Annotated in this window: 54 protein-coding genes and 1 pseudogene (1 of these 55 only partly in view); 27 read left to right on the plus strand and 28 right to left on the minus strand. The window is 74.8% G+C overall.

What is annotated here, in order from left to right:
* Window positions 1–981, plus strand: a 981-nt coding sequence (locus PUR61_RS14810; protein ID WP_329879297.1) for a cytochrome b N-terminal domain-containing protein, incomplete at its 5' end; no start/stop codon positions are given.
* A 59-nt stretch (window positions 982–1040) separates the two neighbouring features.
* Window positions 1041–1481 (plus strand): PPOX class F420-dependent oxidoreductase, encoded by a 441-nt coding sequence (locus tag PUR61_RS14815; protein ID WP_329879298.1) that lies wholly within the window; start codon window positions 1041–1043, stop codon window positions 1479–1481.
* Window positions 1482–1746: 265 nt separating this feature from the next.
* On the opposite strand, the gene PUR61_RS14820 is transcribed toward PUR61_RS14815, so the two are convergent.
* Complete coding sequence (locus PUR61_RS14820) at window positions 1747–2016, minus strand: DUF1876 domain-containing protein (RefSeq protein WP_329879299.1); 270 nt, start codon at window positions 2014–2016, stop codon at window positions 1747–1749.
* 209 nt (window positions 2017–2225) lie between these two features.
* On the opposite strand from PUR61_RS14820, the gene PUR61_RS14825 reads away from it, so the two are divergent.
* The 3 genes from PUR61_RS14825 (at window position 2226) to PUR61_RS14835 (ending at window position 4327) form a co-directional block, all read left to right on the plus strand.
* Window positions 2226–3128, plus strand: a complete 903-nt coding sequence (locus PUR61_RS14825) for a YndJ family protein (RefSeq protein WP_329879300.1) — start codon at window positions 2226–2228, stop codon at window positions 3126–3128.
* Window positions 3125–3721, plus strand: a complete 597-nt coding sequence (locus PUR61_RS14830; protein ID WP_329879301.1) for a DUF1990 family protein — start codon at window positions 3125–3127, stop codon at window positions 3719–3721. Before PUR61_RS14825 ends, PUR61_RS14830 begins: the two co-directional genes overlap by 4 nt.
* A 216-nt stretch (window positions 3722–3937) precedes the next feature.
* On the plus strand, window positions 3938–4327 hold the full coding sequence (locus PUR61_RS14835; protein ID WP_329879302.1) for a thioredoxin family protein: 390 nt from the start codon (window positions 3938–3940) through the stop codon (window positions 4325–4327).
* Between the two features lie 114 nt (window positions 4328–4441).
* Here the strand turns inward: PUR61_RS14835 and PUR61_RS14840 are convergent, their stop codons facing one another.
* Entirely contained in the window at window positions 4442–5410 is a 969-nt protein-coding gene (locus tag PUR61_RS14840; RefSeq protein WP_329879303.1) for a helix-turn-helix transcriptional regulator, read from the minus strand.
* A 338-nt stretch (window positions 5411–5748) separates the two neighbouring features.
* On the opposite strand from PUR61_RS14840, the gene PUR61_RS14845 reads away from it, so the two are divergent.
* From PUR61_RS14845 to PUR61_RS14860, 4 genes are all read left to right on the plus strand, one after another.
* Window positions 5749–6492 (plus strand): alpha/beta fold hydrolase, encoded by a 744-nt coding sequence (locus PUR61_RS14845; RefSeq protein WP_329879304.1) that lies wholly within the window; start codon window positions 5749–5751, stop codon window positions 6490–6492.
* 368 nt (window positions 6493–6860) lie between these two features.
* The gene (locus tag PUR61_RS14850) at window positions 6861–8339 is read left to right on the plus strand and encodes a dihydrolipoyl dehydrogenase family protein (protein ID WP_329879305.1); all 1479 of its coding nucleotides are present in this window, start codon (window positions 6861–6863) and stop codon (window positions 8337–8339) included.
* 183 nt (window positions 8340–8522) lie between these two features.
* A complete protein-coding gene (locus tag PUR61_RS14855) occupies window positions 8523–9647 on the plus strand; it encodes a WD40/YVTN/BNR-like repeat-containing protein (protein ID WP_329879306.1) in 1125 nt (374 codons plus the stop codon).
* A gap of 179 nt (window positions 9648–9826) precedes the next feature.
* Window positions 9827–10597 (plus strand): GNAT family N-acetyltransferase, encoded by a 771-nt coding sequence (locus tag PUR61_RS14860; RefSeq protein WP_329879307.1) that lies wholly within the window; start codon window positions 9827–9829, stop codon window positions 10595–10597.
* Window positions 10598–10686: 89 nt separating this feature from the next.
* Here the strand turns inward: PUR61_RS14860 and PUR61_RS14865 are convergent, their stop codons facing one another.
* Window positions 10687–11601, minus strand: a complete 915-nt coding sequence (locus PUR61_RS14865) for a DMT family transporter (RefSeq protein ID WP_329879308.1) — start codon at window positions 11599–11601, stop codon at window positions 10687–10689.
* A gap of 87 nt (window positions 11602–11688) precedes the next feature.
* On the opposite strand from PUR61_RS14865, the gene PUR61_RS14870 reads away from it, so the two are divergent.
* A complete protein-coding gene (locus tag PUR61_RS14870; protein WP_329879309.1) occupies window positions 11689–12567 on the plus strand; it encodes a MurR/RpiR family transcriptional regulator in 879 nt (292 codons plus the stop codon).
* Window positions 12568–12661: 94 nt separating this feature from the next.
* Complete coding sequence (locus PUR61_RS14875) at window positions 12662–13765, plus strand: LacI family DNA-binding transcriptional regulator (RefSeq protein ID WP_329879310.1); 1104 nt, start codon at window positions 12662–12664, stop codon at window positions 13763–13765.
* Between the two features lie 132 nt (window positions 13766–13897).
* On the opposite strand, the gene PUR61_RS14880 is transcribed toward PUR61_RS14875, so the two are convergent.
* The 7 genes from PUR61_RS14880 to PUR61_RS14910 form a co-directional block, all read right to left on the minus strand.
* Window positions 13898–15163 carry an FAD-dependent oxidoreductase gene (locus PUR61_RS14880; RefSeq protein ID WP_329879311.1) on the minus strand — a complete coding sequence of 422 codons (1266 nt, stop codon included), beginning with the start codon at window positions 15161–15163 and terminating at the stop codon, window positions 13898–13900.
* 468 nt (window positions 15164–15631) lie between these two features.
* Window positions 15632–16663: an ABC transporter permease gene (locus tag PUR61_RS14885; RefSeq protein WP_329879312.1), complete on the minus strand. Its 1032-nt coding sequence runs from the start codon at window positions 16661–16663 to the stop codon at window positions 15632–15634.
* Complete coding sequence (locus PUR61_RS14890) at window positions 16660–17589, minus strand: ABC transporter ATP-binding protein (protein WP_329879313.1); 930 nt, start codon at window positions 17587–17589, stop codon at window positions 16660–16662. The genes PUR61_RS14885 and PUR61_RS14890 overlap by 4 nt, the downstream gene beginning before the upstream one ends.
* Window positions 17586–18014, minus strand: coding sequence for a GntR family transcriptional regulator (locus tag PUR61_RS14895; RefSeq protein WP_329879314.1), 429 nt, complete (start codon window positions 18012–18014; stop codon window positions 17586–17588). The genes PUR61_RS14890 and PUR61_RS14895 overlap by 4 nt, the downstream gene beginning before the upstream one ends.
* Window positions 18015–18102: 88 nt before the next feature.
* Window positions 18103–19671 carry a DUF2079 domain-containing protein gene (locus PUR61_RS14900; RefSeq protein ID WP_329879315.1) on the minus strand — a complete coding sequence of 523 codons (1569 nt, stop codon included), beginning with the start codon at window positions 19669–19671 and terminating at the stop codon, window positions 18103–18105.
* Between the two features lie 244 nt (window positions 19672–19915).
* Window positions 19916–20560: a response regulator transcription factor gene (locus tag PUR61_RS14905; RefSeq protein WP_329879316.1), complete on the minus strand. Its 645-nt coding sequence runs from the start codon at window positions 20558–20560 to the stop codon at window positions 19916–19918.
* Window positions 20548–21849: a sensor histidine kinase gene (locus PUR61_RS14910; RefSeq protein WP_329879317.1), complete on the minus strand. Its 1302-nt coding sequence runs from the start codon at window positions 21847–21849 to the stop codon at window positions 20548–20550. Before PUR61_RS14910 ends, PUR61_RS14905 begins: the two co-directional genes overlap by 13 nt.
* 204 nt (window positions 21850–22053) lie before the next feature.
* On the opposite strand from PUR61_RS14910, the gene PUR61_RS14915 reads away from it, so the two are divergent.
* Window positions 22054–23118, plus strand: coding sequence for a fatty acid desaturase family protein (locus tag PUR61_RS14915; protein ID WP_329879318.1), 1065 nt, complete (start codon window positions 22054–22056; stop codon window positions 23116–23118).
* An 88-nt stretch (window positions 23119–23206) separates the two neighbouring features.
* On the opposite strand, the gene PUR61_RS14920 is transcribed toward PUR61_RS14915, so the two are convergent.
* The 3 genes from PUR61_RS14920 to PUR61_RS14930 form a co-directional block, all read right to left on the minus strand.
* Complete coding sequence (locus PUR61_RS14920; protein WP_329879319.1) at window positions 23207–23722, minus strand: GNAT family N-acetyltransferase; 516 nt, start codon at window positions 23720–23722, stop codon at window positions 23207–23209.
* Between the two features lie 107 nt (window positions 23723–23829).
* Window positions 23830–24111 carry an SHOCT domain-containing protein gene (locus PUR61_RS14925; protein ID WP_329879320.1) on the minus strand — a complete coding sequence of 94 codons (282 nt, stop codon included), beginning with the start codon at window positions 24109–24111 and terminating at the stop codon, window positions 23830–23832.
* Between the two features lie 54 nt (window positions 24112–24165).
* Window positions 24166–24645 (minus strand): DUF6325 family protein, encoded by a 480-nt coding sequence (locus PUR61_RS14930; RefSeq protein WP_329879321.1) that lies wholly within the window; start codon window positions 24643–24645, stop codon window positions 24166–24168.
* Between the two features lie 335 nt (window positions 24646–24980).
* Between PUR61_RS14930 and PUR61_RS14935 the strand changes: the two genes are divergently transcribed.
* Window positions 24981–25358: a YciI family protein gene (locus PUR61_RS14935; RefSeq protein WP_329879322.1), complete on the plus strand. Its 378-nt coding sequence runs from the start codon at window positions 24981–24983 to the stop codon at window positions 25356–25358.
* A 174-nt stretch (window positions 25359–25532) separates the two neighbouring features.
* Window positions 25533–26843: an RNA polymerase sigma factor gene (locus PUR61_RS14940; RefSeq protein WP_329879416.1), complete on the plus strand. Its 1311-nt coding sequence runs from the start codon at window positions 25533–25535 to the stop codon at window positions 26841–26843.
* A 4-nt stretch (window positions 26844–26847) separates the two neighbouring features.
* Here PUR61_RS14940 and PUR61_RS14945 read toward each other — a convergent pair whose 3' ends face one another.
* Window positions 26848–27369 carry a MarR family winged helix-turn-helix transcriptional regulator gene (locus PUR61_RS14945; RefSeq protein ID WP_329879323.1) on the minus strand — a complete coding sequence of 174 codons (522 nt, stop codon included), beginning with the start codon at window positions 27367–27369 and terminating at the stop codon, window positions 26848–26850.
* A 124-nt stretch (window positions 27370–27493) separates the two neighbouring features.
* Here PUR61_RS14945 and PUR61_RS14950 point away from each other — a divergent pair, with 124 nt between their 5' ends.
* Window positions 27494–28276: a dioxygenase family protein gene (locus PUR61_RS14950; RefSeq protein ID WP_329879324.1), complete on the plus strand. Its 783-nt coding sequence runs from the start codon at window positions 27494–27496 to the stop codon at window positions 28274–28276.
* Window positions 28277–28424: 148 nt separating this feature from the next.
* Here the strand turns inward: PUR61_RS14950 and PUR61_RS14955 are convergent, their stop codons facing one another.
* Genes PUR61_RS14955 through PUR61_RS14965 form a run of 3 tightly spaced genes read right to left on the minus strand, consistent with a single transcriptional unit; the run spans window position 28425 to window position 29969 of the window.
* The gene (locus tag PUR61_RS14955) at window positions 28425–28823 is read right to left on the minus strand and encodes a VOC family protein (protein WP_329879325.1); all 399 of its coding nucleotides are present in this window, start codon (window positions 28821–28823) and stop codon (window positions 28425–28427) included.
* 40 nt (window positions 28824–28863) lie between these two features.
* Window positions 28864–29496 (minus strand): GNAT family N-acetyltransferase, encoded by a 633-nt coding sequence (locus tag PUR61_RS14960; protein ID WP_329879326.1) that lies wholly within the window; start codon window positions 29494–29496, stop codon window positions 28864–28866.
* Entirely contained in the window at window positions 29493–29969 is a 477-nt protein-coding gene (locus PUR61_RS14965; protein WP_329879327.1) for a group II truncated hemoglobin, read from the minus strand. Before PUR61_RS14965 ends, PUR61_RS14960 begins: the two co-directional genes overlap by 4 nt.
* 170 nt (window positions 29970–30139) lie before the next feature.
* Between PUR61_RS14965 and PUR61_RS14970 the strand changes: the two genes are divergently transcribed.
* The gene (locus PUR61_RS14970) at window positions 30140–30925 is read left to right on the plus strand and encodes an SDR family NAD(P)-dependent oxidoreductase (protein ID WP_329879328.1); all 786 of its coding nucleotides are present in this window, start codon (window positions 30140–30142) and stop codon (window positions 30923–30925) included.
* 123 nt (window positions 30926–31048) lie between these two features.
* Window positions 31049–32581, plus strand: a complete 1533-nt coding sequence (locus tag PUR61_RS14975; protein WP_329879329.1) for an AMP-binding protein — start codon at window positions 31049–31051, stop codon at window positions 32579–32581.
* Here PUR61_RS14975 and PUR61_RS14980 read toward each other — a convergent pair.
* The gene (locus tag PUR61_RS14980) at window positions 32578–33354 is read right to left on the minus strand and encodes a helix-turn-helix transcriptional regulator (RefSeq protein WP_329879330.1); all 777 of its coding nucleotides are present in this window, start codon (window positions 33352–33354) and stop codon (window positions 32578–32580) included. The genes PUR61_RS14975 and PUR61_RS14980 overlap by 4 nt on opposite strands.
* Window positions 33355–33521: 167 nt before the next feature.
* Between PUR61_RS14980 and PUR61_RS14985 the strand changes: the two genes are divergently transcribed.
* Together PUR61_RS14985 and PUR61_RS14990 are read left to right on the plus strand one after the other, a co-directional pair.
* Complete coding sequence (locus PUR61_RS14985) at window positions 33522–34355, plus strand: TIGR03084 family metal-binding protein (protein ID WP_329879331.1); 834 nt, start codon at window positions 33522–33524, stop codon at window positions 34353–34355.
* A gap of 94 nt (window positions 34356–34449) precedes the next feature.
* A complete protein-coding gene (locus tag PUR61_RS14990; RefSeq protein WP_329879332.1) occupies window positions 34450–34935 on the plus strand; it encodes a hypothetical protein in 486 nt (161 codons plus the stop codon).
* 107 nt (window positions 34936–35042) lie between these two features.
* Here PUR61_RS14990 and PUR61_RS14995 read toward each other — a convergent pair whose 3' ends face one another.
* Together PUR61_RS14995 and PUR61_RS15000 are read right to left on the minus strand one after the other, a co-directional pair.
* Window positions 35043–35669, minus strand: a complete 627-nt coding sequence (locus PUR61_RS14995; RefSeq protein ID WP_329879333.1) for a DUF7691 family protein — start codon at window positions 35667–35669, stop codon at window positions 35043–35045.
* 112 nt (window positions 35670–35781) lie between these two features.
* Window positions 35782–36567: a DUF4232 domain-containing protein gene (locus PUR61_RS15000; RefSeq protein WP_329879334.1), complete on the minus strand. Its 786-nt coding sequence runs from the start codon at window positions 36565–36567 to the stop codon at window positions 35782–35784.
* 60 nt (window positions 36568–36627) lie between these two features.
* Between PUR61_RS15000 and PUR61_RS15005 the strand changes: the two genes are divergently transcribed.
* Entirely contained in the window at window positions 36628–37431 is an 804-nt protein-coding gene (locus PUR61_RS15005; protein WP_329879335.1) for a serine/threonine protein kinase, read from the plus strand.
* A gap of 117 nt (window positions 37432–37548) precedes the next feature.
* On the opposite strand, the gene PUR61_RS15010 is transcribed toward PUR61_RS15005, so the two are convergent.
* The 3 genes from PUR61_RS15010 to PUR61_RS15020 form a co-directional block, all read right to left on the minus strand.
* Window positions 37549–40950: an error-prone DNA polymerase gene (locus PUR61_RS15010; protein ID WP_329879336.1), complete on the minus strand. Its 3402-nt coding sequence runs from the start codon at window positions 40948–40950 to the stop codon at window positions 37549–37551.
* Window positions 40951–41027: 77 nt separating this feature from the next.
* Window positions 41028–43316, minus strand: coding sequence for a Y-family DNA polymerase (locus PUR61_RS15015; RefSeq protein ID WP_329879337.1), 2289 nt, complete (start codon window positions 43314–43316; stop codon window positions 41028–41030).
* Window position 43317: 1 nt separating this feature from the next.
* A complete protein-coding gene (locus PUR61_RS15020) occupies window positions 43318–44031 on the minus strand; it encodes a hypothetical protein (protein WP_329879338.1) in 714 nt (237 codons plus the stop codon).
* Between the two features lie 368 nt (window positions 44032–44399).
* Here PUR61_RS15020 and PUR61_RS15025 point away from each other — a divergent pair, with 368 nt between their 5' ends.
* Window positions 44400–45014, plus strand: a complete 615-nt coding sequence (locus PUR61_RS15025) for a DinB family protein (RefSeq protein ID WP_329879339.1) — start codon at window positions 44400–44402, stop codon at window positions 45012–45014.
* Here PUR61_RS15025 and PUR61_RS15030 read toward each other — a convergent pair.
* A pseudogene (locus PUR61_RS15030) lies at window positions 44984–45775 on the minus strand (helix-turn-helix transcriptional regulator); the annotation flags it as partial. The gene PUR61_RS15025 and the pseudogene PUR61_RS15030 overlap by 31 nt on opposite strands.
* 15 nt (window positions 45776–45790) lie before the next feature.
* Between PUR61_RS15030 and PUR61_RS15035 the strand changes: the two are divergent.
* Window positions 45791–46207, plus strand: coding sequence for a DUF3224 domain-containing protein (locus PUR61_RS15035; RefSeq protein WP_329879340.1), 417 nt, complete (start codon window positions 45791–45793; stop codon window positions 46205–46207).
* Window positions 46208–46278: 71 nt separating this feature from the next.
* Here PUR61_RS15035 and PUR61_RS15040 read toward each other — a convergent pair whose 3' ends face one another.
* The 3 genes from PUR61_RS15040 to PUR61_RS15050 are packed head-to-tail and all read right to left on the minus strand — an operon-like array spanning window position 46279 to window position 48976.
* Window positions 46279–47163 carry a class I SAM-dependent methyltransferase gene (locus tag PUR61_RS15040; RefSeq protein WP_329879341.1) on the minus strand — a complete coding sequence of 295 codons (885 nt, stop codon included), beginning with the start codon at window positions 47161–47163 and terminating at the stop codon, window positions 46279–46281.
* Window positions 47160–48578: an RNA polymerase sigma factor gene (locus PUR61_RS15045; protein ID WP_329879342.1), complete on the minus strand. Its 1419-nt coding sequence runs from the start codon at window positions 48576–48578 to the stop codon at window positions 47160–47162. The genes PUR61_RS15040 and PUR61_RS15045 overlap by 4 nt, the downstream gene beginning before the upstream one ends.
* Window positions 48575–48976 carry a YciI family protein gene (locus PUR61_RS15050; RefSeq protein ID WP_329879343.1) on the minus strand — a complete coding sequence of 134 codons (402 nt, stop codon included), beginning with the start codon at window positions 48974–48976 and terminating at the stop codon, window positions 48575–48577. The genes PUR61_RS15045 and PUR61_RS15050 overlap by 4 nt, the downstream gene beginning before the upstream one ends.
* Before the next feature lie 205 nt (window positions 48977–49181).
* Between PUR61_RS15050 and PUR61_RS15055 the strand changes: the two genes are divergently transcribed.
* Window positions 49182–50126, plus strand: a complete 945-nt coding sequence (locus PUR61_RS15055) for an oxygenase MpaB family protein (RefSeq protein WP_329879344.1) — start codon at window positions 49182–49184, stop codon at window positions 50124–50126.
* Window positions 50127–50291: 165 nt separating this feature from the next.
* The gene (locus PUR61_RS15060) at window positions 50292–50663 is read left to right on the plus strand and encodes a hypothetical protein (protein ID WP_329879345.1); all 372 of its coding nucleotides are present in this window, start codon (window positions 50292–50294) and stop codon (window positions 50661–50663) included.
* Window positions 50664–50695: 32 nt separating this feature from the next.
* Here PUR61_RS15060 and PUR61_RS15065 read toward each other — a convergent pair whose 3' ends face one another.
* Window positions 50696–51148, minus strand: a complete 453-nt coding sequence (locus PUR61_RS15065) for a MarR family winged helix-turn-helix transcriptional regulator (RefSeq protein WP_329879346.1) — start codon at window positions 51146–51148, stop codon at window positions 50696–50698.
* Between the two features lie 71 nt (window positions 51149–51219).
* Here PUR61_RS15065 and PUR61_RS15070 point away from each other — a divergent pair, with 71 nt between their 5' ends.
* The 3 genes from PUR61_RS15070 to PUR61_RS15080 form a co-directional block, all read left to right on the plus strand.
* On the plus strand, window positions 51220–52335 hold the full coding sequence (locus PUR61_RS15070) for an ABC transporter substrate-binding protein (RefSeq protein ID WP_329879347.1): 1116 nt from the start codon (window positions 51220–51222) through the stop codon (window positions 52333–52335).
* Window positions 52336–52488: 153 nt separating this feature from the next.
* Window positions 52489–53961: an APC family permease gene (locus tag PUR61_RS15075; RefSeq protein ID WP_329879348.1), complete on the plus strand. Its 1473-nt coding sequence runs from the start codon at window positions 52489–52491 to the stop codon at window positions 53959–53961.
* Window positions 53958–54444 carry the beginning of an acetamidase/formamidase family protein gene (locus PUR61_RS15080; protein WP_329879349.1) on the plus strand. The gene runs 533 nt beyond the window's last position, so the window shows 487 of its 1020 coding nt (coding positions 1–487); its start codon is at window positions 53958–53960; the stop codon falls past the right edge of the window. The genes PUR61_RS15075 and PUR61_RS15080 overlap by 4 nt, the downstream gene beginning before the upstream one ends.

Consider the following 54444-nt stretch of genomic DNA (forward strand, 5'->3'; position numbering starts at 1 on the left):
CACGTGCTGCTGATCCCGGGCATCATGCTGGGCCTGCTCGTCGCCCACCTGATCCTGGTCTTCTACCACAAGCACACCCAGTGGGCGGGCCCCGGCAAGACCGAGAAGAACGTCGTCGGCATGCCGCTGATGCCGGTCTACCTGGCCAAGGCCGGCGGCTTCTTCTTCCTCGTCTTCGGCGTCATCGCCCTGATGGCCGCCGTCGCCACGATCAACCCGATCTGGGCGTACGGCCCGTACCGGCCGGACCAGGTGTCGACCGACGCCCAGCCCGACTGGTACATGGGCTTCGCCGAGGGGCTCATCCGGGTGATGCCGGGCTGGGAGATCGGCGTCTGGGGGCACACCCTCAACCTCGGCGTGCTGGTCCCCTTCACCCTCTTCCCGGTGATCCTCGGCGCGATCGCGGTCTACCCCTTCGTGGAGAGCTGGGCGACCGACGACCGGCGCGAGCACCACCTGCTCGACCGGCCGCGCAACGCGCCGGTGCGGACCGCCCTCGGCGCGGCCTGGATCTCCCTGTACCTGGTGATGCTGGCCGGCGGCGGCAACGACCTGTTCGCCACCCATCTGCACCTGTCGCTCAACTCCATCACCTACGCCGTCCGGGTGGGATTCGTCGCCGTCCCGGTGGTCGTGTTCGTGGTCACCAAGCGCTGGTGCCTCGGCCTCCAGCGCCGCGACCGGGAGAAGGTGCTGCACGGCCGCGAGACCGGCGTCGTCAAGCGCCTGCCGCACGGCGAGTTCGTGGAGGTGCACGCCCCGCTCGCGCCCGCCGAACTGCACCGGCTCACCGCCCACGAGCAGCCGCGCCCCCTCGAACCGCCCGCCCCCGTCGACGAGAATGGAGTCGCCCACCCGGCAGGTGTGCTGGAGCGCAGCCGTGCGAGGCTGTCCCGTGGGCTGCACGGCGAGGGAAGCAGGATCGCCAAGCCCACCGCCGGCGAGTACCACGAGATCACCGACCGCCGCGGCCACTGAGGCGCCCGCCCCGGAGCCCCGCCGGCCACGAACCGTCCGACTCGGAGAGGGTGGACATCGTGCACGACCGCACCGACCAGCTCGCCGACAGCAGGTACCTCCTGCTCACCACCTTCAGTGACGACGGCCGTCAGGTGCATTCACAGAGCTGGGTGGTCGCCGACGGCACGGCGCTCGGCATCTGGACGCCCGTGCACTCGGGCGACGCAGACCGCGTCCGCCGCCGCCCCAAGGTCCTCGTCGGCCCCTGCGACGCCCACGGCCGCCCGACCGGGCGTCAACTCCCGGCCCGCGCCGCCGTCTGCGACGAGGACGACACCGCCCGCTACCGCACCTCGCTGATCAACAAGTACGGCCTGCCGGCCCTCGTCGCGCTCGCCCGCAGCCGGATGCGGCTCGGGCTGGCGGGGACGGTCGGCATCCGGATCACGCTCAGCGAGCTGGAACAGCGACTGGTCGGCCCGGAGTGGCAGGTGCCGGGCACCTACTGCCCGAACTGAGCGGCCCCGGGGCGCTCGGCGCCCCCGGGGCGCACCCCCGGGGGCGCCGGCCTTCAGGCCGTGTCGTCGTCCGGCGCCCGGGCCAGGTCACCCGGCTCGCAGGCCTCCTGACCGGTGCCGACGTGCACCACCTTCACCGCGCGCCCCGGGCCGCCCGGCACGACCTGCTGCTCCCGGCCGCAGCGCGGACAGATCAGCGGAATGCGCGTCCCGCGGCCCTCCGGTCCACCCGACCCGCCCGGCCCCGCGGCACCACCGGGCGCCGTCACGTCAGCGGGTGGGTCGGGATCGGGCTGACCGCCTGGATCTCCCCGTGCGCCTTGGTGAGGAGCTGTGAGGCGAGGTCGTTGAGCGCCCGGGCCGCCGCGATCTCCTCGCCGACCCGCAGCTGCTCCGGGTCCGACGGGTGGCGGCTGGTGTAGCCGTGGGCACGCACCTCGGTGCCGTCGCCGAGTCTCAGCAGGGCGGCGGCGGTCGTACGCGCCCCCTCCTCGCGGAACTCCATCTCGATGTGCCAGCCGACCAGTGTCTGCATGGCGGATCACCTCCGGCGGTCGTTCCGGTCATTCCGGTCGTTCCCCGTTCGGTTACTCCTCCAGGGTGCGCCGACCCCACCGGGAACACCAGGGCAGGGCTCCGGGGAGGCAGGTCGCGGAGATCTCCCCAGGGAACTTGAACGCGTTCAATATGCGGCGTAGAGTCGCCGACGCCATCGTTTGAACACGTTCAAGATATGAGGCGGCCATGGGGCGGGGCACCGTCGAACTCGTCGACCTGCTGGTCCTGCTCGGCATGGGGGCGGTGATCCCGATCGGCCTCGCCCTGATCGACGAGCCCGGACTCGCCCGTCTGCGCCGGTACTGGCCACTGGCCGCCGTCCCCGGTGCGCTCTCGCTCTGGCTGCCACGCGGCGGACTCGCCACCGGCAGCGCCGTCCTGTACGCGCTCGGCACGCTCGCCGTCGCCGCCCACGTCCCGGTCCGGCTGGCCCGCACCCGCTCGCTCGCACCGCACGAGATCGCCGTGCTCACCGCCCTCGCCGCCCCCTCGGTGGCCGGCCTCGCCCTGGTCGCCGAACGCTCGGGGCACGAGCTGTTCGGCTTCGACCTCGACATCCTCGCCCTGACCGTTCCGCACTTCCACTACGCCGGATTCACCGCCGCGCTGGTCGCCGGGCTGGTCTGCCGGGCCGTGCCGGACAGCCGGGCCGCCCGCTGGGCCGCACTCAGCGTCCCCGTCGGCACCCTGCTCGTGCTGGCCGGCTACTTCGTCGACGACTGGGCCGAACTGGTCGGCGCCGCGGTCCTCACCACGGGCATGTGGCTGGTCGGCCTGCTCACCTGGCGCGACCTGCGACCCCGCGTCCGCGCCGGTGGCGACCGCGGCGGCGGTGACGGCGGTGACGGCCCCGGTGGCGGCGACGGCCGGCACCGGACCACCGCCGCGCTGCTCGGCGTCTCCGGTGCCGTGCTCGCCGTCACCATGCTGCTCGCCCTCTGGTGGGCGCTCGGCGAGGCCTCCGGACTCCCCCACCCCACCCTCGGCTGGATGGCCGCCACCCACGGCGTCGGCAACGCGCTCGGCTTCGCGCTCTGCTCACTGCTCGCCTGGCGCCGCCTCGCCCGCCCCCAGGAGAACGCTCGATGACCGGCACCCCGCACCCGGCCGACCTGAACTACCCCGAGGTCGGCGCCAGCACCGCGCTCGACCGGCCCCTGCCCGCCGGCTACCACCACCTCCGCCACCGCGCCCCGATCGGGCGCGGCCGCGCCGCCCTGGACGCCGCCGGCACCGCTCTCCTCGGCTGGCGGATGCACCGCGCCGCAGGTGTCCGGATCACCGCCGAGGCCGACCGCGCCGCCCCCGGGGTCGCCGTCCGGTGCGCCATCGGCCTCGGCCCGTTCCGGGCCGGTGCCCCCTGCCGAGTGGTCTCGACCACCGACGGCCCCGACCGCTACGGCTTCACCTACGGCACCCGGTGCGGGCATCTGGCGGTGGGCGAGGAGACGTTCGTGGTCGAGATGGACCCGGACCGGATCGTCTGGTTCACCGTCAACGCCTTCAGCCGCCCCCGTCGCTGGTACGCCCGCCTCGCCGGCCCGTTCCTTCCCCTCGCCCAGCGGCTCTTCGCCCACTGCTGCGCCCGGGCACTCACCCGGATCGCGGCGGAGGCCGACCGGTCGGAACGGACGGCCGGGGGCAGGGGCCGGCGACGTGAACGGCGGGGCTGGGCCCGGTAGTCCCCGGGCGGAGGCGGCCGGCTTCCCGCGCCGGACCCCGGCCGGGCCGCGGAGCGGGAAGCCGGCCTCCCCGCCGAGCCCTCCCCCGGGGGCCCGATCGCCGGCGTGTCGCCCGCGGGCCCTCGGCGGACCACCGGCGGAATAGCCCGGCCACGGCAGCCGTTGTCGCGGGCACATGGCCTGGACCGCCACCACCGGAAGGGCAGGAATCGCGACATGAGCAGCACGGTCGAGCTGACCAAGGAGAACTTCGACGACGTCGTCCCCGGTCAGGGGGGCAAGGACTTCGTCTTCATCGACTTCTGGGCCAGCTGGTGCGGCCCGTGTCGCCAGTTCGCGCCGGTCTTCGAGAAGGCCGCCGAACGCCACCCGGACCTGGTCTTCGCCAAGGTGGACACCGAGGCACAGCAGGAGCTGGCCGCGGCGTTCGGTATCCAGTCGATCCCGACGCTGGCGATCATCCGTGAGGGCGTCCTCGTCTTCTCGCAGGCGGGCGCCCTGCCGGAGCCGGTCTTCGAGGATCTGATCGGTCAGGCGCGGAAGCTGGACATGGACGAGGTGAAGCGGAAGGTGGCGGCCGAACAGAACGGCGGCCCGCAGGACTGACGCCGCCGAGAGGCGAGTGCCCCGGGTGGCTGACGCCCTGAGGCGGTGACGCACGGCGGGTCCCGGTGGTGTCCTTCGACGCCCCGGGGCCCGTCGGCGCGCGTCCGGACGCGTTCAGACGGACGCCTCGGTGTCGCTCCACCCGGTGAGACGGGCGGCCAGGGCCCGGACCTCCACGCGCAGTTCGTCCGGCCGGAGGACGGTGAACGGCCAGCCGAGGCCGGCCAGCATGACCGCCATCCCGTCCAACTGCTGTGCCCGGGCCCGCAGCAGGACCCGACCGTCGTCGGTGGCGGTGACCGCACCGGCGGTGGGCGGAATCCGTCGGCGGGCCTCGACGAGCGTGGTGGTGAGCACCACCTCCACCTCGTGCGTCCAGGGCACCGAGGCGAGGGACTCCAGCACCCGCTGGACCGGGTCGACACCCGCCGGGGGTTCGAATCCGGTCTCGCGCAGTTCCGCGGAGCGGATCCGGTCGAGCCGGAAGGTCCGCTGCTCGCCGCTGCGGTGGTCCAGCCCGGTGGTGTACCAGCGGCCCGAGTGGAAGACCAGCCCGTACGGGTCGAACTCGCGCTCGCTGGGCGTGCCTTCGCGGTCCCGGTAGTCGAGCCGGACCCGGCGCCGGCGGCGCGCCGCCTCGGCCAGCGTGAACAGCGCGGCGGCGGCCGGACTGGGGCCGCCGACGGGCGCGCCGGTCAGACCGAGGGTCTGCTCGACCGCCGCCACCCGCTCGCGCAGCTCCGGCGGCAGCACTCGTTGGATCTTGGCGAGCGCCGTCTCACCGGCCTGCTCCCCCACCGAGAGCCCGGACCGCCGCCCTGCCAGCAGCCCGAGCACCACGGAGGCGGCCTCGTCCCCGGTGAGCATCAGGGGCGGCAGCCGGAAGCCGGGCATCAGCCGGTAGCCGCCGTACCGGCCGCGTTCGGCCTGGACCGGGATGCCGAGGTCGACCAGCCGGGTCGCGTAGCGGCGGACGGTGCGGGCGTCGACCTCCAGCCGCTCGGCCAGCTCGGCGCCGGTGAGGCCGGGACGCGCCTGCAGGATCTCCAGCAGGGCGAGCGTGCGGCTGACCGGATGGTCCATCGGTGTCCCTTCGTCGGGCCGTCGTTCGGCCTTCGTTCGACCTTCGCCCGCGCCTCGGCACACGCCTTGGTCCGCGCCTTGGTCCGCGCCTCCGTTCCGGCCGCGAACCGACGGTGCGACCCGGCGGTGAGGCCGACGGGTCGGAGGCGAACCGACGGGGTGGTCGAGCCGTGGGACCGGCCCGGGAAGTCCGCCGGTTAATCCGGTCGCGTTCTGTCCGCATTCGATCCTAGGGTCGAAGACAGCGGCCGGCACCCCAGGGGTTCCTCGGGGCACCAACAGCCGCGCACGGCACGGAAGACAAGCACGGCATGGATGCCCGGAGAGGATTTTCCACCATGAGCACCTTCGTACTCGTTCCCGGATTCTGGCTCGGCGGTTGGGCCTGGGACGCGGTCGCCGAACCGCTGCGCGCGGCCGGTCACACCGTCCACGCGGTGACCCTGCCCGGCCTCGGCGAACGGGCCGGTGAGGGCTCGCCCGAGACCGGCGCGGAGACCCACATCGCGGACCTGACCGACCTGCTGGTCCGTGAGGACCTCCGGGACGTGGTGCTGGTGGCCCACAGCGGCGGCACCATCGCCGTCTCCGGCGCGGCCGACCGGGTGCCCGAGCGCATCCGACGGGTCGTCTTCCTCGACTCCGGCCCGCTCGGCGACGGTGTCGCGCTGGCCGACCTCTGGGAGCCGGCCTACCGCGAGACGCTGGAGGCCTCGGTGGTCGACGGCTGGCGGCTTCCGCTGCCGTCGTGGGAGGTGCTGGCCTCCGACGGGGCCAGTGTCGACGGGATCGACGAGGCGGGGCTGGCCCGGTTCCGCGAGCTGGCCACCGACCAGCCGGCCGGGACGGTCACGGAGCCGATGCGACTGACCGGCGGGGCGGAGAAGCTGCCCAAGGGCCTGATCTCGTGCTCCGTCCCGTTGGAGCAGGTCCGCGCCATGATCGCCGACGGTCACCCGTACTTCGCCCTGCTCGGCGGCCCGGAGTGGGAGCTGCGCGAGGTGCTGACCGGGCACTGGCCGATGTTCTCGCGGCCGGCCGAGACGGCGGCGGCACTGGTGGAGCTGGCCGAGGTCGAGTAGCGGGCGACCGGGCCGGGACGGGGGGCGGACCGGGGCCGGACGGCAGACTCGTCCGCGTGTTCGGCTGCGAGGGGCGGCCGGGTCGGCGCAGGATGGGCACGGTGCCCCGGCCCGGCACGCCGACCTGCACCGACCTGCACCGACGACCGAACGGGGGCGACCTTGCCGATGTTCGCGGGACGCACGGGGCTGAGCGGTGCCCGGTCCGGGCCCGGCCACCGGACGAACGGGGGTGCCGGCCCGCCTCGGCGCCGGGCCGCACCCGCCGGCGCATTCGGCGCCGCCCGGCACCCTGACGTCCGCGAACGCACGCCCGTCACCCCGGCCCTGCCGGCCGGGGTGACCGTCACGACCACGGAGGACCAGGCATGACCACCGATCCCACCGCTTCCGCCGCCGCCTCGTCGGCCGTTCCCGAGGAGTACGACGTCATCGTCGTCGGGGCCGGCCCGACCGGCGAGAACGTCGCCGACCGGACCGCCGCCGCCGGGCTGCGCACGGTGATCGTGGAGAGCGAACTGGTAGGCGGCGAGTGCTCGTACTGGGCCTGCATGCCCAGCAAGGCGCTGCTGCGCCCGGTGGCCGCGCTGGCCGACGCCCGCGCGGTGGCGGGCGCCCGGGAGGCCGTGGGCAGCGGCGGGCTGGACCCGGCCGCCGTGCTGGCCCGGCGCGACTCGTTCACCTCCCACTGGAAGGACGACGGCCAGGTGAAGTGGGTCCGCGAGACCGGTATCGACCTGGTCCGCGGCCACGGCCGGCTCGCCGGCGAGCGCAGGGTGACCGTCGAGGCGGAGGACGGCAGCGAGCGGCTGCTCGTCGCCCGCCACGCCGTCGCGGTCTGTACCGGCAGCCGGTCCGTCCTGCCGCAGGACGTCCCCGGGCTCGCCGAGGCCCGCCCGTGGACCAACCGGGAGGCGACCGCCTCGCCCACCGTGCCCGGGCGGCTGGCCGTGGTCGGCGGCGGCGTGGTCGGCGTGGAGCTGGCCACCGCCTGGCGCGCGCTCGGTTCGGAGGTCGTGCTGCTGGTGCGCGGCTCCGGGCTGCTGCCCCGGATGGAACCGTTCGCGGGCGAGCTGGTCGCGGAGGGCCTGCGGGACGCCGGGGTGGACCTGCGGTTCGGGACCTCGGTCGCCTCGCTGGAGCGGGCGGACGAGCCCGGCGCGGACGTCGTCCTGGTCCTGGCCGACGGCGAGCGGCTGGCCGTCGACGAGGTGCTCTACGCCACCGGCCGGGCCCCGCGCACGGCGGACATCGGGCTGGAGCAGGTGGGTCTGCACCCCGGCGGCTGGCTCGACGTGGACGACAGCTGCACCGTGCTCGGTGTCGACGGCGACTGGCTGTACGCGGCCGGCGACGTCAACCACCGGGCGCTGCTCACCCACCAGGGCAAGTACCAGGCGCGGATCGCCGGCGCGGCGATCGCCGCACGCGCCCAGGGGCGTCCGCTGGACACCGCACGCTGGGGCGCGCACGCCGCGTCGGCCGACAGCGCAGGCGCGCCCCAGGTCGTCTTCACGCACCCCGAGGTCGCGGCCGTCGGCCTCACCCTGGACGCGGCCGAGCGGGCCGGGCTTCGGGTGAAGGCGATCGACCACGACCTCGGGGCGGTCGCCGGTGCCTCGCTCTACGGGGACGACTACCGGGGGCGGGCGCGGGTCGTCTTCGACCTGGACCGGGAGGTGCTGGTGGGCGCCTCCTTCGTCGGCCCCGGGGTCTCCGAGCTCCTGCACTCGGCCACCGTCGCGGTGGTGGGCGAAGTGCCGATCGACCGGCTCTGGCACGCCGTCCCGGCCTACCCGACGATCAGCGAGGTCTGGCTGCGGCTGCTGGAGGGCTGTCGCGGGTGAGCCGGTACCGCCCCGGGCCCGCCGTCCGCCCCGGACGCGGCGCGGCCCGGGGCGGACGGGGGCCGGCTGCCCCGGGAGGGCCGCAGGCCCCGGCGCGGCGAGGTGTGGGAGCCGCCGGGCGGCGCGACACTGGCCGGAGGGGGTGTCCGTGCGGGGGCCGTTACGCCGACCAGGTGGTGTGTGATGACCGAGGTGCTGTTGGCCGTCGGGACCGAGAAGGGCCTCTTTCTCGGACGCAGCCGCGACCGGCTGAACTGGGAGTTCAGCGGGCCGCACTTCCGGATGAACGCGGTCTACGCCGTCGCCGTCGACAGCCGGGACCCCGTCGACGGCGGGCACCGCCGCGACGGCCGGGTCCGGCTGCTGGTGGGCGCCGACAGCAGCCACTGGGGGCCGACCGTCCGGCGCTCGGACGACCTGGGTGCGACCTGGTCCGAACCGTCCGCACCGGCGATCCGCTTCCCCGAGCACACCGGCGCCTCGCTCACCCGGGTCTGGCAGCTCCAGCCGGCCGGCCCCGAGGCTCCCGGTGTGGTCTACGCGGGCACCGAGCCGGCCGCGCTGTTCCGCTCCGCGGACGGCGGTGAGACCTTCACGCTGGTCGAGTCGCTCTGGGAGCACCCGCAGCGCGCCGAGTGGGGCGCCGGCTACGGCGGCCAGGGCCTGCACACCGTCCTCACCGACCCGCGCGACCCCGAACGGCTGCTGGTCGCGATCTCCAGCGGCGGCGTCTACCGCAGCAAGGACGGCGGCGGCACCTGGGAGCCCTCCAACTCCGGGCTGCGCGCCGAGTTCCTCCCGGAGGAGAGCCAGTACCCCGAGTTCGGCCAGTGCGTCCACAAGATCGCGCGGGACGCCGTCAACCCCGACCGGCTCTACCTGCAGAACCACGGCGGCGTCTACCGCAGCGACGACGCGGGCGCGAGCTGGCGGTCCGTCGCCGGCGGACTGCCCGCCGACTTCGGCTTCGCCGTGGCCGCCCACCCGCGCCGCGCCGACACCGCGTACGTGTTCCCGCTCGGCGGCGCCGACGACCGCATCCCGCCCGACCGCCGGTGCCGCGTCTTCCGCACCGCGGACGGCGGCGACAGCTGGCAGCCCCTGGCCGACGGGCTCCCCGGCGGGGACCACTACGGCGTCGTGCTGCGCGACGCGCTGCGCACCGACGACGCCGACCCGGCCGGGCTCTACTTCGGCACCCGCACCGGCGAGGTGTACGCCAGCCACGACGAGGGCGAGCGCTGGTCACCGCTGGTCTCCCACCTGCCGGACGTCCTCTGCGTCCGCGCGGCGGTGGTGGCGGACTGACCCCGCCCCTCCCCCTGGGCGCCGTCCCGCGCACCGCGGGCGGCACGGCGGCCGGGTCGTGCCCGACGTGACGCCGGCAGGGCGGTCCGGCCGGGGAAACGGGGTTGCCGTCGAACGGGACGCTCACGGAGCATGGCCGACGACGGGGTGTTCCGGTTCTCGGAGATCGGAGGGGCGGCGTGGCGGAAGCGGAAGCCGGCTGGCGGTTCGGGTACGGCACCGACGGCCTTCCGGTCGTGCGGTACCAGCGGGGCGAGCGGGAGGGCCGCCCCTGGGCCGACCGGTTGGACGTGGTCGGCCGGCACCCGGACCCGGCCGTCCCGGCCCGGTACGTGCTGGCGGAGATGGCCGGCTGGGTGGTCTCCGGCCCCGTCCCGCTCGGCCGGGAGCTGCTGCGCCGTGGCGCGACCCCGCTGCGGCACGGCCACACCATGCACCGGAGCCTGGTCGACGCGCCTCCCGCCGGGGGCTGGCCGTCCTGGGCGCGGACCCCGCTCCGGGAGGGTTTCCAGGTCGTACCGTGCGACCGCGGGGCCACCGAGCTGGACGGGCCGTCCCGGGCCGCCTTCCGTCCCGGGCACCCCGACCACCGCCCCGAGGCGCAGGGGGACGACCCGGTGCGGCGGATGGCCGAACTGCTCTCCGGAAGCGTCATCGGCCCCCTGCTGCCGGCCAGCGCCCTGGTCGTCGACGACGCCGACCGGGTGGCCGCCGGCGCCGTCCTGACCGACTGGGACGGCCTGCCCTGGATCGCCCACGTCTTCCGTGACCCGGACCTCGGCTACCCCGGCCTCGGCCGGGACCTGCTGCGCCGCGTCCTCGCCGTCATCGCCGCCGACGGCGCCACCGGGATCGGCCTGGCGGTGACCGAGGGCAACCGGGCCCGGCAGCTGTACGAGTCGCTCGGCTTCTCGGTCACGCGCAGCACGCTGACGGTGATCGTCCCCTGAGTCGTGCGGCGGCCGGGCCGTACGACACCCCGGGCGGACCGGGGAGCACCGGTCCGCCCCGCCCGGGACAGCTCCCGCCCGGGACAGCCTCAGGGGCGGGCCAGCTCCAGGACGGCTATCCCGGCCAGGACGGTCGCGCTCGCCGCCATCCGCATCCGCCCGAGGCGCTCCCGGAAGACCACGGTGGCGATCAGTGCGGCCATCACGATGCTCGTCTCGCGCAGCGCGGCGATGCTCGCCAGGTTCCCCCGCGACTGTGCCCAGACCACCAGCCCGTACGCCGTCAGCGACAGCACCCCGCCGAGCAGCCCCACCGGGACCAGCGGGCCGGCCCCGACCAGCAGGCCCCGACCCCTGCGCGCCCAGGCGATCAGGGCCAGGACCGGCCCCTGGAGCAGGAACAGCCAGGCCACGTAGCCGCCGACCGTCCCCGCGTGCCGCACGCCGCCGCCGTCCAGCACCGTGTACGCGGCGATCATCACCCCGGTACCGGCGGCCGCCCCGAGCGCGGGCAGGTGCGCCCGCCCCGGTATCCCCCGGGCGAAGGCCAGTCCGATCAGACCGCAGGAGATGACGGCGACGCCGAGCAGCTCCCCGCCGCCGAGCTCGTCGCCCAGCACCGTGACGGACAGGACCGCCACCAGCAGCGGAGCCGAGCCCCGGGCGATCGGGTACATCTGCCCGAAGTCCCCCAGCTGGTAGGCCCGGAGGAGCAGCAGCTGGGAGGTCACCTGCATCACCACCGAGGCGATCAGGTACGGCCAGGCCGCGGCGGCCGGCAGCGGGTTGAGCAGCACCAGCACCACCGCGCACCCGGTGTACACGAGGTTGATCAGGGCGAAGCCGACCAGTTTGTCCTGGAGCCGGTGGGCCAGGCCGTTCCAGACCGCGTGCAGCACGGCGGCGGCGAGGACCGCCACCGGGACGGCCGCAGGACCGGACACGGGGCCGGCCCCGGCCGTGGCCGCGGCGACGGCCACTGCTCCGGCGGTGACAGCAGGCATGGCGGAACTCCCCCTCTGAACTCTCTGAACCCTCGGACCCCTCTGAACCCTCGGGCGCGGAACAGAATTCCACGCTAAAGTAGATCCATGGAAGAGCGTTCCGAATATTTCCCCCCGCCGGAGACCCGGCTGGAATCCCGGCTGGCCGCGCACATCCGCGCGCGGCTCGGCGAGTTGCGGGGCACCGAGGCCCGGGTCGCCCGGGTGGTCCTCGCCCGGGGCGCCGACCTGGTCGACCTCAGCGTCAGCGACGTCGCGGAGCTCGCCGGCACCGCGCCGTCCTCCGTGGTCCGGGCCTGCCAGCGGCTCGGCTTCCGCGGCTACCAGGAGCTGAAGATCGCCGCCGTCCGGCAGGCGCCCGCGCCGGCGCCCGACCCGGCGGACCCCCGGGACCCGGCGGCGCGGGCCCTCGCCGACACCGTCCGCGCCGCCCGCGAGGCCCTCGACGGGATGGCCGCCACCCTCGGCGCCGACGACCTCCGGGCGGCGGCCGAGGCCCTCGGCTCCGCCGACCACGTCCTGGTCGTCGGCGCGGGCCTCTCCGGTGCGGTCGTCCTCGACGCCGCCTACCGCCTGCGCGCCCTGGGCATCCTCGCCGACTCACCCGCCGACCCGATCACCGCCCAGTTCGCGGCCGCCCAACTCCCCTCCACCGCGGCCTGCCTGGCCGTCAGTCACACCGGTGCCACGCGCACCGTCGTCGACGCCGCCCGCCACGCCCGCGCCAACGGCGCCGCCGTCGTCGCCCTCACGAGCTACGCCCGCTCGCCGCTCAGCGAGACGGCGACGCACACGCTGGTCGCCGGCGGACAGGACCTCGTCTTCGGTCTGGAGACCACCGCCAGCCGCATCGCCCACCTCACCGTCGTCGACGCGCTGACCTCGACGCTGCTCTCCCTGCGGGGTGAGACGGCCGAGCGGGCCCTGCGCCTGTCGGCGGACGTGACGGCGGACCACGCGTACTGAAGAGGGCGGCCGGACTCGGACGGGACCCCTGCCCTGCTCTCAAGGGGTGAAATGGCAACGTCGCCGGTCAGGCGCGGTGTGTAGGCTCGCGGACATGGCGAGGGTGACGCGGGACGACGTGGCGAGGGTGGCGGGGACGTCCACCGCGGTCGTGAGTTATGTGATCAACGACGGACCGCGCCCGGTGGCTGCTGCCACCCGGGCCCGAGTCCTGGCAGCGGTCGAGGAGTTGGGGTACCGGCCGAACCGGGTCGCACAGGCGATGGCGCGGCGGCGCACCGACCTGATCGGGATGGTCGTGCCGGACGCCCGGCAGCCGTTCTTCGCCGAACTGGCGCACACGGTGGAGCGGGCGGCGGCCGAACGCGGGCGGCTGCTGCTCATCGGCAACTCCGACTACGCCGACGAACGCGAGGCCCACTACATCCGTGCCTTCCTCGGGATGCAGGTGGACGGGCTGATCCTGGTCACCCAGGACCCGTCGGCCCCCGGAGTGGTCGGCATCGACTCCACCGAGGGAACGCCGGTGGTACTGCTGCACCACCGGGCGGAGACCGAGCACGGGCTCGCCGTGGTGGCCGACGACGAGGGCGGCGCCCGGGAGGTCGTGCGCCACCTGCTCGGCCACGGGCACGCCGAAGTCCACTGCTTCGGCGGCACCTTCTCGCTCAGCCCGAGCGACCCGGTGACCGTGCGGACCGCAGGCTGGGCCGTCGCCCTCACCGAGGCGGGGATCTCCACCGAGGGGCGGCTGACGCAGGCGCCCTTCGACCGCGTGCGGGCGCACCGTGAGGCGCTCACGCTGCTGGCGCGCGCCGACCGTCCGTCCGCGGTCTTCTGCGCGACCGACGACCAGGCGATCGGCCTGCTGCGGGCCGCCGACGACCTGGGCATCCGGGTGCCGGAGGACCTCGCGGTGGCGGGCTTCGACGACATCGCCGAGGCGGTGATCGCCGGTCCGTCGCTGACCAGCGTGGCCACCGCGCAGGAGGAGATGGCACGCGCCGCCGTCGGCCTGGTGCTCGGGGACCGCCCGGGCGGGGAGGGTGACGCGCGGCCGGACGGCGAACCCGCGTCGAACGGGGCCCGGATGTTCCCGGCCCGGATGGTCGTCCGCCGCTCCTGCGGTTGCGATCCGAAGCGCGCGGAGCAGGACACCGGGCGGAGTGAGGAGCCGGGCCGAGCCGTCCTGCGCTGAGCCGCACCACACCGGGCCAGCACCACACCGGGCCAGCACCACACCGGGCCAGCGCCGCACCGGACCGACGCCGCACGGGAACGGCGAGCGGCGGGCGACCGGCGCGCAGCGGGTGGCGGGCGGCGGCGGGCGCTACCCCTCCGCGCCCGGCGGCGGGCCGAGCATGACGTCCAGGTTCTCGTGGCCGTCGGGGGCGACGAGCCGGTCCAGGTTGAGGGCGGAGATGCCCGCCCAGAACGCGCCGCGCTCGAACATCGCCTTCTCGTACCCGGCGATCGCGGCGTCGAGCGCTCCCGCCTCCCACGGCTCGTCGGCGAGGACGGGGGCCACGGCGAGAGCGAGTTCGGCCGCGTCCCACATCGCGAGGTTGACGCCCTTGCCCGCGAACGGCGACATCAGGTGCGCCGCGTCGCCGACCAGGGTGACCCCCGGGGCGCGCCGCCAGGTCAGGCCGACCGGGAGCATGTCCAGCCGCTGGGCGCGCAGGCTGTCGTCACAGGCGGCCAGCGCCGACCGGAACTCCGGCGCCCAGTCCGCGAAGTGACGCGCGACGGCGGCGCGGGTGCGGACCGGGTCCTGCTCGGAGAGGCCGGCGGACTCCAGCCAGCTCTCGGCGCTGCGGTAGAAGGCGTAGATCCGGATCCGGCCGTCGCTGTTGCGTTGCAGGGCGAGGCCCTTGTTGTCCTGGAAGGCGTACAGGCTGCCGTTGCCGACGAAGGCGGCGGCCCCGGGAGCGGTGCGGTCCGCGTCCGGGATGCCGAGTTCGACGAGGCTGACACCGGTGTAGCGCGGCTCGGTGTCGGTGAGCAGGGGGCGGACGCGCGAGCGGGCGCCCTCGGCGCCGACGAGCAGGTCGCAGGTCTCGACCGTGCCGTTGTCGAAGTGGAGCCGGTACCGGCCGTCGCCGAGCGGTTCGGCGCGGTCGAGGCGGTGCCCCCACCGGACGGTGGCCGGGGGGAGGGAGTCGAGGAGGAGGGCGCGCAGGTCGCCGCGGTCGATCTCGGGAGCGCCGTCCTCGTCGGGCGAGTTCGCGTTGCCGGGGGCGCCCGGGCGCGCTCCTCGGCCCTCCCCCGCTTCCGTTCCTGCGCCCTCGCCGGCGGGTCGGCCGGTGTCGAAGGCGCTGTGGACGGTGCCGTGCTTGTCGAGCAGGCGGAAGTCCTCGCCCTCGGGCCGGGCCTTGGCCCAGAACTCGGCGTCCAGCCCGGCCTCCCGGACGGCGCGCCGCCCGGTGTCGCCGTGCAGGTCGAGAGTGCCTCCCTGGACGCGGGCGTCGCGGGAGGGCTCGCGCTCGTACACGGTGGCGGCGACGCCGTGGACGTGGAGGACGCGGGCGAGGGTGAGTCCGGCGGGGCCGCCGCCGATGACAGCGATGTGCGGCGTGGTCGTGATTCCGGTCATTGGTGCGCACTTCTCCTTGAGAGGGGGAGATCGCGAAGGCCCGAACGCCGTCCCAGTCTGGTCGGCCGGGCGCTCGGGTTGAAGACCGGAATCGGACGGTACGGGCCGGCACCGTGAACGGAGGGGACGGCCCGGGCCCGGACGGGGATCCGGCGGGGAACGTGCGTGGGCCCGCACCGGTGTCCGGTACGGGCCCACGCACGTCGGGGCCCGGCTCCCGCCGGAGTTCGTCGACCGGGCCGTCGTCCGGCGGAGGCCCGCGCCGGGGACGGGCCGCCCCCGGAGAAGCAGGTCACCGCCCTCGCCGACGCACCGGGCCGGAAGGCCCGGTGACGACGCGACACCGCCGGGGCGGGCGGCGCCGGCCCGGATTGCGCCCGGCCCGGCCCGGAATCGTCCGAGGTGCCCGAGGTGTCCGAGACGACGTACTTGCGGATCGCGCCCGAACGGCCGACGGTGGCCCGGACCTCAGCCCGAGGCCCTGGCGATCCGCCGGAACACCACGGCGAGGGCGATGACGGCGAGCACGACCAGGATGCCCGTCTCGACGAGCTGGATCGGGACGAAGTGCGAGACCGGGTGGTAGTGCCCCCAGGCGCCGACCGCTTCGTCGCACTCGTAACTCGCCACGCAGTACCCGTCCGGGGCCCTCGTGCCGTCCGGCAGGACGATGCCCCGCTCGACCAGCCAGGCGTTGGTGGGCTGCATGAAGCCGCCCATGGACTCGTCGTACGGCACCACGGCGTCGACCACCGGCCAGAGGTACGGCCGGACCAGCCGCATCACGACGCTCGCGAACACCATCAGCACCCCGCTCACCAGCACGGCGGTGACCGTCCGGCGCGCCAGTTCCCCGACCAGCACCCCCAGCGCCAGGCCGAACAGCGACCAGGCGAACGGGGCCAGGCCGAGCGCGGGGTAGGTGGAGGTCTGGAACGGCGGGTCGAAGCCGGCCGGACCGTGGATGACGTCGGTCCACCACACCCAGGTGGTCAGCAGGGACAACACCCCGACGGCCGGCAGGACGACCAGCCCGGCGACGGCGAGCCGGGCCGCGAGCCAGCGACGCGGAGCGACGGACTGCGCCAGCACCAGGCGGATCGTGCCGCGCTCGTACTCCTGGGCGAGCAGCGGCCCCCCGAGGAACATGCCCAGCACGACGGGAAGCGCGAAGACGGCGGGCTGGACCAGATCGGTGAACACCCTGGCCGCGAGGTCGATGCGCTGGATCAGGGGCCAGCACTGGCGTTCCCCCCAGAAGGACGAGTCCAGGCAGCCCCTCTGCTCCATGACTCCGGCCCGGTCCTGGACGACGAAGTGGATGGCGAGCAGCACGACGGTGGCGAGGACGAGCAGGGCGGCGGTGACCCGGATCGCGGACCGGCTCTGCCGGAGGGCCAGCCAGAGGAGGCCGGTCGGTCGGCGCGCGGGACGGGTCGGGCCCGTCGGGCCGTCGGCGGACCCCTGGGCGGCCCGGCCGCTCAACAGGCTGGTGCTCATGCGGCGGCCCCTCGGTCGGGCTCTGCGGAGCCGGCGGTGCGCGTGGTGGTGCCGGGGCGGTCGGCGATCGGGGTGCGGAGGTAGGCCAGCAGCAGTTCCTCCAGGCTCGGCCGGGTCGCCTCCCACGGGCCCGCCACCACCTCCCCGGTGCGGATCAGCGCGGTGACCTGACGCCCCCGGACGCGCTTCTCCACGGCCAGGTCGTCGGGGAGTTGGGCGGACCCGGCCGGACCGGTGAGTAGCTGGTGGCCGTCGAGGATCTCCTCCAGGTCGCCGGCGAGCCGGATGCGACCGGACTGCATCAGGAGCAAGTGGTCGATGACGCCGTCGAGTTCGGGCAGGATGTGGGAGGAGATCAGGATCGTGGTGCCGCGGTCGGCCGCCTCCGCCATCAGGGCGCCCATCAGTTCGTGCCGGGCGAGCGGGTCGAGGTCGGCCATCGGCTCGTCCAGCAGGAGCAGGTCGGCGCGCTTGCCGAGGGCGACGGCGAGCGCGACCCTGGTCCGCTGGCCGCCCGAGAGCGCACCGACCTTCGCCCGATGGTCCAACTCCCCCAGGTTCACGACCTTCTGCGCCACGTCCTCGTCCCAGCGCGGGTTCAGCTCGCGGCCGAGACGGAGGGTGTCGGCCACCGTGAAGGAGGGGTAGAGCGGCTTCTCCTGGGTCACGTAGGCGACCCGGGTCCGCAGCTCGGGGGTGCCCGACGGCTCGCCGAGGACCCGCAGTTCCCCGGCGGTGGGCTTGATCAGACGGGCGGCCAGCGTCAACAGGGTGCTCTTTCCGGCCCCGTTGGCGCCGACCACCCCGCAGATCCGGCCGGCCGGGACGGTGAAGGCGCAGTCCCGCAGGGCCCACCGGTCCCCCCGGTAGCGCTTGCCCAGCCCCACGGCCTCGACCGCCGGTCGGCTGTCGGCCTCGGATGTCATGCGGTCCCCCCGCCCTCCTTGTTCGGCGCCGCCGGGGCGACCCCGGTCTCGAAGCGCTGTTCCAGTACGGAGGCCATCAGGGCGTCGATGTCCTCCCGGTCGAGCCCGGCCTCCCGGGCCTCGTCGACCCACCCGACCAGTCCCGCGCGCAACGGACCGTCGGCGGCCGCCTCCGGTCGGGCGAGGGAGCGGCGGACGAAGGTGCCGAGTCCCGGTCGGGGTTCGACCAGCCCTTCGCGTTCCAGCTCGCGGTAGGCCTTGAGCACCGTGTTGGGGTTGATCGCGGTCTGCTCGACCACCTCCCGCGCGGTCGGCAGCTTGTCCCCCGGCTGGAGCATCCCGAGCCGCAGCGCCTGCTTGGTCTGCTGCACGATCTGCTGGTACGTGGAGACGCCGCTGCGCCGCTCGATGCGGTACTCGATCACACTCGCATCGCCCTTTCACTAGTTCAATAGTGGAATGGTGGCGCACCGCACCACCGCGGTCAAGTCGAACCAGGGGGGTCGCCGGAGGCTACGGGCGCTTCAGCAGGAGCAGGCCGCCGCCGTCCACGACGGGCCGGTAGCCCTCCCGCTCGTAGCGGCCGAGCATGCGCCTGGTGTCATCGACGGCACAGGGCGCCTGCACGCTCGGGTCCGTGAGGTCGACGGCCACCCACTGCGGCCCGGTGGGCGCCGGCGCACCGGACCCCGACACACCGGGCACCGGCGCCGGCTCGCGGCAGACCAGGGCGACCGTCGCCCGCCCGGTCAGCTGCGCGGCGAGCCGGTTGGACGCGGCGACGGTGGCGCCGTCGGGTATCCGGGCGAGCATCGCCCGGGCCTGCGCGAGCCGGGGCGATGTCTGCCAGGTCTCGGGCATCACCACCTCGTGCAGCGGGAAGGCGGGGAACGTCACGGCCGCGACCAGCGCACCGACCGCCAGGGCCCGCCGGGCGCTGCGGACGCGGCGGACCCGGCCGGGCTCCGCGGCGTCCGCAGCACCTCCCGGCACCTCGACCGGCCCCGGCACCTCCGCCGCCCCCGGGGCGCCGGACCCGTCCCGGGCGCCCTCCGGGGCGGTCGCATCCGCCCGGCCCGGCAGCCCGGCCCGGCCCAGGGCGTCCACCAGGGCCGCCACCGCCAGCGGCATCAGCACCGCGCTGTAGTGGTAACCCACCCCCCAGTAGTGCGGGTTGTCGGCGAGCAGCCGCCAGGCGAGGGTGGGCACGCAGAGCAGCGCGAGCGGCGAGCGCAGCCCGAGGAACCCCGCGGTCGCGGCGAGCAGGAACAGCAGCAGCCACTTCAGCGGCGGCCACCCGAGGCGGGCGACCGGCGCCCACGGCGCCGTGGTGGTACCGCCGGAACCGAGCTGGCGCCAGTAGTCGAAGCCGCCGTCCGGATTGAACGACGGCAGCACCACCAGCACGGTCAGTGCCGTGGCGGCGACCCCGAGGAGCGCCACGCCGAACCCCAGCGCCCGACCGCCGCCCGCGCGCGGTGCCCGCCGGAAGATCAGCACCCCGAAGGCCGCGACGGTCAGCCCGAGGTCCTCCTTCACCAGGACCAGCGGCAGGGCCCAGAGCGCCGCGGCCACGGGCCGGCCTCGCCCGAGCGCCGTCGCCGCGAACGCGAGCAGCGGCACGGCGAACGCGATCTCGTGGAAGTCGTCGGCGGCCGCGTTGACGATCCCCCAGGACGCCCCTGTCAGCACCCCGACGGTCAGCGCGACCCGCCGCCCGCCCACCTCGTACGCCCAGCAGGTGAGCGGCACGACCGCCAGCGCCATCAGCACCGCCTGTGCGACGAGCAGCGTCACGGCGCCGGGAAACGCCCGGTAGAACGGGGCCAGCGTGACGAGCACCGGGTGGAAGTGGTCCCCGAGCAGGTGGTAGCCGGGCCCCTTGAGCAGGACGACCGGCGCCTCACCGTGGGCGTACGCGCGGACCGCCTGCTCGAAGATCCCCAGGTCGTACGCCTGGGTGAGCATGCGCCGGTGCCGGTTGACGGCGACGCAGCCGTACAGGACGGCGAAGAGGCCCGCCAGCGCCCAGGCCGGTGCCCAGGCCGGCCGCGGCGCCGACGACCGGGCAGACAGTCGCACCGACGACCGCACCGACGACCCGGGGCGGCGGAGGCGGGACCGGAGGAGGGAGAGGAACGGGAGCATGGGCAAAGTACCCTTCCACTAATGAATTAGTGGAAGGGTGATGGAGCCCCGGAGCGCCAGTCAACCCCGGCCCGGCCGACGCCGACCGGGCCCTCCGGCCTGCCCTCAGGCCCCCCGGATCAGCCCGAAAGGTCAGCCCGAAAAGGCAGCTCGGAGGGGTTCCGGCGGTGGTCGGAGGTCAGAAGTTGAGGTGGGCGAGGACGGCGAGGACCCGCCGGTTGTCGTCGCCCGACTGCGCGAGGCCCAGCTTTCCGAAGATGTTGTTGGTGTGCTTGCTCACCGACTTCTCCGTGATGCAGAGCTCCCGGGCCACCGCCGCGTTGCTGCGCCCCTCGGCCATCAGCGCGAGCACCTCACGCTCCCGGGTGGTGAGCGACCGCATCGAGTCCTTCGTCGAGTTCCGTTGCAGCAGCTGGGAGATGACCGAGGTGTCCATCGCGGTCCCACCCGCGGCCACCCGCCGCACCGCATCGACGAACTCGCTGACCTCGAAGACCCGGTCCTTGAGCAGGTACCCGATGCCGCCCCGGTGGTCCGTGAGCAGCTCCCGGGCGTAGAGGTGCTCGACGTGCTGCGACAGCACCAGCACGGGCAGGTCGGGGAGTTCGCGCCGGGCCCGGGTGACCGCGTGCAACCCCTCGTCGGTGAAGGTCGGCGGGAGCCGGACGTCGACGACCGCGACGTCCGGGCGGTGTTCCAGCAGCGCCGTCAGCAGGCTCGGGCCGTCGTCCACCGCCGCGACCACCTCGAAGTCGTTGAGCGTCAGCAGCTGGGTGATGCCCTCCCGCAGCAGCGCCAGGTCCTCGGCGATCACAACACGCATGGCAGCTCCATCGTCACCGTGGTGGGGCCACCCACCGGACTGTGCAGGTCGAGGGTCCCGTCGAAGGGCGCGAGCCGTCGACGCAGACCGTCCAGTCCACCGCCCTCGCGGACCTTCGCACCCCCGCCGCCGTCGTCGCCGACGACCAGCCGGAGCCGGCCGTCGGCGTACCCGAGCCGGATCCAGGCCGAGCCGGCGGCGCTGTGCTTGGCCACGTTCGCGAGGACCTCGGCGACGGCGAAGTAGCCGGCCGACTCGACGGGCGGTTCCGGCCGCCCCGGCAGGTCTATGTCGACCTGGACCGGGATCGGCAGATCGAGGGCGAGCGCCCGGACGGCACCGTCGAGGCCGCGCTCGGCGAGGACCGGCGGGTGGATGCCGCGGACGAGGTCCCGCAGCTCGGCGAGGGCCTGGGCGCTGGCCGCACGGGCATCGGCCAGCAGCCGGTACGCGGTGTCCGGATCCTTGCGGAACATCTGGGACGCCAGACCGAGCTTGAGCCCGATCGCCACCAGCCGGGCCTGGGCGCCGTCGTGCAGGTCCCGCTCGATCCGGCGCAGCTCGGCGGCCTGCGCGTCCACCGCCGCCGACCGCGTCTCGGTCAGCTCCGCGACCCGCCGTGAGAGGTACGCCTCGGCGGTCGGGGAGAGCAGCCTGCGCGTGATCCGGCTGTGCGCACGCAGGAGCCGTTCCGCGCTCCAGAACCCGAGGAGCAGGATGACCGTCCCCTGGAAGAACGAGAGCAGCGCCGCCGTGGTGCTGTCCACGGGCCAGATCAGCCCGTACCCGTACCCGGGGTCCATCAGCGGCCAGAACAGCGGGGTGGCGACCACGCCGTGGATGCCGTAGATCATCAGCCAGCAGGGCAGGAGGCCGAGGAGCAGGCCGACCGGGACGTCGACGAGCAGCCAGAGAAGGTCCCGCCAGGTCGACCGGTCGGTGAGCAGCAGCCGGCAGTAGCGCACGCTGCTCGGCACGTCGAGCAGCTCGAACTCGTCGCCCTCGCGTGGCCGGTAGGGGCTGGGTATGGCCACGCCGCACCAACTGCCGAGGAACCGCCGGTGCAGGTCGGCGAGGCCGCGCACGGCGAACAGCGCGATCGGCAGGGTGATGAAGCCGACCCCCAGCGGGAGCAGCCCCAGCGACACGACCGAGAGCACGAGCAGCGGCACGGCGCCGAGCTGGGAGAGCAGGGCCACGGCCAGGCCGCGCCGCGCGGCCACCAGGCCGTCCCGAAGCCAGGTGAGGAGATCGGCACGCGGCCACGGCGGCCACCGGGCACTGCTCACGGGCACTGTAGGCTCCCGGCTCCCGGCTAGTCAGTCCACGGTTCGTCCGCCCACGGCGACCGCCACGGACCCCCCACCACGTCCCCCCTTCACGAAGGGTACTTGAGCAGGACAACCCCAGGGCCCGAAGGGGGGTTAACTCCCCCCTGAGGAGGGGGGTTACTCCGGTTCTCCCGGGGCCCCCCACCGACCAGACTTCTCGCCATGAGCGCTGAGTCCGCGACCCTGCCCGAAGTCCCCGCCGTCCACCGGGACGCCTCCCGGCCCGAGTCCGGCGGCAGTGACTTCGCCCAGCTGACCCGCCGAATAGCGGCCGAGGGGCTGCTCGACCGACGTCCCGTCTACTACACGGTGCGCATCGGCGTGGTGCTGGCCGCGTTCGCCGGCAGCTGGTGGGCGCTCTTCGCGCTGGGCGACACCTGGCTGCAGCTCGGCCTCGCGGCGGTGATGTCCGTCGTCTTCGCCCAGCTCGGACTGCTCTCGCACGACCTCGCCCACCGCCAGGTGTTCAACCAGCGCCTCCACAGCGAGTTCGGCGGGCGCATCGCCGCCAACCTGCTGATGGGCATGAGCTACGGCTGGTGGATGAACAAGCACACCCGCCACCACGCCAACCCGAACCACGAGGAGCGGGATCCGGACGTCAACCCGGAGATCGTGGTGTGGTCCCAGCAGCAGGCCCGCAAGGCCCGCGGGGTGGCCCGGTTCATCGGCCGGCGGCAGGCCTTCCTCTTCGTTCCGCTGCTCACCCTCGAAGGCCTCAACCTCAGCTTCAACAGCTTCCGGGCGCTCCGCAGCCCGATCATGAAGCGCCCGTACCTCGAAGGCACCCTGCTCGTCCTGCACTTCGCCGCGTACTTCGGACTCGTCTTCACCGCTCTCCCGGCCGGCAAGGCGTTCGCGTTCCTCGCCGTCCACCAGGCGCTGCTCGGCATCTACCTGGGGTGCGTCTTCGCCCCCAACCACAAGGGCATGCTGATGGTGACGCCCGAGATGAAGCTCGACTTCCTCCGCCGTCAGGTGCTCACCTCGCGCAACGTCCGCGGCGGGTTCACCATCGACGCGCTCATGGGCGGCCTCAACTACCAGGTCGAGCACCACCTCTTCCCCAGCATGCCGACCCCCGCCCTGGCCCGCGCCGCCCAGCTCACCCGTGAGTTCTGCGCGGAGAAGGACATCCCGTACTACGAGACCGGTCTGCTCCGCTCCTACCGGGAGATCTTCGCCCACCTCCACCGGACGGGCGAGCCGCTCCGCAGCGGGGAGTAGGGGAGCCGGGAACGCCGCGGCGGGCGCGCCGAGGGACCGCCGTCGTCCCGACGGCGGCACCGGCGCTCGGTCGTGGCGGGGCGGGCAGTCACTGGACGAGCTCGTCGGCCAGCAGGTCCATCAGCAGATTGTCGTGCCACGTCCCGTCGGGCCCGCGCTCGTACTGCCGCATCGTCCCGACCGGGCGGAATCCGACCTTCTCGTAGCAGCGGATCGCCGCCGCGTTGTCGGCCGCGGGGTCGATGATCAGCCGGTGGTAGTGGTGGTGGTCGACGAGGTGACGGGCCAGGGTGCGGACGGCGTCCGTTCCGTACCCCCGGCCGTGGCAGACCGGGTCGACGTAGATGTCCATGCCCGCGTGGCGGTACTCGTCGTCGTTCTCGGCGTACCACTGGACGGCTCCGACCGTCTGCCCCTCCGCCTCGATCACCAGGGTCTCGGTGCCCGGTTCGGCGAGGTCGGTGGTGACGGCGTCGGTGAGGTCGTCACCACCCCGCCAGCGGGCGTAGACCTCGGGTGTGCGGCGCACGGCGACGAGGGCCGGGATGTCGTCGGCCGTTGCGGAGCGGAGTGTGACGTGGGTGCCGTGCAGGATCGTCCCCATAGAGCGCATGCTTCCACGGAAGGGGTCGTTCGGCGAGCCGTTTTCCGCGTGGCACCCACCCGCCGTCACCAGGAGCGACTCGCCGCCGCGCAGGTGGGCCCGGGGCGTCAGCTGCCGAGCACGCGGGCCTTCTGTGCCGCGAACTCCTCGTCCGTGAGGACACCCTGGTCACGGAGCGTGGCGAGTTCCTTGAGCTGGTCGAGCTTCTCCTCCATGGAGGACGCGGCGGCCGGCGGGGACGCAGGCGGTGGGGCCGCGGGAGCGGGAGCCGGGGCGGGCTCCTGCTGGGCCCACCGGCCGGCCTGGCGGCGGGACACCCTGTTGGAGACGGCGGTGGCCGTACCGGCGACAACCGCGGTACGGGCGACCCCGCGGAGCAATCCGGGCATGGTCTCCTCCTTCGGACGTGGGGACGGAGGTGGTGCAGTACGGCGGGCGGTGTGTCAGCGGAGTTCTTCGAGCGCGTCCAGCGCCTCCACGAGGTCCTGGAGCGGCACGCGGCCGCTCGCGATCATCCGGGCACCCGTCCGGCGCAGCGCGGCGGCCAGCGGAGCGGCCCAGAGGTTCTCGTAGAGGAGGACGGCGGCGGAGTCGCCCGGTTCGAGGAGGGCACCCGCCTCGGCGACGTCCTCCTCGTCGACCAGCCCGGAGGAGGCGCCTTCGAACACGGTCAGGTCGAGCCGGCCGTCCCCGTCGACGTCCGCGAGTTCGAGGCCGACCAGCGACCCGTCCTCCTCCTTCTTGACGAAGGTCAGGTCGAGGATGCGGATGATGCCGCGGTCGACCAGGTCGACCAGCAGGGGCATCCCCTCGCCGGTCAGCCGGCTGCCGGGGAACTGGATGATGACGTAGTCGATGGGGCCCGGTTCGAGCGGTTCGCCGGCTTCGCCCGTCGCGGCGGCTTCGGCGGGGTCGTTGCTCACATCAGCTCCTGGAGGACGCGGCCCGGGGGAAGGACGGGCTCGGCACCACCGGGGGACGTGCTGCGGCGTGGACCGACACGGCGGAACGACGTCGTCGGGCACCACGGGACGGCGTCCGGCGCAGCAGCCGGCGGGCCGGGAGAGGTGTTGTCTGCGACGCTACCCCGCCGGGCCCGGCCCGGCATCACGAGTGCGGGAGGCGGCGGAGCCCGGTGGCCGGGCCGGACATCTCTCGGAAGAATCTCGGCGTGGGTGTCGATCCGGCCGCTGCCCGTTCGACGCAGGGGTGAGAGGCGGGGAGACGCCCCGCCCGCATCGACGAGGAGTGAGCCACCATGCCGCGCTTCATGACACTGATCCGCATCGACGAGCAGGACGGCCCCGGCCAGGCCGAGCCGGACCCCGGGTTCGAGGAGCGGATGGGGGCGCTGTTCGCGGAGATCACCAAGGCCGGGGTGATGCTGGACACCGCCGGGCTGCTGCCGACCGAGGAGGGCACCCGGGTCCTCTGGGAGGGCGGGAAGCTCAGCTACACCGACGGGCCGTTCACCGAGACCAAGGAGGTGGTGGGCGGCTACGCACTCCTCCAGTGCAAGGACAAGGCCGAGGCGCTGGAGTGGACCAGGCGCTTCCTGGAGACCCATCCGGTGAACTGGACGGTGGGTGCCGAACTGCGGCAGATCGACGAGGCCGCCACGCCTCCGGAGGCCTGATCGTCGGACGATCGGACGGGTCGTGGCCGCGTTTGCCCCGGTCCGGTGCGGCTGCTCTGATGGGTGACCGTGACGGAGCGCAGCGGGGCCGGCGCGGCCGGCCCGACGGAAGCGGCGGACGCGGTCGGCCCGGCCGGCGGGGCGGGTACGGCCGGCGGGGCCGGCGTCGCCGCGATGGTCGAGACGGTCTTCAGGATCGAGTCGGCGCGGATCATCGCCGGTGCCGCCCGCATCGTCCGCGACGTCGGCATCGCGGAGGAACTGGCCCAGGACGCGCTGGTCGCCGCGTTGGAGCAGTGGCCGGAGTCGGGGGTCCCGGAGCGCCCGGGCGCCTGGCTCACGGCCGCCGCCAAGCACCGGGCGATCGACCTCGTCCGCCGCAGGGAGACCTACGCGCGCAAACTCGCCGAGGTCGGGCGCACGCTGGAGGACGTCCCGCCGCCCGAGCCCGCCGGGCCGGACGACATCGACGACGACCTGCTGAGGCTGATCTTCACCGCCTGCCACCCGGTGCTGTCGGCGGAGGCCCGGATCGCCCTGACCCTGCGGCTGCTCGGCGGGCTGACCACCCCGGAGATCGCCCGCGCCTTCCTCGCCCCCGAGGCGACCGTCGCCCAGCGGATCGTGCGCGCCAAGCGCGGCCTGGCGAAGGCCCGGGTCCCGTTCGAGGTCCCGTACGGGGCGGAGCGGGCGGCGCGGCTCTCCTCCGTCCTGGAGGTCATCTACCTGATCTTCAACGAGGGCTACGCGGCCACCGCCGGGGACGACCTGCTCCGGCCCGGGCTCTGCGAGGACGCGCTACGGCTGGCGCGGGTCCTCGCCGGGCTGATGCCCGAGGAGCCCGAGGTGCACGGCCTGGCGGCCCTGCTGGAGCTCCAGGCCTCCCGGACGGCCGCCCGGACCGGGCCGGACGGGCGACCGGTCCTGCTGGCCGACCAGAACCGCGCCCGCTGGGACCGGCTGCTGATCCGGCGCGGCTTCGCCGCCCTCCGCCGGGCCGGCACCGGGCCGTACGCGGTCCAGGCCGCGATCGCCGCCTGCCACGCGCAGGCCGCGCGGTACGAGGACACCGACTGGGCCACCATCGCCGCCCTCTACGCGCGGCTGATGGCGATCACGCCGTCCCCCGTGGTGGAACTGAACCGGGCGGTGGCCGTGTCGATGGCCGAGGGCCCCGCCGCCGCGCTGGAGGTGGTGGACGCGCTGATGGCGGAACCGGCACTGGCCGGGTACCACCTGCTGCCGAGCGTGCGGGGCGACCTGCTGGCGCGCCTGGGGCGCGGCGCGGAGGCCCGGGCGGAGTTCACCCGCGCGGCGGGCCTGACCCGCAACGCACGGGAGCGGGAGCTGCTGTCGGCAAGGGCTGCGGCTACCGGGGTGGACACCTCCGGGACGACGGGCACGTTCGGCGGAGCGGGAGCGGGAGCGGAGTCCGGCGGGGCGGAGTCCGGCGGGGCCGGAGCGGAGGGGCGGGCGGGGCGGTGAGCCCTCAGAGTGCCTCGTCCAGCCGCAACCGGGCGCTGACCTGGCCGAGGCCCTGGGCCAGGACGGTGAGCTGCTCCCGGCTGAGGACGTCGATCAGCAGCTCCCGGACCAGGGCGACGTGGCCGGGGGCGGCCTCGCGCAGCATCTCGTGCCCCTCCTCCGTGAGTTCGGCGAAGACCCCGCGCACGTCGCTGGGGCAGGAGCGGCGTCCGACCAGGCCCATCCGCTCCAGCTGGGTGACCTGGTAGGTCAGTCCGCTCTTGGAGGTGACCAGCTTGTCCGCCAACTCGGTCATCCGCAGCGAGCCGGCCGGCGCCGCTGAGAGGTGGACCAGGATCTCGTACTGGGTGTGGGAGAGCCCCGAGTCCTCCTTGAGCTGGCGTTCCAGGCGGCGGTTGAGGAGGTTGCTCGCGGTGACGAAGCCCCGCCAGGCTGCCATCTCCTCGTCGTCCAGCCAGCGGGTTTCGCTCGGCGGGCGCGTGGAGGGCGCGGGGGGCGCGGAGGGTGCGGACGACGTGGAGGGCATGAATGGATCGTACTCCTGTTGTTCAAATTCGAACGACGGTGTACGGTCTAAAGTGTCGGAGTTCAAATTTGAACTACTAGCCGGTCGCCCGACCACCCGCCCGAGGAGCAGAGGAAGAGACGTCATGAGCACCGCGGCCCCCGAGCGCATGCCCGCCCTCTACCTGTCGCACGGCGCGCCGCCGCTCGCCGACGACCCGATCTGGCCCGGCCAGCTGGCCGCCTGGTCGGCCGACCTGCCGCGCCCCAAGGCGATCCTGATGGTCTCCGCGCACTGGGAGGAGGCCCCGCTCGCCCTCGGCGCCGTCCTGCCCGTACCGCTGGTCTACGACTTCTGGGGCTTCCCCGAGCACTACTACCGGGTCCGGTACGCCGCTCCCGGCGCACCGGAGCTCGCCGAGCGCGTGCGCAAGCTACTGCGCGCCCCCGGCACCCCCGTGCAGGACATCCCGGACCGCGGCCTCGACCACGGCGCGTACGTGCCGCTGGTCGAGATGTTCCCCGAGGCGGACGTCCCCGTCCTCCAAGTCTCGATGCCCACCCTCGACCCGCAGCGGCTGCTGGAGATCGGCCGCCGGCTCGCGCCCCTGCGCGACGAGGGCGTCCTGATCGTCGGCAGCGGCTTCTTCACCCACAACCTGCGGGCGCTCAGCCAGGACGGCCGGGTCACCTCGGTGATGGCCGAGTTCGACGACTGGGGCCGGCGCGCGCTGGCGGCGCAGGACCTCGACGCACTGCTCGACTTCGAGCGGAAGGCCCCGGCCGGACGGCTCGCCCACCCGCGGACCGAGCACTTCGCGCCGCTCTTCGTCACGCTCGGCGCGGGCGAGGGCGAGCTGGGCAGTCAGCGCACGGTCATCGACGGGTTCTGGAACGGACTGGCGAAGCGCTCGATCCAGGTGGGCTGACCCGGGTCTCCGAAGGCCGGGGTCCGGTCCCCCGGAGGCCGCGCCGGGCGCGGCACGCCGGACGGCCGCCCGCAGGATCTCGTGAGATCCGGCGGGCGGCCGTGGAATCAGGCCGTGGAATCAGGCCGTGGGCCGGGCCGTGTTGCGGTCAGGCGGTGGCGGTGGACGACTCGGTCGCGATCCGCTCGGCGGCGCTGCGCTCGACGCAGAACTCGTTGCCCTCGATGTCCGCGAGCGTGGCCCAGCCCTTGCCGTCGGGCGTGCGGTGATCGCCGACCAGCGTCGCGCCCAGCGCGAGCACGCGCTCCACCTCCTCGTCCCGGGTACGGTCCTGCGGCTGGACGTCGAGGTGGATGCGGTTCTTCACCGTCTTGCCCTCGGGCACCTGGATGAACAGCAGCGAGACACCCGACGAGACCACCAGGGCCTCCGGGTCACCGGGGTTGTCGTCGTCGCCGACCTTGCCGTCCAGCACCTGCGCCCAGAACTGGGCGAGGCGGTAGGCGTCGGCACAATCGATCGTCACATGTCGCACAAGAGAAGCCATGAGGGCCACTCTGACCTCGATCTTCCTCCCGGTCCAGCGCTTAATCCGGGCCGCTCCCCGGACCGGCGACGGGAGCGGTGGGATCGGAGGCCGACCCGGGCGCCCGGCGGCTGTGCAGGTGGCCGTCGAGCGGGAACGGGGGGAACGCCGGGAGGAGCGCCCGGTAGCGGTAGCCGGTCTTCTCCGCCACCCGGCAGGACGCCGGGTTGTCCACCTGGTGCAGCAGGTCCAACCGGACCAGGCCGTCCGCCGCGAACACCTCGAACGCCCAGCCGGTGAGCGCCTCCAGCGCGCGCGGAGCCACACCCCGGCCGCGCGCGGCGGCGGCCGTCCAGTAGCCCACCTCGGAGACGGGGCTGCCGCGCTCGCCGCGCTTGAGCACCACGTTGGCGAGCAACGTCCCGGCCGGGCCGCCGGGGCCGCCGGGGCCGCCGGAACCCTCCGCGCCGCCCCCGCCCGCCAGGACGGCGAAGCTGTACCGGGTGCCCTCCGCCCAGCCGCGTTCCTGCGCGTCGAGCCAGCGGGCGGCCCCGTCGAGGTCGGCCACCGGGAACCGGGTGAAGTGCCGCAGCGTCGCGTCCCGGTAGATCTCGACCAGGGCCGGGGCGTCCTCCGCCCGGAAGGGGCGCAGGACGAGCCCGTCGGCCGCCGGCCCGCCGAGCACGGTCGTCACCGGAGCCCCTCCCAGCCCCACCGAGGGGTGGGGCCCGGGTCTCCGAGGTCGGTGCCGGCCGGGGAGGCGGAGACGTCCTTGGCGATCCTGGTGCCCCAGTCGAAGTACTCCAGGACGCGGCGGCGGAGGAGTTCGTCGTCGGGCAGTTCCTTCCCGACGGCCTCGGCCATGAGCTCCACCCAGCGGGTGCGCTGTTCCTCGGTGATGGCGAGGCCGAGGTGGGAGCGGAGCAGGGACTGGTGACCGCCGAGGTCGGTGGTGAAGCGGTCCGGACCGTCGAAGATCTCGGCCAGCCAGACGGCGACGTGCTCGATGTGGGTGGGCGTGAAGTCCGCGAAGACCGGCGCGAGGAGCGGGTCGGCGAGGACGCCCCGGTAGAAGGTGTTGCTCAGCCGGCGAAGGGCGTCCAGGCCGCCGATCGCGTCGTAGAAGCTGTCGGAACGGTCGAGGCTGTCGGAGCGGTGGTCGCTCATCAGCGGTACTCCCCCGTGGGTCGGTGTGTCGTGACCCTTCCTAGCAGGGGTGCGGAGCGCGCCGTTCCTCCTCCCGGGTGTTTTCGCCGCCGGCTCAGCAACCGGATATCGGTCTTCCGGTTCGGGCGCCCTTGACCTTGACGCAGGCGGCAGGGTCGGAAGGTTGCGCCATGAACGGGACGACGCGGACACGTGAGGCAGTGCGGCAGGACCCCCGGGTGGTCGTGGTCACCGGGGCGGGGACGGGGATCGGGCAGGAGACGGCGTGGGCGTTCGCCGCGCAGGGGCCGGAGGTCCGGGTGGTGGCGGTCGGGCGGCGGGCCGAACCGCTCGCGGAGACGGCGAGCCGCGCGCCGGGCCGGATCGTGCCGCTGGCGGTGGACATCACGGCGCCGGACGGGCCGGAGGCGATCGTCCGGGAGACGCTGGAGCGGTTCGGGCGACTGGACGTCCTGGTCAACAACGCCGGCATCGCCCCGCCCGGCCCGCTCGGCGACTACCCCGCGGAGGGCGTCGGCGCGCTCCTCGCCACCAACCTCACCGCCCCCGTCCTGCTCGGCCAGGCCGCCCTCGCCGCGCTGACGGAGAGCCGGGGCGTGATCGTCAACGTCAGCACCGCCGTCGGCCAACGGGGTTGGCCGACGAACTCGGTGTACGCGGCGGGCAAGGCCGCGATCGACACGATCACCCGCAGCTGGGCGGTGGAGCTGGCGCCGCGCGGCATCCGGGTGGTGGCGGTGGCACCCGGCGCGATCGAGACGCCGATCGCCGGCGCGCTGCGGATCGCCCGGGAGCGGCTGGCCGTGCTGGAACGCCGCATCGCCGCGCAGCACGAGGCCCGGGACCGGCTGGTCGCCGCGATCGCGGCCGCGGAGGCCGAAACCCTCGCACAGGGCGCGTCTCCCGGGCAGGGAGTGGCCTCGGTCGCGGCCGACGAGGCGGCCGCACCGGCCTGATGCCGGACGGCGACGCGGCGGGCGCGGGGGCCGGACGGGCCGGCGGTTCGGCGCGGGCGCCCGTACGGGTGACACCCCCGATCGGGGGTGTGCAGGGCGCGACGCGCGGAGGACAGTGGGCGCATGCAGATTCCACTCTCCGTGATGGACTTCCTCGACCGGGCCGAGCTGGTCTACGGCGACCGGGTCGGCATCGTCGACGAGCCGCTCCAACCGGCCGAATCCTGGGGCGATCTGACATATCGTCAGGTTGCGCGGCTGGCCCGGGCACAGGCCGCCGGACTGGACCGGCTCGGGGTCGGCCCGGGCGAGCGGGTCGCCGTCGTGTCGCACAACTCCGCCCGGCTGCTGACCTCGATGTACGGCGTGAGCGGCCACGGCCGGGTACTGGTGCCGGTGAACTTCCGCCTGAAGGCGGAGGAGGTGTCGTACATCGTCGAGCAGAGCGGCGCCTCCGTCCTGCTGGTGGACCCTGAACTGGCCGACCCGCTGGCCGGGGTGGTCGCCAAGCACAAGTTCGTGATCGGTGCGGACAGCGACGCCCTGCTGTACGACTTCGACAACGCGCCGCGCCGGTACGCGATCTCCGAGAACGACACCGCCACCGTCAACTACACCAGCGGAACCACCGCCCGCCCCAAGGGCGTTCAGCTCACCCACCGGAACATCTGGCTGAACGCCGTCCTGATGGGACTGCACTTCGGGGCCGGCGACCGGGACGTCTACCTGCACACCCTGCCGATGTTCCACGCCAACGGCTGGGGCCTGCCGTTCTCCCTCACCGGGCTGGGCGCGCAGCACGTGGTGCTCCGGAAGGTGGACGGCGCCGAGATCCTGCGCCGGATCGACCGGCACGGGGTGACCTTCCTCTGCGGCGCGCCGGCGGTGGTGCAGATGGTGCTGGACGCGGCCGAGGACTGGGACGGTCCGGTCCCCGGCCGGGACCGGGTGCGGATCATCGTGGCCGGGGCGCCGCCGCCGACCTCGGTGGTGCAGCGGGTCGAGTCCGAACTCGGCTGGGAGTTCATGCAGATCTACGGCCTGACCGAGACCTCGCCGGTGGTGACGGTGAACCGCTCCCGCGCCGAGTGGGACCTTCTCCCCGCCGCCGAGCGGGCCGAGAAGCTGGTGCAGGCGGGCTCGCCCGCGATCGGCAACCAGGTGCGGGTGGACGGCCAGGGCGAGGTCCTGGTCCGCTCCAACGTGGTGCTGGACGGCTACTGGCAGCAGCCGGCGGCCACCGCCGAGGCGATCCGGGACGGCTGGTTCCACACCGGCGACGGCGGCACCCTGGTCGACGGCTACCTGACCATCTCGGACCGGAAGAAGGACGTGATCATCAGCGGTGGGGAGAACGTCTCCTCGATCGAGGTGGAGGACTGCCTCTACGACCACCCCGCGGTGGGCGAGGCCGCGGTGATCGGCGTCCCGGACGCCAGGTGGGGCGAGACGGTCAAGGCGCTGGTGGTGCTCAAGCCGGGCGCCGAGGCCGACGAGGCGGAGCTCATCGCGCACTGCAAGGAGCGCCTGGCCGGGTACAAGTCACCCACCTCGGTGGAGATCCGGGACACGCTGCCGCGCACGACCACCGGCAAGCTGCAGAAGTTCCGGCTCCGCGAGCCGTACTGGGCGGGGCGGGATCGGAAGGTCAACTAGCTCGCGTCCAGGAGGCCCGACTCGCGCGCCGCCAGGGCGAGTTCGGTGCGGTTGCGGACACCCAGCTTGTGCATGGCGCTCTTCAGGTAGCCGGTCACCGTGTTGCAGGTGAGGCCGAGCTGGGCGGCGATCTCCGGGTTGGTCCGGCCGGTCGCCGCCCAGCGGAGCACCTCGTGCTCGCGCCGGGTCAACGGCGTCGCGGGGGCCGCCGCCCGGGGCGCCTTCCGGGTCGGGGGGCCGCTCCAGGCGGCGGCCCCGGCCAGCGCCCTGGTGGCCGCCTCGGCCAGCCTGCCGACGGCGGCGATCCGGACGTCCCCGAACGGGACGACCGCACGCAGCGACGCGTACACCACGCCGTGCACGGCACCGCCGTGCAGCAGCGGGACGGTGAGCATCGCGTACAGGTCCTCGGCGATGACGGCGGCGTCGTAGTGGTGCGAGATGGTGGTGGCGGCCCGGTAGTCGGGCACCCAGCTGGGGGCGCGCTCGGCCAGCGCCCGGCCGCCGAGGCCGGTCCCGGCGGGGACGGCGAGGCCGTGCAACAGGTCGGCCCTGGTGCCGGCCCAGTGCCGCAGCACCATGCCCGCGGGACCGCGCCCGCGGGCTCCCCGGCCGGGCGCACCCGGTTCCGGCACGCCGACCAGGCCGACGTCGGCGCCGCAGTCGGCCACCACCCGGCGGGCGAGGTCGCCGAGCACGGCGTCCCGCACGAGCTCGGCGGCCCGTGCGGCGAGGTCGTCGGGGGCTCCGGTGACGGCGGTCGTGGCGGTCATGCGTGATTCTCACACGGGGTCCGGGCGTTGAGGAGGGGTCGGGACGCGCCTTCGGCGTGCGTGTTCCGTGGAGTTCCGGGCGAGCCCGGGCGGCACGGCGTAGGGTGCGGGCGCGAGGTTACCGGCGAGTCACTACCAGGGTGGCCACAGGTGCGAAGGGAAGATCCATGACGGAACCGAACACTCCCGGGGGGTCGGCCGTGCTGACCGGACTGCTGGCCGACCTGCGGGCCGAGAGCGAGGTGCTGGACGGGCTGGTCGCCGGACTGGAGCCGGAACAGTGGGCCGCGGACACCCCCGCCCGGGGGTGGACGATCGCGCACCAGATCGCACACCTCGCCTGGACGGACGACTGGTCGGACCGGGCGGCCCGCGACCCCGAGGGCTTCGTCACCGAGTCCGGCCGGGTCTTCGGCGAACTGCTGGCGGCCGGCGCGGACCCGGTCGAGGACGGCGCCTCCCGCGGAGCCGCCGAGGATCCGGCCGCCCTGCTGGCCCGCTGGCGGTCGGGGCGGGGGCGGCTGGCGGAGGCCCTCGCGGCGGTGCCGGCCGACACGCGCCTGCCGTGGCTGGGCCCGCCGATGAAGGCCCCGTCGATGGCGACCGCGCGCCTGATGGAGACCTGGGCGCACGGGCAGGACGTCGCGGACGCGCTCGGTGCCGTCCGCGAGCCGACCGCGCGGCTGCGGCACATCGCGCACCTGGGCATCCGGACCAGGGGGTTCGCGTTCACGGTGCACGGGCTGCCGGTGCCGGAGTCCCCGGTGCGGGTGGAACTCACCGCGCCGGACGGGACGGTGTGGACGTGGGGCCCGGCCGGGGCGGCGGACCGGGTCGACGGGCCCGCCCTGGACTTCTGCCTGCTGGTCACCCGGCGCCGGCACCGCGACGACCTCTCGCTGACGACCACCGGCGACGCGGCGGAGACCTGGCTGCCGATCGCCCAGGCCTTCGCGGGGCCGCCCGGGGAGGGCCGAAAAGCGGGATCATCACCCCGGTAAATAACATGATGATGCGCCATATCAAGGCGCAATCGGTCTAAACCACACGTTTCGGCGATATCCAGAGTTCGTCGGCGAATGATGGACTGCCGCCATGACTCGGATGAACACCATGCGTACCGTCCTGGCCGGCGCCGCCGCCCTCCTCGCGGTGGGCGGCCTGGCCGCCACACCAGCCCAGGCCGCGTTCGCGCCGCCCGCGGGCACGGCCGCCGCCGCGCACGCGGAGGTGCGGGCCGGTACTCCGGCCGCCCACCGGGTGGTCACCTTCTTCGAGGAGTACCGTCGGGCGGTCCTCGGCGAGAGCGGCGAGACCCCGCGCGCCGTCCGCGAGCGCTACCTCACCCCGCACCTCGACTTCCGGCTCGACGCCTGGGCGCACGATCACGACGCCGACCCGGTGTTCCGCGCCCAGAACGTCCCGGCGGACTGGTCCGCCCAGCAGGTGAAGGAGGAACTCGGCTTCGCCTCCGTCCGGCTCACCGAGTTCTGGAGCGGGGGCGAGAGCCGGCACGTCTGGTACGTCGTCCGCCTCGTCGACCTGCGGATCGTCGAACTCAACGACCGGCCCGCCTTCTGAGCCCCGGGGAACGACCTCCGGACGGCTGAGAGAAGAACTCCGGCGCGGCGCAGACACCCCCCACGACTGCGCCGCGCCGGTGACGTCCCCGGGCGACGGGGCCCGGGTCACCTGCCGCCGTCGCCGACGAGGAGCAGGCCCCGGCCCGCGCCGAGCGCCCCGTCGACCCAGGCCGGCAGGTCCTCTCCGACCAGTGCCTCGACCTCCTCGATCGCGTCCTCGTCACCGCCCGGGAGCAGCTCGACGTCGTCGTGGATCCGGCCGGTGTCGAATCCGGCCAGTTCGGCGAGGACGGCGGCGAGGGCCCCCGGCTCCGCGAAGGTGGGAAAGGGCCACGGATCGTCGGGCGCCGCCTCGGCCCGCGGGAAGGCCCACGGCCGCCCCCAGAGCTCGGCGAGGGCCGGCAGCCCCCAGGCGACGAAGGCCCCCGTCAGCTCGTCCCAGCCCCGACCGGGCAGGACGATCGAACCGAGCGGCTCCCCGACCGTGGGGCCGAGGAGTTCCAGCAGCCAGGTGTAGCCCGCCGGGCGGTCCGGATCGAGACGCCCGGTGACGAGCTCCCGCAGCGCCGTTCGGACCTCGGCGGGCTCGGTGCCCCGCAGCAGGGCACCGGCCGCCGTCAGGTCCTCGATCCTTCCGAGGGCCTGCCGGACGAGGTCCTCGTCCCGGGATCCGACCAGGGAGAGGAGGGCGTCCGCGTCGACCGCGTATGCGGAGAGGTACTGTTCAGCCATCCCCGATTATCTGCACACCGCCATGTCGGCTCCACCGCAGGGCCGTTGAGGGGCACGACGGCGCGACCCTGCCGGGCCCGCCCCGGGGTCACGGGGTCACGGGGTCACGGGGTCACGGGGCCGACTGTCCGGGCCGCCGGTCCGGCGTCCGCGCGGCGGTCTCGGCCGACTTGGTCCAGGGGGAGACACCGAGCTTGCCGGTGGTCCCCAGATCGAGCTCGGCGGGAACGGTGAGACGGGGGCGGCCCGGCAGCGGGGCGACGTCCAGGAAGCGGCCGTGGTCGGCCACCCTGTCGCCCGCGGTGACGGTGTTGCGCCAGGCCACCTGGAACTCGGCGGTCTCCCCGGGCCGGAGGGTGACCGGCTTCGCGGCTGCGTCGAAGTTCTCCAGCGTCGCGATGCCCGCCGAACCGCTGCCGACGGTCACCGCGAGGGGCGCGCGTTCGGCGTCGAGGACGCGGATTCCGGGACGGCCGTTGAGGGTGTAGGAGCGGGTCCCGCAGTTGGTCAGCCGGATCGACATGACACGCAGGCCCATCGCCGCGGCGACCTCGCCGACGGCCGGCGAGACGCCCTCGGGGGAACAGACGGGGGCAGGGGTCGACGGCCCGGGGGGCACGGCACCGGAGGGAAGGGCATCGGCGGTGACCAGCGGGAAGGCGGTCGGCCGGGCGCTCGCCGCCGGGGCGGTGGCAGCCGGGGTGGCGACAGCCGAAGCGGTGGGCGCGGCCGAGGACGGCGCGGCGCCGATCGTGCGCGCCGGGCCGGGCGCTCCCCCGCCGGCCCCGGTCACCGAGGTGCTTCCGCAGCCGGCCACCGCCACGACGGCCCCGAGCAGCACGCCTGCCCGGGCCAGGATCGGTGTCCGGCGGGCGGCGGCCGACTGGGTCGAGTTCATGGGACCGATCATGGCATGAAACGGGAGGCACTCCGTTCGTGCGCGGCGTAGGCTCGCGCCATGCTCGACTCGCCGCCGGTCCCCGACCTCCTGTCCCATCTCCGTTCCGTGGGAACGGTGTTCGCCTCCTTCACCGCACAGGACTCCGGCTGCGTGGCGTACGGGGTGGTGGAACCCGGCGGGGCCCGCTGGTTCGTGAAGGCCGCCGTGACGGAGCGCGCGGTGGCGTCGATGGAGCGGGCCGCCGCACTGCACGCCGCCGTCCGGCACGAGGCGATCGTCCCGCAGTTGCACCGCTTCACGGCCGCCGGGCTGCCGGCGGTGGTGATGCCGTGGCGCGACGGCGAGGTGCTGTACCACCCGACGACGGACGGCGGCCGGGGTGCCGCCGTCCGGACCGACCCGGCGAGCCCGACAGCCCGCTTCCGTTCCCTGCCGGTGCCCCTGGTGGCGGAGGCCCTGGACACCGTCCTGGACGCGCATCTGGCGGTCGCCCGGGCCGGGTTCGTCGCCTGCGACTTCTACGACGGCTGCCTGCTGTACGACTTCGCGCGGCACCGGCTGCACCTGTGCGACCTGGACGAGTACCGCCCGGGGCCGTTCACCGTCGACGTGGACCGGCTGCCGGGCTCGAAGCGGTTCATGGCGCCGGAGGAGTTCCGGCGCGGCGCGGTGATCGACGCCCGCACCACGGTGTTCACGCTGGGCCGTGCCCTGCGGCTCCTGCTCGATGCCGGCGACGAGGAACGGGACTGGCGCGGGGGCCCGGCCCGACTCGCCGTGCTGGAGCGGGCCACGGCGGCCGATCCGGCCGAACGCTGGCCCGGCGTCGAGGAGTTCGCCGCCGCCTGGCGAGCCGCGTGAGTCACCCGAACCGTCCGGGGCGCTGAACCCGGCACCGCAAGCACCACCTGCACCCGCCCGCACCGCTGCGGAGGCGGCGGGTCCGGGGGCCCGGGGCCTCCGCCGGGCCACGGCGTCTCAGATGCCGATCCGCAGCGGGGTGAGCCGGGTGGCGACCAGGTTGGTGGCGCCCCGGTCGCGCTCGACGTGCCCGTACACGAGCAGGCCGGCCCGGTCGAGGGCGGCGCGGCGCTGCGATTCCCAGACCGGCCGGCTGCAGATGACGTTGATCAGCCCGGTCTCGTCCTCCAGGCTGAGGAAGAGCACCCCGCCCGCCGTCGGCGGACGCTGCCGGTGGGTGACCAGCCCGCCGACCACCACCGCCGAACCCGGCACCACGTCCGGGAGCTGGGCGGCGGTGAGCGCGCCGCCGCGTTCCAGGTGGTCGCGCAGGTGCTGGAGCGGGTGACTGGTCGCGGAGGTGCCGGTTGCCCAGAGGTCGGCGATGGTCTCCTCGATCGGGGTCATCCCGGGGAGCGGCGGCGCCTCGGTGCCGGGCGTCGTCCCGGGGATGAGATCCGCCGAGACCCCCGCGAACGCCCCTGCCGCCCAGAGCGCCTGCCGCCTGTTCAACCCGAAGCAGCCGAACGCGCCCGCCGAGGCGAGCGCCTCCATGGCCGGTGCGGGCAGACCGGTCCGGCGGGCGAAGTCCTCCAGGTCCGTGTACGGCTGCCCGGCCGCGACCGCCTCGGCCTGCGCGGCGCCGATGCCCCGTACGGTGTCCAGGCCGAGCCGGATCGCGGGCTGCGGCGTGCCCGCGGTCAGCGGCGGCGCGGGCGTCGGCCCCCGGTACGGCTCCAGGGTGGGCCGGGACCCGCTGGCGTTGACGTCCACCCCGCGCACCCGGACGCCGTGCCGCCGGACGTCCGCGATCAGACTGAGCGACGAGTAGAAGCCCATCGGCTGGTTGGCCAGCAGCGCGCAGGTGAAGGCCGCCGGATAGTGGTACTTGAGCCAGGCGCTGGCGTACACGAGGTAGGCGAAGCTGATCGCGTGCGACTCCGGGAAGCCGTAGTTGGAGAAGGCCTCGATCTTGGTGTAGACGTCCTCGGCGACCTCCTCCGGGATGCCGCGTTCGGCCATCCCGCCCAACAGCCGCTCGCGCAGCCGGGCCACGCGTTCGTGCGAGCGCTTGGCGCCCATCGCCTGACGGAGGAGGTCCGCCTCGGCGGGAGTGAACCCCGCGCAGTCGATGGCCAGTTGCATCATCTGCTCCTGGAACAGCGGCACCCCGAGGGTCTTGCCGAGCGCGTTCTCCATCAGCGGGTGCGGGCAGCCGGCCGGCTCCACCCCCGCGCGCCGGCGCAGGTACGGGTGGACGGACCCGCCCTGGATCGGGCCGGGCCGGATCAGCGCGACCTCCACCACCAGGTCGTAGAAGTGGTCCGGCTTGAGCCTCGGCAGGGTGGCCATCTGGGCGCGCGACTCGACCTGGAAGACACCCACCGTGTCGGCCCGCCGCAGCATCGCGTACACGCCCGGGTCGTCGTCCGGGACGGTCGCCAGGTCGTAGCGCCGGCCGTGGTGCTGCTCGACCAGGTCACAGGCGTCGTGCAGGGCCGCGAGCATGCCGAGACCGAGCAGGTCGATCTTCACGAGTCCAGCGCCGGCCACCGACTCCTTGTCCCACTGCAGCACGGACCGCCCCGGCATCCGGGCCCACTCGGTCGGGCAGATCTCCGCGATCGGCTCCCGGGTGAGCACCATGCCGCCCGAGTGGATACCCAGGTGGCGCGGCAGACCGTGGAGTTGTCCGGCGAGGGAGAGCACGTCGGCGGGCACCACGGCGTCCGCGCCGGGCGGGGAGCGGAAGTCGGCCTGCCGGCTGAACGCGTCCACCTGCCCCTGCGGGTAGCCGAGCACCCGGGCGGCGTCGCGCAGTGCCAGCCGGGGGCGGTAGGTGATCACGTTGGCGACCTGGGCGGCGTGCTCGCGCCCGTACCGGCGGTAGACGTACTGGATGACCTCCTCGCGGCGGCGGTTCTCGATGTCCAGGTCGATGTCGGGCGGCCCGTCGCGGGCGGTGGAGAGGAAGCGCTCGAAGAGCAGCCGGTAGTGGACCGGGTCGACGGCGGTGATCCCGAGCGCGAAGCAGACCGCCGAGTTGGCCGCCGAACCGCGCCCCTGGCACCAGATCCCCTCCCGGCGGCAGAAGTCGACGATGTCGTGGACGATCAGGAAGTATCCGGCCAGGTCGAGATCCTCGATGACGTCCAGCTCGCGGGCGAGCTGACGGCGGGCCGGGCCGTTGCCGGGCCCGAAGCGGGCCGGGCCGCCCTCGGCGACCAGCGCGCGCAGATGGCTGATCTCGGTGTGGCCGGACGGGACGGGGTAGCCGGGCAGTTCCGGATCCAGCTTGGCGAAGTCGAAGGCGCAGGCACGGGCCAGGTCCACGGTCGCCTCCCGCACGCCGGGGAAGCGGGCCAGTCTGGCGGCCATCTCGCGGCCGGAGCGCAGGTGCGCGGTGCCGGCGGCCTGCGTCCAGCCCGCCGCCTCCGGGAGCGTACGGCGCTCGTGCAGTGCGGCGAGGCTCTGGGCGAGACGGCCCTGCGCGGGGCCGGCGTGGTGGGCGTTGGTGGAGGCGACGGTGGTCAGGCCCAGCCGGGCGGCCAGGGCCGCGAGGGCGTCGTTGCGCAGGTCGTCGCCGGGCAGCCACTGGTCGATCAGTTCGACGTGGACGTTGTCGCGGCCGAACGCCTCGGCGAGCGAGCGGAGTTGACGCTCGGCCCCGCCGGCGTCGGGGCCGGGGCCGGGGCCGGGGCCGGGGAGGAGGGTGGAGTTGGGGAGGAGGGTGGAGCCGGGAAGGAGGGTGGGGACGGGGGCAGGACCGCCGCCGGTGCCGGAACCGGCGGGTGCGGCCGGGGATGCGGGGGTGCTCGCGAGGGCGGCGGGGACGCGGCCGAGGCGGCAGCCGGTGAGCACCGCCCAGTGGCCGTCGTGCGCGTCCGCGAGAGCCGCGAAGTCGTAGGCCGGCTTCCCCTTGGCCCCGCCCGCGAGTTGGGCCGCCCCGATGGCGGCGGACAGGCGGCGGTAGCCCTCCGGGTCGCGCGCCAGGACGAGGAGGTGTTCGACCCGCCCCCTCTCGTGACCGATCGTCAGTTCCGCGCCGAAGACGGTGGCCACGCCCGCCTCACGGGCCGCCGCGGCGAGTCTGACCGCTCCGTAGAGGCCGTCGTGATCGGTGAGCGCGAGCGCCTCGACGCCCAGCCGGGCGGCCTCGGCGACCAGTGCCTCGGGGTCGCTGGCGCCGTCGAGGAAGCTGAAGGCGGAATGGACGTGCAGTTCGGCCCAGGCGGGGGCAGGGGCGGAGTCAGGGGCCGGGCCGGCGGGTCCGGCGGGTCCGGCGGGTCCGGCGGGTCCGGCGGTTTCAGGATCGCGGCGCAGCGGGACGACGTCGCCACCCGCCGGGCCGGGCCGGCCGCCGGTCAGGCGGCGGCGCAGCTCGCTCCAGGGGAGGGTGGGGTGACTCGTGAATCCCATCGGGGGTGACGCCTTCGGTCTCTCGTTTTCCTGACCCCCCTCGGTCGTTCGCGCCGGGCCGCCGGAGCGCCCCGGTGTCAGTCGTAGCCGGCCTCCACGAGCCAGACGCCCCCCTCCACCGTCAGCAGCAGCGCGAGGCCGCCCGCCACCGTGACCTGGAAGCGCGCCCGGCGGCGGGCGCGCGCCGGATCCCACCAGTACTCGACGGCCGGCCAGGGCCCGGTCCAACCGTCCACCGCCAGTTGCCGCCCGCGCACCGTGACGGTGGACGGCCGGGCCGACACCCCCGCCCGGCCGTCCACCGTCACCGGTCGCCCGTCCGCGTCCAGCACCGCCGCCGGCAGCGGGGTGCGGTGCACCACGGTCGGCCAGACGTCCCGTAGCCGCCCCGGCCAGGGCGCGTCGGCGGGCGCGTCCGGGTCGTACGGCTCGCCCCACGGCACTCGGACCGCCTGCTCGTCCGGCCCCCGTCCGCCTGCCGGCTCGATCCGGCGCAGCCCGGCATGCCCGAGCACCGCCTGGACCCTGGCCACCGCGCGTTCCACCCGGTCGTCCGCCACCGCCTGCCCCCAGAGGGCGAGTTGCCGGCCCTGGTCGGGGGTGAGGTCGTCGGGGACGAGGCGCAGCGCGGTGAAGCCTCCCGCGCCGGGGTCCTCGGAGTCGTGGCGGCTCTCCGGGCCCCGGGGGTTCCGGCGGTCCCGGGGACTGCCGGGGCCGCGGAGGCCGTCCGGGTCGTGGGGGCCGCGGGGGCCGCCGGCCGGCCCGGCGTCGAAGGTGCCCGTGCTCTGCCAGGCCTGGAGCTGCCAGCGGACCCGTTCGGCGAGCGCCGTCGCCGAGAGCCGGCCCTCGTGCCGCCAGAGCCGCGCCACGGTCCGACCGTCCGCGCACTCCACCTCGACGGCCACCCGCTGGCAGGTCAGCCCCGCCCCGGCGAGCCGTTGGTGCAGCCGCTCGGCCAGGGTCCGGGCCACGAACACCAGGGGCTCGGCGAGCGGCTCGGGCGGGTCGAAGCGCTGCTCGACCGAGAGGTCCGGCCCGCCCGTACGCGGCACCAGCGGGCGCGGCTGCAACCCGCGGGCCAGCCGGTGCGCCGTCGTACCGGCCGGGCCGAAGCGGTCCGCCACCGCCTCGGCCGGCAGCGCGGCGAACGCCCCGACCGTGGGCAGGCCCAGCCGGTCCAGCAGCTCCGCCAGCACCTCGTCACCGAGCACGGCCACGGGGTAGGGCGCGAGGAACTCCGCCGTCCGCCCGGCCGGGACCAGCACGCCCGCGCGGGCGGCGAGCACGGCGGCGAACAGGCCGTCGGCCACCCCGACCTGCCCGCACGGGGCAGGGGCAGCGGCGAGACCCTCCGCCGGAGGGGGCCCCGGTCGCCCGGCCTCCGGCCCCCCGGGCTGCGGGCCGGACGGGTCGGGCTGCGGGCGCGCGCCCTCCCGACGGGGCTCCGCCGGGTGAGGAGCCTCCGGCGGGTGCGCAGCCGCCGGGCCGAGGCCGTCCGGGCGGGACTCCGGGCGGGCGGGTTCCGGCGGGTAGGCCGCCGGCCGGGCGAAACCGCCGCGCGCGCCGTCCCTGGCCGCGGGCGTGGCGGCGAACAGCTCGTCCACCCCGGCGGTCCGGCGGCGGGGTGCGGTCCGGTCCGCGTCCGCCGGGTGCAGCGGGACGACCTCGGCGACCTCGGCGACCGGAGCGGGGCCCCGGTCGTCGGGGCTCGTGCCGGGGCTCGCGCCGGGACGGGTGCCGGGGTCGAGTCCGGGGTCCGGCGCAGGGCGGACACCGGCCGCCGACTCGGCATCTGCCGGGTGCACCGGCCGGCCGGCCGCCGCAGGGCCGGCGTCGGTGGCCGCCGCCGTCGGGACGGCCGCCGCCAGGGCAGCCGTCACCGCGCCCTGGACCTTCGCCGCGAGCGATTCCTCCCCGCCGAAGTACCGGCCCGGGCCCTTCACCGGGATCGCGCACAGCCCCGGGCGCAGCACCTCCACCCGCGGGGTGAAAGCCTCCACCGCCGCGACCACCGGCTCGAACCGCCGGGTCTCCGCCTCCGGGTCGCGGTCGCGCAGCTCCAGCGCGGGGCAGAGGCGCTGGGCCAGCTTGAGCCGCTGCCCCTGCCGCACTCCGGCCGCGCGGGCCGCCGCCGAGCACGCCAGCACCCGGCCGCCCTCGACCACCGCCACCGGGATGCCGCCGTCGGCACTCCCCGCAGCGACCGGGCGCCCGTCCGCGCCGATGCTCCCGTCCGCACCGGCGGCCACCGCCGGGCCGGCGTCCCCGGGGCGCTCGACGGCCACCACCGGCCAGTCCGGGCACCAGACCACCAGCACCCGCGGGGTACCGGCCCCGCTCACCCCGCTCGCTCCGCCGTCGGCCATCTCACACCACCGCCATACGGTCGAGGCCCGCCCCGGCCCCCGACGTCACGTCCTCCCCCGCCTCGTCCACCACGACCCCGGCGGCCGTCTCCTCCACGACCCGCGCCGTGCCGTGCGCGTCCGGCAGCCAGAGCCGGGCGGTCCGCCCGCGCACGGCGGAGCCGCGCCCCTCCGCGACGACCTCCACCTGCCGCCCGGTGAGCTGCCCGTGCCCGTCGCCCAGTCCGAACCACTGCCCGGACCGCACGCCCAACCGCAGCCCGGCCCCCGGCCACGGCCCGGCCACCAGGAGCACGCAGGCGCTGCGGCGCAGCACGGCCGCCAGCCGGGCGGCCAGGTTCGGTGGAACGGGGCCATCCGGGCGCAGCATGATCAGCTCGACCGCCCCGGCCAGCACCGACACCACCTCGGCCCAGTGCGGCCCGGGGTCGTCGGCCACCAGCAGTCTCCGCAGGTCCAGCCCGTATCCGGCGGCCGCGGCCAGCCCGAGGTCAGGCAGCCCGACCGCCGCCGCCCACCCGCCCTCGGTCTCCCGCACTCCGGCGGCCAGCGCGAGCAGCAGCCCGGCGTCCCCGCCCGCCACCGACACCGCCGTCCCGCGCCGCAGGCCGCCCTCCGGCAGTACGCCCCGCAGCGCCGGCACCACCGGGAGCAGTCCGCGCCCGGCATCGGTGCCCGTCCCGCCGGCCTCGCGCAGCGCAGCCGCAGACGCCACCGGTCGGAGCGGCCTCCGCTCGACGGTGGATTCGAAAACAGATTCGAAAACGGGCACGCCCCCAGGATCGAACATTCGTTCGTAAAGATTCAAGTCCGATTACCCCACCCCAACCGCTACGCTCCGTGACATCGACGGGCGTCCCGGCACCGACCGGGCACCCGGCCCAGGGGCCGGGGAGCCGGCGGCCGGGGCGCCCGCAGGATCCGGAACCCGCCCTCGACCGCCCCGCCACGAACCGTCTCGGACCGTCTCGGACCGCGCTCGACCACCCCTCACCGCCGAAGGCCCGACGCGGGTTCGGACGCCGAAGTACCCGACGGGGAAATAGGGGTGACCGAACGTCGAGGGGACAGCAGACTTCCCCCATGACTCGCACGGATCACTTCAAGAAGGACCTCCGGACCTATCTGCAGGACGCCCGGGACGCCCTGCTGTGGAAGCTCGAAGGGCTGTCGGAGTACGACGTCCGCCGACCGCTGACCCCCACCGGGACCAACCTGCTGGGGCTGGTCAAACACACGACCGCCGCGGAGGCGATGTACTTCGGAGAGGCCTTCGGGCGGCCGTTCGAGGCGCCGCGCCCCTGGATCACGGGTGACGCCGAACCCAACTCGGACTTCTGGGCGACGCCGGAGGAGAGCCGGGAGCACATCGTCGAGCTGTACCGCGCGGCCTGCGCCCACGCCGACGAGACCATCGCGTCACTGGCGCTGGAGGTGGTCGGGCGGGTGCCCTGGGGGAACCGGAGCGAGGTGACCCTCCACCACAGCCTGGTCCACATGATCGCCGAGACCCAGCGGCACGCCGGGCACGCCGACGTCGTCCGGGAGCTCGTGGACGGTGCCACCGGACAACGCCGGGAGGGCGGCAACATGGCGCCCGGCGACGAGGCGTGGTGGGCGGGGCACCGGGACCGGGTGGAGCGCGCCGCCCAGGAGGCCGGGAGGGCTCAGGCGGGCGGGAGCGGGGGCGGGGCGTAGCGGCGGGCGAGGGCGGTGACGGCCCGGGCGACGGCGCTGCGGAGGTCGGGCGGGCCGAGGACCTCGGCCTCGGGGCCCAGGCGGAGGAGGTCCCCGACGGCCACCGCCGTGCTCTCGACGGAGAGTCGCACCTCCGTCCAGCCCTCGGCGTCGGGCGGTCCGGCGGTGGCGAGCGCCCGGGCGCCGGCGGCACCGAACCGCATGGGGAGCAGGCACCGGGCCTCCGGGGAGACGCGGAGGTGGGCGGTCTGCTGGTGGAGGGCCGCCGTCAGACGGCGGGAGTTCTCCTTCCAGTGCGCGGCCAGGTCGAAGCCGGCGGGGCGTTCGAAGGTCTCGGCGGTGACGTCGACGGCGAGGAGACGCGAGACCCGGTAGGTGCGGACGGACTCGGCGGGGGCGGCCGAGTCCGCGTCGGCGGGGGCCGCCGGGGCAGGGGCCACCGCGACGGCGGGGGCCGTGCGGGCCACCAGGTACCAGATGCCGCCCTTGAGGACGAGGCCCAGCGGGTGCAGCACCCGGTGCACCTCGCCGCGCCAGCGGCGGTAGTGGACGCGCACCACCCGCCGGTCCCAGACCGCCCGCGCGACGGGGGCCAGGTGGGCGACCGGGTCGGCGTCGCGGAACCAGGCCGGTGTGTCGAGGTGGAAGCGGTCCTGGACGCGGCGGGTGCGTTCGGCGAGTTCGGCCGGAAGGGCGGCCTGGAGCTTCAGCTGCGCGGTGGCGAGCACCGCGCCGAGGCCGAGCTCCCGCGCCGGGCCGGGCGCCCGAGGACGGCAATGAGCGCACAGACCATCACCACCACCGGCCGGATCGGCTACGCCCAGTGGGAGGAGACGGCGATCGGTTCGACGGAGGTCACGCCCCGGCTGGCGCGCGCCTCCGTCGTCAACACCTTCACCGGCGGGATCGAGGCGGCGGACACCGCCTGCGAGTACGTCTTCGTCTACGCGACCGGGACGACCGGCACCTTCACCGGGCTGGAGTCGGTCACCGGACGACTGGACGGCCGCGCGGGCTCCTTCACCCTGGAGGAACGCGGATCGTTCGAGGAGGACGGCACGGTGCGCTGCACCTTCGAGGTGGTCCCGGGAACGGCCGTCGGCGAGCTGGCCGGCCTGCGCGGGAGCGGCTCCTTCGTCTACCGTCCGGGCGAGTCGCCGTTCCCGTACGTCTTCGCCTACGAACTCGCCTGAGCCCCGCCGCCCGGGGACGGCCCCCGCGTCCGCCCCTCGTCCTCGCCCGCCTCCCCGCCCCCGCCCGGTGGCTACGCCCGCCCGGTGAGGACGGAGACCCGGACCTGCTCCGGGTAGCCGCGGTCGCCGGGCTCGGGCAGCGCGGCGAGCAACCGGGCGGCGAAGGCGGGGCGATCGACCGGGGCGGGCAGTTCGGGGGCGGGGATGGCGGAGTAGACGGTGCCGAGGAGCTGGTCGGGGGTCAGGGCGTCCTCGTAGTCGAGGACGGTCTCGCCGACGTCCGCGAACCCGGCGGCGGCCAGCGCCCGGGCGTAGCGGTCGCGGTCGTCGGCCGCGGTCCCGCAGGAGGTGGCGGCCGGACGGCCGAAGTGGTCCTCCAGGACGACCCGCAGGGCACGCGACCAGTCGGTGTCCTGGGCCCAGACGGGAGTGCCGTTGGCGATCACCGCGACGCCTCCGCCCGGGCGGGTGAGCGGGCGGAGGGTGCGGAAGAGCTCGTCGGGGCGCATCCAGTGGATGGCGTTGCCGATCACGGTCACGCCGAGCGGACGGCGGCCGGGCAGCAGGGCGGAGAGGGCCGGGACGTCGGCGTCGGTGCCGAGCAGCCAGAGCGCGTTGTGCACGCCGTCGCGGTCGGCGGCGGCTCTGGCCTGGCGGAGCATGTCCGGCTCGGGGTCCATGCCGATGACGGTGCGGACGTGGGCGGCGAGCGGGAGGGCGAGTTGACCGGTGCCGCAGCCGAGGTCGAGGGCGAGGTCACCGATGGCGGGGTGGGCGTCCAGGGCGAAGGCGGTCCGCAGCGCGTGGAGGACGGGCGGCGGGTAGCCGCGGCGGTAGTCGGCGTAGTAGGCGGCCACGTCACCGGAGAAGTCGGGGGGCGCGGACGCGGCATGGGTGTCGGAGGCGGAAGCGGGGACGGGAGCGGGGGCGGCCTCGGCGGCGGCGGGCGTCGTCATGGTCCGCAGCCTCCCCCGCCCCCGGCCGTTTCAGGCGGCCGATCGCTGTCGGCGGACACGGCGGGCACGTCCCGGGCGGACGCCTCCCCCACGGGGGTCTCCCCCACGGGCGCCGCCCCTCCCCCTGCCTCCGGCTCCGCCCCCGCCGCCGCCCGGGCCGCGCGCAGGCTGAGGTGGTGCCGTTCCGGGAGGCTGGCGGTGCGGCGGGCGGCGGCGCGGTAGTCGGCGACGGCCGCCTCCCGCTCCCCCGCCAGCTCGTGCAGGTAGGCCCGGACGGCGTACAGCCGGTGGTGGTCCGTCAGCGCGGGCGGCACCTCGGCGAGCAGGGCGAGACCCGCCGCCGGGCCGTCCACCATGGCGGTGGCGACCGCCCGGTTCAGGGTGATCAGCGGATTGTCGGAGATCCGGGCCAGCACCCCGTACAGGGCGAGGATCTGCGGCCAGTCGGTCGCGGCCGCGGTCGGTGCCTCGTCGTGGACGGCCGCGATCGCCGCCTGGACCTGGTAGGGGCCGACCGGACCGCGCGGCAGGGCGGCGGTGATCAGCGCGACGCCCTCCGCGATCGCGGCGGCGTCCCAGTGGCCGCGGTCCTGTTCGGCGAGCGGGACGAGCTCGCCGTCCGGGCGGGTGCGGGCCGGACCGCGGGCCTCCGTGAGCAGCATCAGCGCGAGCAGTCCGGCCACCTCGGCGTCGTCCGGAAGCAGCGCGTGGACGGCCCGGGTGAGGCGGATCGCCTCCCGGGACAGTTCGACGCGTCGCAGGGCGGGGCCGGTGCTGCTGGCGTAGCCCTCGTTGAAGACCAGGTAGAGGACGTGCAGCACCGCGTCGAGCCGGGCCGGCCACTCTGCGGCGTCCGGCTCCGGCATCCGGAACGGCACGCCGGAGGACTTGATCCGCTGCTTGGCGCGGCTGATCCGCTGTCCCATGGTCGCCTCGGGGACGAGGAAGGCACGGGCGATCTCGCCGGTCGTCAGGCCGCCGACCGAGCGGAGGGTGAGCGCGATCGCCGAGGCGGGCGAGAGGGCGGGGTGGCAGCAGAGGAAGAGCAGGGTGAGGGTGTCGTCCCGGGAGCCCCCGTCCTCGGCGTCGGCCGGGGGCGCGGCCTGCCGGTCGGCCGGGACCTGCCCGGCCACCAGGTCCTCGCGCCGGCGGCGGGCCTGTTCGCTGCGGACCTGCTCGGTCATCCGCCGGCCGGCCACCTGGACCAGCCAGCCGCGCGGGTTGCGCGGCACGCCCTCGTCCGGCCACTGGGTGGCGGCGTCCAGCAGGGCCTCCTGGACGGCGTCCTCGGCGGTGGCGAAGTCTCCGTAGCGGCGGGTGAGCACGCCGACGACCTGCGGCGCGAGGCAGCGCAGCAGGTCGTCGACGGCCGGTGGGGCGTCCGGTCCGGGCGCCGGCGGCTCGGGTCCGGTCACTGCTCGGTGGGCGGGGCCGACATGACCTGGCGCACCTCGATCGGCATGTTCAGCGGTTCCCCGCCCGGGCCGGGCGCGGCGGAGACGGCGGCGGCGATCTCGACCGCCCGGCGCTCGGTGTCACAGTCCACGATCCACCAGCCGGCCACCCACTCCTTGGTCTCCGGGAACGGCCCCTCGGTGACCACCGGGGCGCCGCCGCTGTGCGAGCGGACGATCCGGGCGGTCTCCGGCATGGCCAGACCCTGGGCGTCGACCAGTTCGCCGTCCTCGGCGAGCCTGGTGTTGGTGTCCCGCATGAAGCGGATGTGCGCCTGGATCTCCTCGGGCTTCCACTCGTCGATCTTCGGGAAGTCGGCGGCCTTCTCGCTGAACTGCATCAGCAGCATGTACTTCATGGTTCCGCTCCTCGTTCGTCGTGCCCGCCCCGGTCGGAGGGGCTTTCACGGGTAGGTAGAAGCACGCCGCGCGATTTCGACGTCCTCGGCGGGAATCTCGGGAAAAAGTTAGCCGGACCCCCCGACGGCCCACGCGCAGCGACACCCCGCCCACCGCGGGAGGAGCCCGTTGACCGCTTCCCGACCGGCCCCTAGGGTCGACCGGGTGCAGCGATACGACTGGCTGAGGAAGATTCAGCAGATGGACCCGGAGACCGAGTTCACCGAGATCTACCGGATCAGCAGCTGGTACGAGTTCCCCTGGGACACCGTCCAGTCACTCAGCTTCGCGCTCTACCGCACCTACGCGGTCCCCGGCATCGGCCGGCTGCTCGCGGAGACCGGCGAGTTCACCGGCCGCACGCAGAAGCGGTACAACGACACCACGCTGATCCTGGAGGCCGTGCTCGAACACGGCTTCGACTCCACGCAGGGGCGCGAGGCGATCCGCCGCATGAACCAGATGCACCGCCGGTACGACATCTCCGACGCCGACTTCCTGTACGTGCTCGCCACCTTCGTCGTGATCCCCAAGCGCTGGCTGGACGACTACGGCTGGCGCCGCTACTCCCCGCACGAGCGGCGGGCCGCCACCAACTACTTCCGCGAGCTGGGCCGGCACATGGGCCTGCCCGGGATACCCGAGACGTTCGAGGAGTTCGAGCAGCTGCTCGACGACTACGAGCGCGCGCACTTCGCCTTCGACCCGGGCGGCCGGGCGGTCTCCGACTCCACCCTGGGGCTGATGGCCTCCTGGTACCCCGTGCCGCTGCGGCCGTCGATGCGGCTCTCGTCGATCTGCCTGCTCGACGACCCGCTGCGCGAGGCGTTCGGCTACCCGGCCCCGCCGGCCGCGCTCCGGCGCGCCGTCCGCACCGGCATGTGGCTGCGCGGGCGCGCCGTCCGGCTCCTCCCGCCCCGGCGCCGGCCCTACCTGGCCCGTGACAACCGCCAGGTGCGCGGGTATCCCGGCTACCCGTACGGCTACCGGATCGGCGACCTCGGCACGTTCGAGGAGAAGTCCGGCCCGGCCGGCGGCTGCCCGTTCCCGCACGCGAAGTCCCCGGAATCCAGGGCCGCACAGGCGCAGGCCCCACAGGCCGACGGCTGAGGCGGATCTGCGGCAGCGGTACGGTGACCGACGGGGGCGCACGGAAGATCCGCCACGCGAAGCGACGGTCCCGGCGTCCCCGTGTCCCGGCGGCTCCGTAAGGCGGGACGACGGGGGTGGGACGGGCAGCGGAGCGCGGAACGACAAGGTCACGAGGGTGGGGCGATGGCGGGACGACGACGGATCTGGGCCGAGGTCTCGGTGTGCTTCGCACCGCTGCTGGCGGTGCTGTTGTACGTGGGGATGTTCCTGATGACCCTGGAGTTCGACGAGATGTGCGCCCACGGGTTCTTCGCCGAGAAGGCCGGACCGTTCCTGAGGGCGGAGACCAGCGCGTTCCCACCGCGCACGGTGTGCGAGCACGAACGCGGGGCGGTGGCATCGGGGCCGCTCTGGCCGACCGGGGCGTTCTACGCGCTGCTGCTGCTGACGGTGGTCGCCGCGGTGGTCCTGTACCGGAACCGCTCGTCCAGGAAGCGGCGCCGGGACGCCGAGCCCCGCTGGGCGGCGGACCCGGAGGCCCTCGACCGGCCGTGACGGCCGCCGGGGCCGGGGGTCCGGGGGTCCGGTCAGGCTTCGGTGAGGTGCCTCAGCAGGGGCCCCGGATCCTCGCTCCCGCAGGCGGCGCGGACGGCCGCGTCATGGGCGGCGGCGAGGGCGTCGAGGCGGGTCAGGCGGGTGTGGCCGCGGCGGGAGAGGTGGGCGGTGATGCGGCGGCGGTCGTGCTCGTCCTGCCTGCGGTAGACCCAGCCGGCCTCGGCGAGGGCGTCGACGATGCGGCTGAGGCTGGCCTGCGGGATCAGCAGGGTCTGGGCGAGCTCGCCCATGGAGCGGCCGGCGTCGTCGGTGAGGGCGCGCATGACCCGCCACTGGTCGAGCGTGCAGCCCTCGGCCTCCAGCTGGGCGGTGAGGCCCCGGGCCAGCCGGCGCTGGGCGACGGTGAGGAGCTCGATCAGGAGGGGCCGGTCGGCGGCGGACGCGGCTCCGGGAGTGGCGGCGGGGGCGGTCGCGCTGGGTGTCATGGCCGTGTCTCTTTCCCCGCCGTGGTGCCTGCTGCTTGCCGGATCGGCTGCCATGACCATACTCGCAAGCGATGAGCGCCGACGTGAAGCTCCTGGAACCGCTCGACGCGCTGCACCTCCCCCGCGAGGCGCCTGCGCTTCGGGTGGGCCTGGTCGTGCCGCAGTCCGGCCCGCTGGGGCTGACCGGACCGTCGGCGCTGGACGGGGCGCTGCTCGCCGCGCACGAGGTGAACGCCGGCGGCGGGGTGCGCGGGCTGCCGATGGAACTGGTGCTGGTGGACGGCGGGGGCGCGCCGGCGGCGGTGGCCGGGGAGGTGGCCCGGTTGCTGGACGCCGGGGCGGTCGACGCGGTGGCGGGCTGCCACTCCAGCGACGTGCACCGGGCCGTCGAGGCGGTGACGGCGGGACGCGCCGCGTACGTGTTCACCCCGCCGCACGAGGGCGGGCCGCGACTGCCCGGGGTGCTCTGCACCGGGGCGGACCCGGTCCGGCAGCTGGACGGGGTGGTCGAGCGGCTCACGGCCCGCCACCGGCTGCACCGCTGGGCGCTGGTCGGCAACGACTACATCTGGCCGCGCGCGGTGCACCGGGCCGCCGAGGCGGCGGTCGCCCGGGCCGGGGCGGGGGTGGTGCTGGAACGGCACCTGCCGTTCGGCACGACGGAGCGGGCACTGGAGCCGCTGCTGGACGCGCTCCGGGCGTCGCGCGCGGACGCCCTGCTGCTGAGCCTGATCGGCGCCGACCTGGTGCGGTTCAACCGGGCGCTGCGGCGCAGCGGTCTGGACCGGCGGCTGGTGCGGCTCTCCGGCGCGCTGGAGGAGAACAGCCTGCTCGCGTACGGCGGCGACGACACGGGCACGCTGTACGCGGCGATGCCGTCGTTCGTCTCGCTCGCCGAGGACCGGCGGTTGCGGCTGGCCGAGCGGCACCGCGCGGTGTTCGGGCCGTACGCGCCGGTGCTGGACGCGTACGCGGTGGGCCTGTACGACGGGCTGCACCTGGCGGCGGCGCTCGCGTCGCGCGGCGAGCTGGTGCCGGCGGGCGGGCTGGCGCGGTCGGCGGCGCGGTTGCTGCACGGGGAGGGCGCGGCGGTCCGGCGGGCCTGGGCCCGGGCACCGCTGGGGCCAGCCCGGGAGGGCGTGCACCTGGCGCGGGCGGAGGGGGCGGGGTTCACCGTCCTCTGGTGAGACGTCGGCGGGGAGCGGTTCGGTGGGAGCGGCTCGCCGGAGGCGGCTCGCGGCGGTATCGCGGCAGGCCACGGCACAAAAACCCTTCCATTTGGAAATAACTGCCTCTACTGTCTCCCCCACCACCCCGGGTCGTCACGGAGGAGAGCCCCCATGTCCGAAGCACCCGCGCCCCAGACCATCGAGAGCTACGGCTACCGACAGGAGCTGCGCCGCTCCCTGCGCTTCACGGACCTGCTGGTCTACGGACTGGTGTTCATGGTGCCGATCGCGCCGTTCGGCATCTTCGGCAGCGTCTTCCAGGGCTCCGGCGGCATGGTCGCCCTGGCGTACGTGCTGGGGATGGTGGCGATGATGTTCACCGCCCTGTCGTACGCGCAGATGTCGCGGGCCTTCCCGATGGCCGGTTCGGTGTACACCTATGCGGGGCGCGGCATCGCGCCGCCCGTCGGGTTCCTGTCCGGCTGGATGATCCTGCTGGACTACGTGCTGGTGCCCGGCCTGCTCTACCTGATCGCCGGGGTGGCGATGAACTCGCTGGTGCCCGCGGTGCCGGTCTGGCTCTGGCTGGTCGGCTTCGTGCTGCTCAACACCGCCGTCAACTACCTGGGCGTCGAGATGACGTCGAAGGTCAACAAGGCGATGCTGATCGGCGAGTTGATCGTGCTGCTGGTGTTCATCGGGTTCGGCCTGGCGGCGCTGGCGGCCGGCAAGGGCCGGGGCTTCGACCTCACGCCGGTCTACAACTCGCAGACCTTCTCGTGGAGTCTGGCGTTCGGCGCGGTGTCGGTGGCGGTGCTGAGCTTCCTCGGCTTCGACGGGATCTCCACCCTCTCCGAGGAGAACCGCGACTCCGCCAAGGCGATCGGCCGCTCGATGATCGCGGCCCTGCTGCTGGCCGGCTCGCTGTTCATCGCGCAGACCTGGATCGCCTCCCTCCTCGTCCCGGACCCGGACGCGCTGATCGCGCAGGGCGATCCGGACGGCACCGCGTTCTACGACGCGGCCCGGGTCGCCGCCGGCGGCTGGCTCGCCACGGTGACGGCCGCCGCCACCGCCGTGGCCTGGGGGTTCGCCAACTCTCTGGTCGCCCAGGCGGCGACCTCGCGCCTGCTGTACGCGATGGCGCGGGACCGGCAGCTGCCCGCCTTCCTCGCCAAGGTCCACCCGCGCCACCGCGTCCCGGTGAACGCCACCCTGCTGACCGCCGGAATCTCGCTGGTCCTCGGGCTCTACACCGCCTCGCGCGAGGACGGCATCACGCTGCTCTCCACCCTGGTCAACTTCGGCGCGCTGACCACGTTCCTCGTCCTGCACGTGTCGGTGGTGGTGCACTACGTCGTACGGCGGCGCAGCCGGGACTGGTGGCGCCACCTGGTCGCGCCGGTCCTCGGGTTCGCGATCCTCGCCTACGTGGTCGTCAACGCCGACATCGCCGCCCAGCGGCTCGGCTTCGTCTGGCTGGCGGTCGGCGGGCTGGTGCTGACCGGACTGATCCTCACCGGGCGCCGCCCGCGCCTGGCCGTGGCCGACGCGGCGGCCTCCCCCGACGGAACCCCGGCCGACGACGCCCCGGCCGACGGCTCCCCGACCGACGACTCCCCGCTCACCAAGGAGAACCCGTGAACCTGCCCGACCTCGTCCAACTCTCCCCCGCCCCCGACGAGTACGCCTACACCTTCGGCGGACGCGCCCCGCTGGTGACCGTCCGGCCGGGCACGGTCGTCGAGTTGACCACCGAGGACTGTTTCGGCGGACGGGTCCGCGGCATCGGCGACCTGCCGAGCGCGGTCTGCGAGTTCCCCTACCTCAACCCGGTGACCGGCCCGATCGCGGTGGCCGGCGCCGAACCGGGCGACACCCTCGCCGTGCACTTCGTCGAGATCACCCCGGCCAGGGACTGGGGGATCTCCAGCACCTTCCCGCACTTCGGGGCCCTCACCGCCACCCACACCACCGCGATGCTGCACGCGCCGCTGGAGGAACGGGTCTGGGTGTACGAGCTCGACACGGCGGCCGGGATCTGCCGGTTCCGGGCCCGCAGCAGCGACTTCACCGCCGAACTGCCGCTCGACCCGATGCACGGCACGGTCGGCGTCGCCCCGGCCG

The organism is Streptomyces sp. BE20 (assembly GCF_036322525.1).
Classification (GTDB): Bacteria; Actinomycetota; Actinomycetes; order Streptomycetales; family Streptomycetaceae; genus Kitasatospora.

Excerpts from the sequence above, each read along its gene's own strand:
- PUR61_RS14845 (WP_329879304.1), top strand. The coding sequence starts at position 5,749 with ATGAGCACCTTCGTACTCGTTCCCGGATTCTGGCTCGGCGGTTGGGCC.
- PUR61_RS14870 (WP_329879309.1), top strand. The coding sequence starts at position 11,689 with ATGGAAGAGCGTTCCGAATATTTCCCCCCGCCGGAGACCCGGCTGGAA.
- PUR61_RS14935 (WP_329879322.1), top strand. The coding sequence starts at position 24,981 with ATGCCGCGCTTCATGACACTGATCCGCATCGACGAGCAGGACGGCCCC.
- PUR61_RS14890 (WP_329879313.1), bottom strand. The coding sequence starts at position 17,589 with ATGACATCCGAGGCCGACAGCCGACCGGCGGTCGAGGCCGTGGGGCTG.
- PUR61_RS14915 (WP_329879318.1), top strand. The coding sequence starts at position 22,054 with ATGAGCGCTGAGTCCGCGACCCTGCCCGAAGTCCCCGCCGTCCACCGG.
- PUR61_RS14985 (WP_329879331.1), top strand. The coding sequence starts at position 33,522 with ATGACGGAACCGAACACTCCCGGGGGGTCGGCCGTGCTGACCGGACTG.
- PUR61_RS14950 (WP_329879324.1), top strand. The coding sequence starts at position 27,494 with ATGAGCACCGCGGCCCCCGAGCGCATGCCCGCCCTCTACCTGTCGCAC.
- PUR61_RS14940 (WP_329879416.1), top strand. The coding sequence starts at position 25,533 with ATGGTCGAGACGGTCTTCAGGATCGAGTCGGCGCGGATCATCGCCGGT.
- PUR61_RS14855 (WP_329879306.1), top strand. The coding sequence starts at position 8,523 with ATGACCGAGGTGCTGTTGGCCGTCGGGACCGAGAAGGGCCTCTTTCTC.
- PUR61_RS14965 (WP_329879327.1), bottom strand. The coding sequence starts at position 29,969 with ATGAGCGACCACCGCTCCGACAGCCTCGACCGTTCCGACAGCTTCTAC.
- PUR61_RS15025 (WP_329879339.1), top strand. The coding sequence starts at position 44,400 with ATGACTCGCACGGATCACTTCAAGAAGGACCTCCGGACCTATCTGCAG.
- PUR61_RS15015 (WP_329879337.1), bottom strand. The coding sequence starts at position 43,316 with ATGGCCGACGGCGGAGCGAGCGGGGTGAGCGGGGCCGGTACCCCGCGG.
- PUR61_RS14825 (WP_329879300.1), top strand. The coding sequence starts at position 2,226 with ATGGGGCGGGGCACCGTCGAACTCGTCGACCTGCTGGTCCTGCTCGGC.
- PUR61_RS14885 (WP_329879312.1), bottom strand. The coding sequence starts at position 16,663 with ATGAGCACCAGCCTGTTGAGCGGCCGGGCCGCCCAGGGGTCCGCCGAC.
- PUR61_RS14830 (WP_329879301.1), top strand. The coding sequence starts at position 3,125 with ATGACCGGCACCCCGCACCCGGCCGACCTGAACTACCCCGAGGTCGGC.
- PUR61_RS14865 (WP_329879308.1), bottom strand. The coding sequence starts at position 11,601 with ATGCCTGCTGTCACCGCCGGAGCAGTGGCCGTCGCCGCGGCCACGGCC.
- PUR61_RS14880 (WP_329879311.1), bottom strand. The coding sequence starts at position 15,163 with ATGACCGGAATCACGACCACGCCGCACATCGCTGTCATCGGCGGCGGC.
- PUR61_RS15065 (WP_329879346.1), bottom strand. The coding sequence starts at position 51,148 with ATGACACCCAGCGCGACCGCCCCCGCCGCCACTCCCGGAGCCGCGTCC.
- PUR61_RS14925 (WP_329879320.1), bottom strand. The coding sequence starts at position 24,111 with ATGCCCGGATTGCTCCGCGGGGTCGCCCGTACCGCGGTTGTCGCCGGT.
- PUR61_RS15070 (WP_329879347.1), top strand. The coding sequence starts at position 51,220 with ATGAGCGCCGACGTGAAGCTCCTGGAACCGCTCGACGCGCTGCACCTC.
- PUR61_RS14835 (WP_329879302.1), top strand. The coding sequence starts at position 3,938 with ATGAGCAGCACGGTCGAGCTGACCAAGGAGAACTTCGACGACGTCGTC.
- PUR61_RS14945 (WP_329879323.1), bottom strand. The coding sequence starts at position 27,369 with ATGCCCTCCACGTCGTCCGCACCCTCCGCGCCCCCCGCGCCCTCCACG.
- PUR61_RS14995 (WP_329879333.1), bottom strand. The coding sequence starts at position 35,669 with ATGGCTGAACAGTACCTCTCCGCATACGCGGTCGACGCGGACGCCCTC.
- PUR61_RS14840 (WP_329879303.1), bottom strand. The coding sequence starts at position 5,410 with ATGGACCATCCGGTCAGCCGCACGCTCGCCCTGCTGGAGATCCTGCAG.
- PUR61_RS14920 (WP_329879319.1), bottom strand. The coding sequence starts at position 23,722 with ATGGGGACGATCCTGCACGGCACCCACGTCACACTCCGCTCCGCAACG.
- PUR61_RS15060 (WP_329879345.1), top strand. The coding sequence starts at position 50,292 with ATGGCGGGACGACGACGGATCTGGGCCGAGGTCTCGGTGTGCTTCGCA.
- PUR61_RS14955 (WP_329879325.1), bottom strand. The coding sequence starts at position 28,823 with ATGGCTTCTCTTGTGCGACATGTGACGATCGATTGTGCCGACGCCTAC.
- PUR61_RS15035 (WP_329879340.1), top strand. The coding sequence starts at position 45,791 with ATGAGCGCACAGACCATCACCACCACCGGCCGGATCGGCTACGCCCAG.
- PUR61_RS14905 (WP_329879316.1), bottom strand. The coding sequence starts at position 20,560 with ATGCGTGTTGTGATCGCCGAGGACCTGGCGCTGCTGCGGGAGGGCATC.
- PUR61_RS15040 (WP_329879341.1), bottom strand. The coding sequence starts at position 47,163 with ATGACGACGCCCGCCGCCGCCGAGGCCGCCCCCGCTCCCGTCCCCGCT.
- PUR61_RS15075 (WP_329879348.1), top strand. The coding sequence starts at position 52,489 with ATGTCCGAAGCACCCGCGCCCCAGACCATCGAGAGCTACGGCTACCGA.
- PUR61_RS14820 (WP_329879299.1), bottom strand. The coding sequence starts at position 2,016 with ATGCAGACACTGGTCGGCTGGCACATCGAGATGGAGTTCCGCGAGGAG.
- PUR61_RS15050 (WP_329879343.1), bottom strand. The coding sequence starts at position 48,976 with ATGAAGTACATGCTGCTGATGCAGTTCAGCGAGAAGGCCGCCGACTTC.
- PUR61_RS15005 (WP_329879335.1), top strand. The coding sequence starts at position 36,628 with ATGCTCGACTCGCCGCCGGTCCCCGACCTCCTGTCCCATCTCCGTTCC.
- PUR61_RS14875 (WP_329879310.1), top strand. The coding sequence starts at position 12,662 with ATGGCGAGGGTGACGCGGGACGACGTGGCGAGGGTGGCGGGGACGTCC.
- PUR61_RS14970 (WP_329879328.1), top strand. The coding sequence starts at position 30,140 with ATGAACGGGACGACGCGGACACGTGAGGCAGTGCGGCAGGACCCCCGG.
- PUR61_RS14990 (WP_329879332.1), top strand. The coding sequence starts at position 34,450 with ATGACTCGGATGAACACCATGCGTACCGTCCTGGCCGGCGCCGCCGCC.
- PUR61_RS14980 (WP_329879330.1), bottom strand. The coding sequence starts at position 33,354 with ATGACCGCCACGACCGCCGTCACCGGAGCCCCCGACGACCTCGCCGCA.
- PUR61_RS15000 (WP_329879334.1), bottom strand. The coding sequence starts at position 36,567 with ATGAACTCGACCCAGTCGGCCGCCGCCCGCCGGACACCGATCCTGGCC.
- PUR61_RS15010 (WP_329879336.1), bottom strand. The coding sequence starts at position 40,950 with ATGGGATTCACGAGTCACCCCACCCTCCCCTGGAGCGAGCTGCGCCGC.
- PUR61_RS14975 (WP_329879329.1), top strand. The coding sequence starts at position 31,049 with ATGCAGATTCCACTCTCCGTGATGGACTTCCTCGACCGGGCCGAGCTG.
- PUR61_RS14850 (WP_329879305.1), top strand. The coding sequence starts at position 6,861 with ATGACCACCGATCCCACCGCTTCCGCCGCCGCCTCGTCGGCCGTTCCC.